At 61.1% G+C, this 57671-nt stretch carries 45 protein-coding genes (1 of these 45 running past the window's edge); 24 read left to right on the top strand and 21 right to left on the bottom strand.

Annotated elements, in window-relative coordinates:
• The 3 genes in view from AB5Y53_RS10320 to AB5Y53_RS10310 are tightly spaced (at most 2 nt apart) and all read right to left on the bottom strand, a layout consistent with a single transcriptional unit that may run on beyond the window.
• A protein-coding gene (locus AB5Y53_RS10320; RefSeq protein WP_368181919.1) for an ExbD/TolR family protein crosses the window boundary here: on the bottom strand, positions 1–409 show its 5' portion. It extends 14 nt beyond the left edge of the window; 409 of the gene's 423 nt are visible here — the first part of the coding sequence; it begins with the start codon at positions 407–409; its stop codon lies off the left edge, out of view.
• Complete coding sequence (locus AB5Y53_RS10315) at positions 409–1164, bottom strand: MotA/TolQ/ExbB proton channel family protein (protein ID WP_042863788.1); 756 nt, start codon at positions 1162–1164, stop codon at positions 409–411. Before AB5Y53_RS10315 ends, AB5Y53_RS10320 begins: the two co-directional genes overlap by 1 nt.
• 2 nt (positions 1165–1166) lie before the next feature.
• Positions 1167–1952: an energy transducer TonB gene (locus AB5Y53_RS10310; RefSeq protein ID WP_368181918.1), complete on the bottom strand. Its 786-nt coding sequence runs from the start codon at positions 1950–1952 to the stop codon at positions 1167–1169.
• 466 nt (positions 1953–2418) lie between these two features.
• Between AB5Y53_RS10310 and AB5Y53_RS10305 the strand changes: the two genes are divergently transcribed.
• The 5 genes from AB5Y53_RS10305 to AB5Y53_RS10285 all read left to right on the top strand — a co-directional run bounded on the left by AB5Y53_RS10305 (position 2419) and on the right by AB5Y53_RS10285 (position 14051).
• Complete coding sequence (locus AB5Y53_RS10305; RefSeq protein WP_368181916.1) at positions 2419–5625, top strand: alpha-amylase family glycosyl hydrolase; 3207 nt, start codon at positions 2419–2421, stop codon at positions 5623–5625.
• Positions 5626–6423: 798 nt separating this feature from the next.
• A complete protein-coding gene (locus tag AB5Y53_RS10300; RefSeq protein WP_010674548.1) occupies positions 6424–7059 on the top strand; it encodes a YitT family protein in 636 nt (211 codons plus the stop codon).
• 264 nt (positions 7060–7323) lie between these two features.
• Positions 7324–8787: an IMP dehydrogenase gene (guaB, locus tag AB5Y53_RS10295; RefSeq protein ID WP_010674549.1), complete on the top strand. Its 1464-nt coding sequence runs from the start codon at positions 7324–7326 to the stop codon at positions 8785–8787.
• Between the two features lie 84 nt (positions 8788–8871).
• Complete coding sequence (gene guaA, locus AB5Y53_RS10290; RefSeq protein WP_368181915.1) at positions 8872–10461, top strand: glutamine-hydrolyzing GMP synthase; 1590 nt, start codon at positions 8872–8874, stop codon at positions 10459–10461.
• Positions 10462–11099: 638 nt separating this feature from the next.
• Positions 11100–14051, top strand: coding sequence for a KAP family NTPase (locus AB5Y53_RS10285; protein WP_368181914.1), 2952 nt, complete (start codon positions 11100–11102; stop codon positions 14049–14051).
• Between the two features lie 250 nt (positions 14052–14301).
• Here the strand turns inward: AB5Y53_RS10285 and AB5Y53_RS10280 are convergent, their stop codons facing one another.
• The 5 genes from AB5Y53_RS10280 to AB5Y53_RS10260 all read right to left on the bottom strand — a co-directional run bounded on the left by AB5Y53_RS10280 (position 14302) and on the right by AB5Y53_RS10260 (position 18040).
• Positions 14302–15129 (bottom strand): bifunctional transcriptional activator/DNA repair enzyme AdaA, encoded by an 828-nt coding sequence (locus tag AB5Y53_RS10280; RefSeq protein WP_368181913.1) that lies wholly within the window; start codon positions 15127–15129, stop codon positions 14302–14304.
• Positions 15130–15180: 51 nt separating this feature from the next.
• On the bottom strand, positions 15181–15945 hold the full coding sequence (locus AB5Y53_RS10275; RefSeq protein ID WP_368181912.1) for an SDR family oxidoreductase: 765 nt from the start codon (positions 15943–15945) through the stop codon (positions 15181–15183).
• A gap of 414 nt (positions 15946–16359) precedes the next feature.
• A complete protein-coding gene (locus AB5Y53_RS10270) occupies positions 16360–16734 on the bottom strand; it encodes a DUF6616 family protein (RefSeq protein ID WP_368181910.1) in 375 nt (124 codons plus the stop codon).
• On the bottom strand, positions 16731–17513 hold the full coding sequence (locus AB5Y53_RS10265; RefSeq protein WP_368181909.1) for a HEAT repeat domain-containing protein: 783 nt from the start codon (positions 17511–17513) through the stop codon (positions 16731–16733). Before AB5Y53_RS10265 ends, AB5Y53_RS10270 begins: the two co-directional genes overlap by 4 nt.
• Positions 17510–18040, bottom strand: a complete 531-nt coding sequence (locus AB5Y53_RS10260; protein WP_368181908.1) for a MarR family winged helix-turn-helix transcriptional regulator — start codon at positions 18038–18040, stop codon at positions 17510–17512. The genes AB5Y53_RS10265 and AB5Y53_RS10260 overlap by 4 nt, the downstream gene beginning before the upstream one ends.
• Positions 18041–18300: 260 nt before the next feature.
• Between AB5Y53_RS10260 and AB5Y53_RS10255 the strand changes: the two genes are divergently transcribed.
• Entirely contained in the window at positions 18301–19668 is a 1368-nt protein-coding gene (locus tag AB5Y53_RS10255) for a leucine-rich repeat-containing protein kinase family protein (protein WP_368181906.1), read from the top strand.
• A gap of 110 nt (positions 19669–19778) precedes the next feature.
• Entirely contained in the window at positions 19779–20426 is a 648-nt protein-coding gene (locus tag AB5Y53_RS10250) for a thiopurine S-methyltransferase (protein WP_368181905.1), read from the top strand.
• Positions 20427–20710: 284 nt separating this feature from the next.
• Here AB5Y53_RS10250 and AB5Y53_RS10245 read toward each other — a convergent pair whose 3' ends face one another.
• Complete coding sequence (locus AB5Y53_RS10245; RefSeq protein WP_201968965.1) at positions 20711–23485, bottom strand: insulinase family protein; 2775 nt, start codon at positions 23483–23485, stop codon at positions 20711–20713.
• 162 nt (positions 23486–23647) lie between these two features.
• Here AB5Y53_RS10245 and sixA point away from each other — a divergent pair, with 162 nt between their 5' ends.
• The 3 genes from sixA (at position 23648) to AB5Y53_RS10230 (ending at position 25561) form a co-directional block, all read left to right on the top strand.
• On the top strand, positions 23648–24115 hold the full coding sequence (gene sixA, locus AB5Y53_RS10240) for a phosphohistidine phosphatase SixA (protein WP_069651167.1): 468 nt from the start codon (positions 23648–23650) through the stop codon (positions 24113–24115).
• 133 nt (positions 24116–24248) lie between these two features.
• Entirely contained in the window at positions 24249–24455 is a 207-nt protein-coding gene (locus tag AB5Y53_RS10235; protein ID WP_005324080.1) for a DUF1107 domain-containing protein, read from the top strand.
• Positions 24456–24640: 185 nt separating this feature from the next.
• Positions 24641–25561 (top strand): DMT family transporter, encoded by a 921-nt coding sequence (locus AB5Y53_RS10230; RefSeq protein ID WP_039039040.1) that lies wholly within the window; start codon positions 24641–24643, stop codon positions 25559–25561.
• A 50-nt stretch (positions 25562–25611) separates the two neighbouring features.
• On the opposite strand, the gene AB5Y53_RS10225 is transcribed toward AB5Y53_RS10230, so the two are convergent.
• Complete coding sequence (locus tag AB5Y53_RS10225) at positions 25612–27228, bottom strand: peptide ABC transporter substrate-binding protein (protein ID WP_010674562.1); 1617 nt, start codon at positions 27226–27228, stop codon at positions 25612–25614.
• A 143-nt stretch (positions 27229–27371) separates the two neighbouring features.
• Here AB5Y53_RS10225 and AB5Y53_RS10220 point away from each other — a divergent pair, with 143 nt between their 5' ends.
• Both AB5Y53_RS10220 and fbp read left to right on the top strand, forming a co-directional pair.
• Positions 27372–27614, top strand: coding sequence for a hypothetical protein (locus tag AB5Y53_RS10220; RefSeq protein ID WP_368181903.1), 243 nt, complete (start codon positions 27372–27374; stop codon positions 27612–27614).
• On the top strand, positions 27602–28636 hold the full coding sequence (fbp, locus tag AB5Y53_RS10215; RefSeq protein ID WP_029314452.1) for a class 1 fructose-bisphosphatase: 1035 nt from the start codon (positions 27602–27604) through the stop codon (positions 28634–28636). Before AB5Y53_RS10220 ends, fbp begins: the two co-directional genes overlap by 13 nt.
• 575 nt (positions 28637–29211) lie before the next feature.
• On the opposite strand, the gene mfd is transcribed toward fbp, so the two are convergent.
• The gene (gene mfd, locus AB5Y53_RS10210; RefSeq protein ID WP_368181901.1) at positions 29212–32676 is read right to left on the bottom strand and encodes a transcription-repair coupling factor; all 3465 of its coding nucleotides are present in this window, start codon (positions 32674–32676) and stop codon (positions 29212–29214) included.
• A gap of 42 nt (positions 32677–32718) precedes the next feature.
• Positions 32719–33294, bottom strand: a complete 576-nt coding sequence (locus AB5Y53_RS10205; protein WP_042863798.1) for a PilZ domain-containing protein — start codon at positions 33292–33294, stop codon at positions 32719–32721.
• Positions 33295–33370: 76 nt separating this feature from the next.
• Between AB5Y53_RS10205 and AB5Y53_RS10200 the strand changes: the two genes are divergently transcribed.
• From AB5Y53_RS10200 to lolE, 3 genes are read left to right on the top strand one after another with little or no spacing between them, the layout of a single operon-like run.
• On the top strand, positions 33371–34606 hold the full coding sequence (locus AB5Y53_RS10200) for a lipoprotein-releasing ABC transporter permease subunit (protein WP_010674566.1): 1236 nt from the start codon (positions 33371–33373) through the stop codon (positions 34604–34606).
• Between the two features lie 40 nt (positions 34607–34646).
• Positions 34647–35345 carry a lipoprotein-releasing ABC transporter ATP-binding protein LolD gene (gene lolD / locus AB5Y53_RS10195; RefSeq protein WP_010674567.1) on the top strand — a complete coding sequence of 233 codons (699 nt, stop codon included), beginning with the start codon at positions 34647–34649 and terminating at the stop codon, positions 35343–35345.
• Positions 35345–36586 (top strand): lipoprotein-releasing ABC transporter permease subunit LolE, encoded by a 1242-nt coding sequence (lolE, locus tag AB5Y53_RS10190; protein WP_368181900.1) that lies wholly within the window; start codon positions 35345–35347, stop codon positions 36584–36586. Before lolD ends, lolE begins: the two co-directional genes overlap by 1 nt.
• A 130-nt stretch (positions 36587–36716) precedes the next feature.
• On the opposite strand, the gene yfbR is transcribed toward lolE, so the two are convergent.
• Positions 36717–37307 carry a 5'-deoxynucleotidase gene (yfbR, locus tag AB5Y53_RS10185; RefSeq protein WP_010674569.1) on the bottom strand — a complete coding sequence of 197 codons (591 nt, stop codon included), beginning with the start codon at positions 37305–37307 and terminating at the stop codon, positions 36717–36719.
• An 84-nt stretch (positions 37308–37391) separates the two neighbouring features.
• Complete coding sequence (locus AB5Y53_RS10180; RefSeq protein ID WP_039039046.1) at positions 37392–37826, bottom strand: YccF domain-containing protein; 435 nt, start codon at positions 37824–37826, stop codon at positions 37392–37394.
• A 430-nt stretch (positions 37827–38256) separates the two neighbouring features.
• Between AB5Y53_RS10180 and tig the strand changes: the two genes are divergently transcribed.
• From tig to ppiD, 6 genes are all read left to right on the top strand, one after another.
• Entirely contained in the window at positions 38257–39567 is a 1311-nt protein-coding gene (gene tig / locus AB5Y53_RS10175) for a trigger factor (RefSeq protein ID WP_368181898.1), read from the top strand.
• 86 nt (positions 39568–39653) lie between these two features.
• Entirely contained in the window at positions 39654–40277 is a 624-nt protein-coding gene (clpP, locus tag AB5Y53_RS10170; protein WP_005324106.1) for an ATP-dependent Clp endopeptidase proteolytic subunit ClpP, read from the top strand.
• A gap of 70 nt (positions 40278–40347) precedes the next feature.
• Positions 40348–41622 (top strand): ATP-dependent protease ATP-binding subunit ClpX, encoded by a 1275-nt coding sequence (gene clpX / locus AB5Y53_RS10165; protein ID WP_010674573.1) that lies wholly within the window; start codon positions 40348–40350, stop codon positions 41620–41622.
• Between the two features lie 139 nt (positions 41623–41761).
• Complete coding sequence (gene lon / locus AB5Y53_RS10160) at positions 41762–44116, top strand: endopeptidase La (RefSeq protein ID WP_221436949.1); 2355 nt, start codon at positions 41762–41764, stop codon at positions 44114–44116.
• 240 nt (positions 44117–44356) lie between these two features.
• Positions 44357–44629, top strand: coding sequence for a nucleoid-associated protein HU-beta (gene hupB, locus AB5Y53_RS10155; RefSeq protein WP_005315375.1), 273 nt, complete (start codon positions 44357–44359; stop codon positions 44627–44629).
• Between the two features lie 149 nt (positions 44630–44778).
• Positions 44779–46692 carry a peptidylprolyl isomerase gene (gene ppiD / locus AB5Y53_RS10150; protein ID WP_368181897.1) on the top strand — a complete coding sequence of 638 codons (1914 nt, stop codon included), beginning with the start codon at positions 44779–44781 and terminating at the stop codon, positions 46690–46692.
• 212 nt (positions 46693–46904) lie between these two features.
• Here ppiD and AB5Y53_RS10145 read toward each other — a convergent pair whose 3' ends face one another.
• The 5 genes from AB5Y53_RS10145 to AB5Y53_RS10125 form a co-directional block, all read right to left on the bottom strand.
• Positions 46905–48497 (bottom strand): ABC-F family ATPase, encoded by a 1593-nt coding sequence (locus AB5Y53_RS10145; RefSeq protein ID WP_368181896.1) that lies wholly within the window; start codon positions 48495–48497, stop codon positions 46905–46907.
• A 209-nt stretch (positions 48498–48706) separates the two neighbouring features.
• Complete coding sequence (locus AB5Y53_RS10140) at positions 48707–50362, bottom strand: cation acetate symporter (protein ID WP_368181894.1); 1656 nt, start codon at positions 50360–50362, stop codon at positions 48707–48709.
• Positions 50359–50670: a DUF485 domain-containing protein gene (locus tag AB5Y53_RS10135; protein WP_039039049.1), complete on the bottom strand. Its 312-nt coding sequence runs from the start codon at positions 50668–50670 to the stop codon at positions 50359–50361. Before AB5Y53_RS10135 ends, AB5Y53_RS10140 begins: the two co-directional genes overlap by 4 nt.
• 107 nt (positions 50671–50777) lie before the next feature.
• Positions 50778–51404, bottom strand: coding sequence for a 3'-5' exonuclease (locus AB5Y53_RS10130; protein ID WP_029314461.1), 627 nt, complete (start codon positions 51402–51404; stop codon positions 50778–50780).
• A gap of 2 nt (positions 51405–51406) precedes the next feature.
• Complete coding sequence (locus AB5Y53_RS10125; RefSeq protein ID WP_368181893.1) at positions 51407–53194, bottom strand: putative nucleotidyltransferase substrate binding domain-containing protein; 1788 nt, start codon at positions 53192–53194, stop codon at positions 51407–51409.
• A gap of 157 nt (positions 53195–53351) precedes the next feature.
• Between AB5Y53_RS10125 and AB5Y53_RS10120 the strand changes: the two genes are divergently transcribed.
• Positions 53352–54158, top strand: a complete 807-nt coding sequence (locus AB5Y53_RS10120; protein ID WP_113070344.1) for a crotonase/enoyl-CoA hydratase family protein — start codon at positions 53352–53354, stop codon at positions 54156–54158.
• Positions 54159–54239: 81 nt separating this feature from the next.
• Here AB5Y53_RS10120 and AB5Y53_RS10115 read toward each other — a convergent pair whose 3' ends face one another.
• Complete coding sequence (locus AB5Y53_RS10115) at positions 54240–55733, bottom strand: sodium:alanine symporter family protein (protein ID WP_041215253.1); 1494 nt, start codon at positions 55731–55733, stop codon at positions 54240–54242.
• 375 nt (positions 55734–56108) lie between these two features.
• Between AB5Y53_RS10115 and AB5Y53_RS10110 the strand changes: the two genes are divergently transcribed.
• Together AB5Y53_RS10110 and AB5Y53_RS10105 are read left to right on the top strand one after the other, a co-directional pair.
• Positions 56109–56477 carry a GNAT family N-acetyltransferase gene (locus tag AB5Y53_RS10110; RefSeq protein WP_010674583.1) on the top strand — a complete coding sequence of 123 codons (369 nt, stop codon included), beginning with the start codon at positions 56109–56111 and terminating at the stop codon, positions 56475–56477.
• An 18-nt stretch (positions 56478–56495) separates the two neighbouring features.
• Positions 56496–57305 carry a zinc-dependent peptidase gene (locus tag AB5Y53_RS10105; protein WP_368181891.1) on the top strand — a complete coding sequence of 270 codons (810 nt, stop codon included), beginning with the start codon at positions 56496–56498 and terminating at the stop codon, positions 57303–57305.
• A gap of 169 nt (positions 57306–57474) precedes the next feature.
• On the opposite strand, the gene AB5Y53_RS10100 is transcribed toward AB5Y53_RS10105, so the two are convergent.
• Positions 57475–57666 (bottom strand): YegP family protein, encoded by a 192-nt coding sequence (locus AB5Y53_RS10100; RefSeq protein WP_319888392.1) that lies wholly within the window; start codon positions 57664–57666, stop codon positions 57475–57477.
• Positions 57667–57671: the final 5 nt, after the last annotated feature.

Below are 57671 nucleotides of genomic sequence, written 5' to 3'. Positions count from 1 at the left end.
GCTGGCTGACGAACGCTATCTTGTGTAACCCGTGCTGGGAGGCCTGTGCCATCACCTTGGCGATGGCGCCGTACTCCACGCTCTTGTCGATGCGCAGCTGGATCTCGGGGATCTCCGGCTTGGCCTCGCTGGCCTTGACCATCTTGGCGAGCAGCGCCGTCTCATCGACCTGCTTGTCGTTCCAGTAGATCTTGCCGGCACCGTCGATGGAGAGGATCACATCCTCCTGCTTGGGCTGATTGACCTGACTGCTGGCCTCGGGCAACTCGATCTTGACCGCGTTGGTGAGCAGGGGGGCGGTGATCATGAAGACGATGAGCAACACCAGCATGACGTCGATCATCGGGATCATGTTGATCTCGGAGAGGGGCTGCTCGTCCGATTCCCCGGGAAGTTTGCCGAAAGCCATTACATCTGCCCCTGCTTGGCGCTGTCGACGGCGGCCAGTGGCGTCACCCTGGAGGCGCTCTGCTCCACGCCGGTCACCAGCAGGGCGAACAGGTCGTAGGCAAACTCGTCCAGCGCCGCGAGTTTGAGGCGGTTGCGGCGCACGAAGAAGTTGTAGATCAGCACCGCCGGCAGGGCGACGGCGAGACCGAAGCCGGTCATGATGAGGGCCTCACCGACCGGGCCTGCGACCTTGTCCAGGCTGCTCTGGCCCGCGGCCCCTATGGCCAGCAGGGCGTGATAGATGCCCCAGACGGTGCCAAAGAGCCCGATGAAGGGGGCCGCGGAGCCGACGGAGGCGAGGAAGGCCAAGCCGTGCTCGAGGCGGATCCGCTCCGCGCTGATGGTCTGGCGCAGGGCGCGCAGCAAGAAGTCGTCGGGGGAACCCAGCTTGAGAGAGGCGGCCCGTCCCTGGGATCGCTCAATCTGGGCAACCGCCGTCAGTGCCGCACTCGTTATCCTGCCGCAGGCTTCTTCAGGGGGCGTCTGGGCGAGCTGGTTCGCCATCGCCTGCACGCTCTCATGGTGCCAGAAGGCCCCCAGGAAACGGGCGTTCAGGCGCTGCTCGCGATGGTCAAGCCAGAGCTTGAGCAACCCGTAGTAGCAGGTGCCGAGCGACATCAGTACCAGCAGGATCAGCGGGATCAGGCCCACCCCGGTGTTTTGGCTGAGCAGATGCGTTATGCCCATCCCGCTTGTTTCGATTTCCGGATTCATGGTTAGTTTCCTAGCTTGAAAATAATGGTAACCCCTGTCCAGGCTGGGACGGCGGTATTGTTCTGTTTGGCTGGAATGAAGCGCCAACGGCTGACGGTCTTGCGGGCGACCATGTCCAGGCGTCGATGACCACTGCTCTGCTCCACTTCGACCGACTCGGCGGTGCCCTCCTTGCTGACTCGGACCTTCAATACCACGCGCCCCTCTTCTCCCCGTCGGCGTGACTCCGGAGGGTAGGGAGGCTCGGGGTTGTTCAGCCTGGCATCCCGTGCGATGGGGGCACTGCTGCCGGCCCCGGCCCCAGTCTGGCGGGACTTGGTCGGCGGTGCACTGGCGCCACTCGCGCTCTGGGTATTGGCCGCCGTCTGCGAGGTAGCAGGCGCAGACGGCGCGACCACCGGCTCGGCCTTGGCCACTGGCGCTGGTTTGGTCATCGGTACTGGCTTGGGCTTTGGCGGAGTGGGCGCCGGTTTGGGAGCCGGTTTCTTGACGACCGGCTTGACCACTTTCGGCGGCACAGGTGCCGGTTTCTTCACCTCCCGAGGGGGAGCCGGAGTGGCCGCTGGCGCCGCCGGCTTGGCCGGTGCGTCATCTTTGTCCGACTCGCCGGCCCAGCGGGCAGACAAGGTGATGGGCTCGGGGGGCGTGATGGGGGCGGGGCGGCTGCCTTGCATCAGCCAGAGGAGGGCGAGATGCAGGGCAAGGGCGACGGCCAGGCAGGCAAGGTGAACCGGGCCAAATGCCGGCTTGTCGCGGCCAAAGGTCGGCCTCATTGCGCAGGCGTCCATCAGCCTGCCTTCTCGCTGGTCGTCATATTCGTACTCGAATGTCGATGGGATTGGCCCCGAAACCGGGCCTCGGTGCCCAGCATGCGCCATCGGATAGCCTGCAAACAAGAAACATTATCAATCGCGTTTTAATCAGGTGCGTCAGCGCCAGGGCTGCCCCGAGCCATGATTGGAGGCGAGAAAGGGAGCGCCTTCGGGGCAGACACGTCCAGGGACTGTCCATGTCAGGGGGGCGCCACAGCGGGTCGCGCCGCTCTCTCCCTCGCTCAAGCAGAAATGAAAGCGCTATCAATCACATACAGCCCATGACGAGGTCGACAGTGGTCACATTTTGCACGTCTTGGCCATGAAATGGTCATGGGGGACTCTAGACTGGTCGGGCTCATCTGAAGGCGGGACGTTGCGGATGGGGGAATGCCGGGACACACCGGCATCACACACAAACAATGAAAATAAAGGACTATCAATGGCTAGATGGATACTCGCGGCCGGATTATTGGGAACCCTGATCACGGCGCCGAGCACGGCGGCGGAGTGGTTCTTCCGGGGCACCGCGAATGGATGGGCGGCGACCGCCATGACGTCGACGGACGGCGTCAATTTTGATACCTGTCAGCGCTTCGTGAGCGGGGATGCCAGCGGCGGCCCGCGCTTCAAGATAGACAGGTACGGCAACTGGCAGCAGAGCTACCCGGCGGCCGACTACGGGGTCAATGCCAACACGGCGTACCAGATCCGCATCAACGCGAGCACCCAGGCGGTGAGCGCGACGGTGGTGGCCAGTTGCGAGGCCTCGGGGTTTGCCAGCACCTTGCCGCAGCTCAACGTGCGCGGCACCTTCAACGGCTGGGCCAGCCTCCCCATGACCCTGGTAGGGGATCACCTGTGGCAGGTGGAAGCCTACCTGGATGGCAAGGCGAGCCAGCGCCTCAAGTTTGATCAGGCTGGCGACTGGGCCGTCAACTTTGGCGACAGCAACGGCGACGGCGTGCTGGAGAAAAGTGGCGGCGACATCTTCTGGAGCGTCGTGGGCACGGTGCGCATCCAGGTCAACGATCAGACCCTGGCCTACAGCATCACCCCCCTTGGGGATGACAACCAGCCGCCGCTCGCGGTCATCACCCCGGGGGGGACGGTGAACGTGACCCAAGGGGCGTCGCTCACCTTGAGCGGCAGCGACTCCACGGATCCCGACGGCCAGATCGCGAGCTATCTGTGGAGCAGCGGCGAGACCACGGAGAGCATCGTTGTCAACACCACCCAGACCGGCACCTTCACCTATGGCCTCACGGTCACCGACGATCAGGGCGCCAAGGGTAGCAGCAGCGTGAGCGTGGTGGTCGGGGCAGGACAGAGCAGCGACAGCTGGTACTTCCGGGGCACGGCCAACAACTGGGGGCTCACCCCCATGACCAGCGAGGATGGCACCACCTTCTGCACCGAGCAGGCCTTTGGCAGCAACAACCCCCGCTTCAAGATTGACCACAAGGGGGACTGGACCGAGGCGTATCCGGCCCAGGATTACCTGGTCAGCGCCAACACCAGTTATCGCATCTGCTTTGACAGCCTGCGCAAGGCCATCGAGGTGGAGACGCTGGCCGGGGCCGATCTGCAGGCCCCCACGGTGACGGCCACCCCGTCCCCGGGGAGTTATGTGGACAGCCAGTCCATCACCCTGGGAGTGAGCGACGATCAGGACAGCGCCCCCGCCGTGCATTTCACGACGGACGGCAGCCAGCCCACCACGGCATCGGCCCGTTATGCAGGCCAGCCCCTGGTGGCGAGCGACAAGGGGAGCGGCACCGATCTGGTGATCCGCACCCTTGCCATCGACGCCAGCGGCAATCAGCGCGAGCAGCGCTTCGAGTACCGTATCGGCGAGCAGGGGGTGGCGAGCGGCGATTTTCGCGCCGAGAGCATCTACTTCCTGCTGACTGCCCGCTTCTATGATGGCGATGCCAGCAACAACTACTACAACCGGGATCGCTACAAGGCGGGGGATCCCCAGTGGCGTGGCGACTTCAAGGGGTTGATCGCCAAGCTCGACTACATCAAGGATCTCGGCTTCACCGCCATCTGGGTGACGCCGCCGGTGGAGAACCGCTCCGGCCTCGACTACCACGGCTACCATGCCTACGACTTCTACCGGGTCGATCCCCGTCTGGAGTCGCCGGGGGCGGGTTACCGGGAGTTCATCCAGGCAGCCCACGCCAAGGGGCTCAAGGTGATCCAGGACGTGGTGCTCAACCACTCGAGCCAGTACGGTCTGCGCGGCAAGACCTGGATCGATCGCCTGCCCGTCAAATACTACGTACCGGCGGGGTCGAGCCAGGGGCTCATCAACAATGGTCCCTATCAGGGCAATCTCGGGGACTACGCCAGTGCCAACCGCTGTGACGACGACAACCCGGCGGCTCCCGACTGGTACAAGGCCCGCTGCCAGTCCGATCCGGCGGGCACCCAGCCCCTGGTAGACCCCAAGACCGGCGCCACCGTGCCGAGCGCAGGCTACAACCCCAACCGCTTCTTCGGCATCGACGCCCAGACCCTGGATCCCGCCTGGTATCACCTGGACGGTTTCATGTCCGGCGGTGACTGGGAGAGCCCGCTCGCCCTGCAGCGCAAGCACATGGCGGGGGACTGCATCGATCTCGCCACCGGCAACCAGAACGTCAAGGACTACCTCAACGGCGCCATTCGTCAGTACCTCGACATGGGGGTCGATGCCATCCGTATCGATACCTTGAAGCACATCGAGCGGGACGAACTGCTGACCTATGTCCATGACTGGCAGGCCCACAAGCCGGGGCTGTTCGTCTTTGGCGAAAACCTGGTCAAGGGCACCGGCTGGGGCTCTGAGCTGGCCAACGACAATGCCTCGGCGGTGATCCGCCCCTGGTGGTATACCCGCACCACGCCGAACCCGGCCGATCCCCGTGCAGGGGGCGATTCCGGCCTCTCGGTGCTGGACTTCTCCCTCTTCTCCACCTTCCGTGACAACGTCACCCGGGGGAACTTTGGCGGGGTAGGGGGGATTTTCGCCATGGACTGGGTCTATGGGGATGCCACCAAGCTCATCACCTTCTTCCAGAACCACGACGTGGGGCCGGACAACGACTTCAAGTACCGCTACGGCGGGGAAGAGGGCAATGCGGCCATGACCTACAACCTGCTCTGGACGGCGCGGGGGATCCCGACCCTCTACTACGGGGAGGAGGTGATGTTCCAGGCGGGCAAGCCCCAGGACATCGACGGGGCCACCATGACGGTGGATCAGACCGGTCGTGCCTACTACGGGGAGGTGCTGGACAACCCCGCCACCCCGAGCCACCCGCTCTATCAGCACATCAAGCGCCTGAACCAGATCCGCAAGGCGGTTCCCGCCCTGCAAAAGGCGCCTATGAGCCAGGTGAACGAGTGGGGCAGCGGCATCAGCTTCGTGCGTGATCTGAGCGCCGAAGGGAGCTACGCCGCCGTGGGCCTTGCGGCCAACTCGGCCCAGCAGATAAACCTGAGTGGCCTGAAGAACGGCACCTACACGGACGCGGTAACCGGTGCGAGCCAGAGCGTCAGCAACGGCAGCCTGAGCTTTGCGGTGCCCGCCTATTCGGTACGGGTCTGGGTACTGAACGGCCCGGGCAAGGTGGGCGCTGACGGCAAATACCTCAAGTAAGGAAGCCCTGTCACAGGGTGCAGCGAGTCGGCCTTCGGGCCGACTTTTTTATTCTGCCTTCTGCCTATGCCTGAATGGATGCCCCATCCTGATGGGACTCTGGCTGCGGAGGGGCTGGTGGATGGGCAGACCTGTGGACTCGCGACCAGCACGCTCATGGGAAGGGGGCTAGAGGGAAGGTAAGTGGTGCATCCGCCGCCCGAGTCACTCCATGCTCTGCATATTGCAGTGCTCATGGTAGTGAGCAAAGCGGTGCCCATGTCGCCTCTGCACCGCGGTGCAAGGCAAACCGTGCCACTCAGCCGCTCTATATTGGTGCAACTGCACTTTATTAGTGCGCTCCATCCACATCCGCCCCTGGAGCCCGCCCCGAAGAAACACGCCGTATGGCCCTCGGGCTTACCCCATGACAGGCATCATCCATGCTGAAAAGCGGCATCGTATCGACATGATCTGCCGAAAAAACGGGCTGTGAAGGGGATACCACGAGGCCTTTCTCGGTGACTCGGGTAAACATGCTGCGCCACCATGATGGCCGATCACTGAAGTGGTGCATTCGATCTGCACATTGCGTATTTATCAGAATTTAAATCCGATTATTTATGGTATCGCGGACTCTTGTTTTGATTGGCGCTCTTTTTGCTGTGCCTTGTCATCCCCACGATGGCGACATCAGGGGGAGGGGGACGCAAGATTGGGGGTGGGGACGGCAAGGTGAACGGGTCGCCGCCATCAGCCCCAATGCGGCCTGGTTGTCGGGCAACGGATGCCACCATCAAATCGGATCTAAGGAGTCATATGGAAGGTGAAATGACCATGCAGCCAGCGGCTGCGGGCAGGGGGCTGGCCCATACCCTCAAGGACGATGTCTACGGCATGGTGCTAGGGGTCATGTTTATCGCCGTGGGGCTCAATCTGCTCAAGTGTTCCGGCATGATCACCGGCGGCATCGCGGGCATCGCCCTGCTGATCGCCCATGTCAGCACCCTGCCCATCGGCGTGCTCTTCTTCCTGGTGAACCTGCCCTTCATGGTGTTCTGCTACGTCACCATGGGGCGCGCCTTCACCCTCAAGACGCTGATCGTCAACGTCGCCCTCTCGGCGGCCACCCAGGCGGTGCCGCTGCTGCTGACGGTGAGCTATGTCCATCCCCTGTTTGCCGCCCTGGTGGGGGGAACCTTCCTCGGCATGGGGGTCTTGTCTCTGGCGCGCCACAATGCCTCCGTGGGGGGCACCGGCGTGGTGACGCTCTGGCTACAACGGCGCACCGGCATCAATGCGGGAAAGAGCCAGATGGTGCTGGATGTGCTGGTGTTTGCGCTCTCTCTGCTCACCCTGCCGCTTCCCCTGCTGCTCTGGTCAACCCTGAGTGCGCTGGCCATGAACGCCATGCTGATGAACTGGCACAAGCCGGGCCGCTATCAGGGGAACTGACCCCCGGTCTGGCTGACGGCTGAGAGGGAAAAAAGGCCGTTCCGGGAGACTGGCGGCAGAAAGGGGCTCAACGGCAAAAAAGATCATCTTGTCGGGAAAAACGGCATGGTTACGGCTGAATTTATTGGTTTTTTGCCCTGTTGGTGGCGTTAAATCGGGCTACGCCATAAAAAATTCAAAAAACTTCTTTACCACTGCCCAATGCATGAGTAAAATTTGTCGGCAATATTTTACACCCCCACTCCTCAACGGTGAGATATTGCCATGCTCAGGATTGCCAAAGAAGCGCTGACCTTCGACGATGTACTGTTGGTTCCAGCCCACTCCACTGTTCTCCCCAATACCGCCGACCTGCGTACCAAGCTCACGTCTGCGATCACGCTGAATATCCCGATGATCTCCGCTGCCATGGACACAGTGACCGAAGCCCGTCTGGCTATCGCACTGGCCCAGGAAGGCGGTATCGGCTTCATTCACAAGAACATGTCCATCGAGCAGCAGGCTGCCGAAGTGCGCAAGGTCAAGAAGTACGAGAGCGGCGTGGTCAGCGACCCCGTTACCGTGCGCCCTGACATGACCATCGCCCAGATCAAGGAGCTGAGTCACAAGAACGGTTTCGCCGGTTACCCCGTGGTGACTGACGGCAACCAGCTGGTGGGCATCATCACCGGCCGTGACGTGCGCTTCGTCATCGATCTCTCCCAGACCGTCGAACAGATCATGACCCAGAAAGATCGTCTGGTGACCGTGCGTGAAGGGGCCCCTCGTGAAGAGGTGGTGGCCCTGATGCAAAAGCACCGCATCGAGAAGGTGCTGGTGGTCAACGGCGACTTCAAGCTCAAGGGCATGATCACCGTGAAGGACTTCCAGAAAGCCGAGCGCAAGCCCAACGCCTGCAAAGACGAGCGTGGCCGTCTGCGGGTCGGTGCCGCCGTCGGTGCCGGTGCAGGCAACGAAGAGCGCGTCGCCGCCCTGGTGGAAGCCGGTGTGGACGTGCTGCTGATTGACTCCTCCCACGGCCACTCCCAGGGCGTGCTGGATCGCATAAAGGCGACCCGTGAAGCCTATCCTGACCTGCAAATCATCGGCGGCAACGTCGCCACTGCCGCTGGCGCCAAGGCGCTGGTGGAAGCGGGTGTCAACGCCGTCAAGGTCGGTATCGGCCCGGGCTCCATCTGTACTACCCGTATCGTGACCGGCGTGGGCGTGCCCCAGATCACCGCCATCTCCGACGCCGTTGACGCCCTGGAAGGCACCGGCGTGCCGGTGATTGCCGATGGTGGCATCCGCTTCTCCGGCGATGTGGCCAAGGCCATCGCCGCGGGCGCAAGCTGCGTCATGGTGGGCTCCATGTTTGCCGGTACCGAAGAGGCGCCGGGCGAGATCGAGCTCTATCAGGGCCGCTCTTTCAAGTCCTACCGCGGCATGGGCTCCCTGGGTGCCATGTCCAAAGGCTCCAGCGACCGTTACTTCCAGACCGACAACGCCGCCGACAAGCTGGTGCCGGAAGGGATCGAAGGGCGCGTGCCGTACAAGGGCCGCCTCAAAGAGATCATCCACCAGCAGATGGGCGGCCTGCGCTCCTCCATGGGGCTGACCGGCAGCGCGACCATCGACGACATGCGCACCAAGGCCGAGTTCGTGCGCATCTCGGGCGCCGGGATGAAAGAGTCCCACGTTCACGACGTGACCATTACCAAAGAAGCCCCCAACTACCGGATGGGCTGATGAAACGGGGCTCTGCGCCCCGTTTTTCCACCCTTTTTTTATCCCGTGCTTTTTGTGACAACATCAGCCTGATGCAGGAATAAAATGACTAAAGACATTCACGCCCACCGTATCCTTATCCTGGATTTCGGTTCCCAGTACACCCAGCTCATCGCCCGTCGCGTCCGTGAAATCGGCGTCTACTGCGAGCTGTGGGCCTGGGATGTAACCGAAGAGCAGATCCGCGAGTTCAACCCGAGCGGCATCATCCTCTCCGGCGGCCCGGAATCCGTGACCGAGGCGGGCAGCCCGCGCGCCCCCGAGTACGTATTCAACGCCGGTGTGCCGGTGTTCGGTATCTGCTACGGCATGCAGACCATGTCCGAGCAGCTCGGCGGCAAGGTGCAGTCCTCCAACCTGCGTGAATTCGGCTACGCCCAGGTCGAAGTGCTGGGCCAGTCCGGCAAGACCAGCGCTCTCTTGCGCAACATCGAAGACGCCATTGCCGACAACGGCAATGCCCTGCTGGATGTCTGGATGAGCCACGGCGACAAGGTCACCAAGATCCCCGCCGGCTTCACCACCATCGCCCAGACCGCGACCTGCCCCCATGCCGCCATGGCCGACGAAGCCAAGCGCTTCTACGGCGTGCAGTTCCACCCGGAAGTGACCCACACCCGTCAGGGTGCCCGCATGCTGGAGCACTTCGTCAAGGACATCTGTGGCTGCGAATGCCTCTGGACCCCGGCCACCATCATCGACGACGCCGTTGCCCGCATCCGCGAGCAGGTGGGTGACGACGAGGTGATCCTGGGCCTCTCCGGCGGCGTGGACTCCTCCGTGGTCGCCATGCTGGTGCACCGCGCCATCGGCGATCGCCTGACCTGCGTCTTCGTCGACAACGGCTTGCTGCGCCTGAACGAAGGCCAGCAGGTGATGGATATGTTCGGCGATCACTTCGGCCTGAACATCATCAAGGTCGATGCCGAAGAGCGCTTCCTCTCCGCTCTCGCGGGTATCGACGAGCCGGAGGCCAAGCGCAAGACAATCGGCCGCGTCTTCGTGGACGTGTTCGACGACGAGTCCAAGAAGCTCAAGAACGCCAAGTGGCTGGCCCAGGGCACCATCTACCCGGACGTCATCGAATCCGCTGCCAGCAAGACCGGCAAGGCCCACGTCATCAAGTCCCACCACAACGTCGGCGGCCTGCCGGAAGAGATGAAGATGGGTCTGGTGGAGCCCCTGCGCGAGCTGTTCAAGGACGAAGTGCGCCGCGTCGGCCTCGAACTCGGCCTGCCCTACGACATGCTCTACCGTCACCCCTTCCCGGGTCCGGGCCTGGGCGTGCGGGTGCTTGGCGAAGTGAAGAAAGAGTACTGCGACTTGCTGCGCAAGGCTGACGCCATCTTCATCGAAGAGCTGCGCAAGGCCGACCTCTACAACCAGGTCAGCCAGGCGTTCGCCGTCTTCCTGCCGGTGCGCTCCGTCGGCGTCATGGGTGATGGCCGCAAGTACGACTGGGTCATTGCGCTGCGCGCCGTCGAGACCATCGACTTCATGACCGCCCACTGGGCCCACCTGCCGTACGACTTCCTCGGCCACGTGTCGAACCGCATCATCAACGAGATCAACGGCATCTCCCGCGTGGTGTACGACGTCTCCGGCAAGCCGCCCGCAACCATCGAATGGGAATAAGCGGTTAACGCCTCTCCCTGCGATCACGCAAAACTGTCAAAAAGGCGCCCTTGAGGCGCCTTTTCTTTTTCCAATCGTTTGCGAGAAAATTTGACCTCGGGCGCAGGGGGTGAGGGCCCTGTTGCCAACGTTGTCGTGGTGAGTTCCTGGGTCGATCGACAGAGTGCCATCCATCGCGTCCACACAAGGCGGCAGGCTGTGGTTTCTCCGGGCAGAGGAAAGGCTTTGCTGTATAGCCTCTGAAGGCCATCCACGAGTGTTATGCCCAGAAAGTTAAGTGCCACTGTGTCCAGCATCAAAAGATGGGAAGGGAGCACTCCTTCAAAATCCCCCCAAGTGATAGCAGGCGTACCAGTTACCGTTTCAAATGCAAAACCATGGTGCCGCTGCCCAACCCGATCCACGGGGAAGCCGTGGTGCAGATCTTCCAATCCCTGGATGGTTCGGCCCATATCACCGCCATCACCCCGATCTGATTTGGCTACGGGGCAAAGCGGGGAGGGGTCATAGCCTCCAACCAGTTGGCTCCAACACCCAGCAATAAGAAAGACACCCGAGTAGTGTCTTTTCATTTTCATATCGTTTGCGTGGTAAAGTAGATTTCCTAACACTGCAAGTAACATCGAAAGGAGAAGTCGATGGCGAGTAAACCTTCAGCGATGAAGATGCCCGAGTTATTAGTTTTCGCGAGGATGCTCTTTATTGGCTTTGTTGGAGCTGAAGTCGCACGTATCTTTTTTCTCTTGGGAACTAGCTTCGCACAGCAAATTGTTGATATTTCTCTATGCCTAAAGGTAATTGGAATAATAACTGGTTTGTGTATTTGTCTGCTTTACGCTGTCAAGCGAAATGCTCACTTGGCAGCTATGCGTATAGTTCGTAGTTATCGTATTGATTTATTTGCAGGTGTGGTTATTGGCGCTTGGTCAAGCAAATTAGCCTCACCTTGGTTTGCAAAGTTTCATGCAGCGTTACAATCCGCTGATCCACATTGGGCTCCTGCTATTCTCATTTTTTTCTGCGCTATGTTTCTATCACCAATTTTGCAAAGTAGAACACGCGCTGAAAAAATGACTTCCCAGCTCTATTTCATAGCAGATGAAGAAATTGACGATAGAAGTGACGATATTCTGACAAACGAACTTCAGGCTAAATCGTTTGCAGAGACTGTTCTTTCAAGTGGTTCCAATCCGGGATTGATCTTTGGGGTTGATGGTCCATGGGGCGTAGGAAAAACGAGTTTTATTAATCTAGTTGAGCGTTATTGGGAAGATGCTGATGACAAGGTTCTTGTTTGTCGATTCGAGCCGTTACGCTATGCCTCTGAACCTGATCTTGCTGACCGCCTAATTCGTGATCTATCAGCTGTGATTCAAGACAAGGTATTTGCGCCAGAATTTAAACCGGCAGCTTCGAGATACTCCCGCCTTATCAAAGGAAAAACAGATATTTCATTCTTCGGGTTCAAGCTTTCGCTAGAGCCCTCTCAGGAAACGATCGATGAACTTCTCGATGATATTGATGATGTTTTGCGCCGTATCGATCGACGTGTAATTATAGTAATTGATGATCTAGACCGTCTGGACGCGAAAACAATAAACAGTGTTTTGTTTGCAACGAGGAGGACTTTCAAGCTGTCTCAGGCAACATATGTTCTTTGCTATGACACCGAAGTGCTTACTGGTAATAATGAAGAAGGTGAAAGAGCGCGCGAGTTTTTAGAAAAGTTTGTAACGGTAAAGTTAAGCCTGTTCGTAGATAGCTCTAGTCTCAGTAATTTTTTGCGGCGAAATTGGCAAGATAGTAATGAACAGCTTAGCCTCGTTCCTTCTGATACCATGTTCAAGCTCGGTACCATTCTTAATGAGCTTGCAGATATTTTTGATGGTGTTTTAGCTTCTGACTATATGCCTTTGGTTGGCAATTTACGAAAGTTAAAACGATTCATTAATGCAATGATCTTAATGCAAATTGAGAAAACAGACTTGGGGAGAACAGATTTCAATAACAGAGATCTTATCAATCTTATATTGTTGTATCTTAATTACCCTGGTTTGTTTAGACGTATTTATGTAGAAGAGACTGAAGGTAGAAGTGGTTCATTTTCAGTTCAGAAAGATCCCCAAAATAAAGGTTTTATAAATTCAAATGTTTTTTCAAAATTGAAAGAGAACTTGCCAAGACCTGCTCGATTTTTATTATCGCAGCTATTTGATGTGAGTAATGTGGACATTGGTTTTAGCAGTGATATCGATGAAGCTGAACGCCGAACTAGAGCATGTTTTAATAGTAGTGGCTTTAGAAATTTAGAGGCATATCTAAAACTCATTGTTCGGTTTTCAACACCCGAACCACAACAGACATTTATTCTTTACCAAAAAGCAGTTGCACGGGTTAAAAATGGTTCTTTGATAACGTCAATACTAACACTACCGGATTTTGAGTTGACCAATGGAGAATATTCTCATGATCAATTTTGGCGTGTTTTAGTCAACCAATCTCATGAACTCACAAATACGCAGGCAGCAGATGCGATAAATACGCTTATTGCGTACATACCACATTACTCAATGTTCAATAATAATGATCAGGGGTTGCGTCAGCGTTCAATTTACTCTTTATTGCGATTGCTGAATAGCGTCGGTTGGGGCAGTGGGTCTGGACGGCGGCTATCAAATAGTTCTGAAAATGTCATAGAAATTGCGTGGCGATTATTTGGAGAAAATATCTATCAAGGTAATGGCATACTGCGGAAGCTTATAAGTTCTGAACGTGGTGCTCTTGGTTGGTATGACCTCATGATATTTAGGCTAGAGTGCTCATCTGATCGTGGTGGTCAATTATATAATTTGCAAAGAGCACTTATTGTTCATCAAGATAATAATGCACCTACATCAGGGCTTGTAAGAGATCTTGCTTTGATGGAAATGAGAAAATTCTCACAGGAGGTCTTCTTTCTCTTCAAGCAGACTTATATCGATCAACAGAAAAACTTTTTTTCAGAAGTTAATGATGTGCCAGTGGATGTTTATCTTGGTTCGGCTTATATTAAATTTATAGAAGAGGCATTACAAGACCCGACATTAGCAGAAGAGAACTCACTCGCTCGAAGAGTTGCTGTTACACGTAATATCGTAAAAATATTCGTTATATATCAACTTAGTAACTCAAATCCTCCTGATGGTTCAGGCGTAGGTTGTGGGTATTACGATGAGAGCGGGAGTGGGGATAATGGTGGAATCGCTCGGTTAGTAAACAACTACGTATTTGATATATGCTTCAATCCTGATAACGATGAAAGAAATATATTTATATTCCTTGATTACTGTTTGTCAAACCTAAGCAGTACATTTTTCTTGGGTAGGAATGACGATGGCTATATTGCCACCAGAGAAACAATTTCAGGTGGTTTGGATCAAATAGCGATGGGGAGTTATTGGGTTAAAAATCGCGAGCTGATCCGAGGACTTAAGCTAAATACTAGCGAGAGATGTGTATTTACATCAAATTATACAGCGTTCTATCGTGATGATCTTGATGGAGTATTCGCAGTGCTTGATGAACTGGCTGCTGAATGTTCTATGTCATGATTGATTACTCGTTACAGTACCGTAGGGTGCAATGAAATTGCACCCTACGTGTCTCTTTGTCAATTCGATGGGAGTGACATAGCTGAGCGCCATGCCTTGCCAAAGCAATAAAAGGGGGTGATCTGCACCCCGATTCTTCTTATGTCCCCGTTTTATATCGCCACACGCTTATCTGGCGCAGTCGGATTGTCTGCTGACTCACTACCAAGATTCCTATTCTCCTCATCAGGCCGGGCAGAAAAGGCCGAGTTCACTCATACCTCGCCGCTTCCCAGGCGTGTATCGCCTGTTTGCGGGTCTCGCCCCAGTGATAGCCGCCGAGTTTGCCGTTTTGCTGGATGACCCTGTGGCAGGGGATCATCAAGGCGACGGGGTTGGCGCCCACCGCCAGCCCCACGGCGCGGGCGGCCTTGGGGTTGCCGACGGCGTTTGCCACCTGGGCGTAGCTCACCACCTTGGCGGGCGGGATCTGCAATAGCGCCCGCCAGACGCTGATCTGAAAGTTGGTGCCGCTCACGTGCAGCGAGAGGGGGCGATCCGCCTTCTTGCTGCTATCGAACATGGTGTGGATGACCCCCTGGGTGCGTGATGGCGCCTCCCGCAGCTCCGCCTTGGGCCAGCTGTGGGCGAGGGCACTCAGCGGCGTTTGTGGGGCCTGGTCATCGAGAAACGAGAAGTTGCACACTCCCCGCGGGGTCAGGGCGACGAACGCCTGGCCGAAGGGGGTGTCGTGCACCCCGTGATCGATAACCAGACCGGCCCCGCGCTGCTTGTACTCCCCCGGCGTCACCGCCTCGAGCTGCACGAAGTGATCGTAGAGCCGCGAGCCGCTGCTCAGGCCCAGGGTATCGGCCACTTCCAGCAGCGGGCGCGACTCCTGCAACAGCGCCTTGGCCCGCTCCAGAGTCAACACCTGCAAGTAGCGCTTCGGGGTCACTCCGGCCCAGCGGCTGAAGAGCCGCTGGAAGTGAAAGGGGCTTAGGTGAACGTGCGCCGCTATCTCGTCCAGGGTGGGCTGGCGCGCCACCTGGCTTGCGATAAAACGGATGGCATCGGCGATGCGGGCGTAATCAGACATAAGGCGCTCTCACGATAGGTTTGCAGCCGCAGTATCTTGGGTGCGACAAGGTCATGTGCGACAAATAGATACCCCACCATCGGCCAGCAGAGCAATGCCGGTGGTAAAGCTCGATGCATCGGACGCGAGATAGAGGGCCGAGCGGGCGATCTCCTCCGGTTGGGCCAGCCGTTTGAGGGCATGCATATGCTGCACAAAGGCGAGACTCTCCGGTGTATCGGTAAAGGCCCGCCCCATGGGGGTGTCGGTGCCCCCCGGCAGCAGGGCGTTGACCCGCACCCCTTGTGCCCCATATTCGGCGGCCAACACCTGGGTCAGGCCGATGAGGCCCGCCTTGCTCGCGGCATAGGCCGCCATGCCGGGCAGCCCCAGAGTATGGCCGACGAAGGTGGAGGTAAAGATCAGCGAGCCGCCGCCGCGTGCCTGCATGGCGGGGATCTGGTACTTGGCCCCCATAAAGGCGCTGGTGAGGTTGGTATCCAGGGTCTCCTGCCACTGCGCCAGTTCAAGCCCCGGCACGCTGCCCGGTGTCCCCGTGGTGCCGGCGTTGTTGAAGGCGATATCGAGTCCGCCGAAACGGGTCAGCGCAAGATCCACCAGGGCGCGGGCATAGGTTTCGCTTTTCACATCCCCCGCCAGGCTTACCGCCTGGCCCCCGAATTCCCTGATCTCCTCCACCAGCAGATCCAGCTCAGGCTGGCGGCGGGCGCCGACGACGACGCTGGCTCCCTCCCTGGCAAACAGGATGGCGCTGGCGCGACCGATACCGGAGCTGGCGCCCGTGATGATGGCGACCTTGTTGGACAGTAATGACATGGCAGTTCCCTCGCGAGATGTGCATGGCGCCAGGTGGCGACGCTCATGCAGGATTGGCAGACAAGTGGATGGGTTCAACCCCCTCCAGGTTCAAACCTCCTTTGGTTCAACCCTCCTTCGGTTCAAAGCTTTGGGGGTCGAAAGCACTGTTGGTTTGAAAGCACTATGGCGGCGAACCTTTGTCACGACGACCCGGATCTTGCTCACTTGTGCCATCGGCGATGGCTCATCACGGTATCGGGAGATATCAGCGTTTATTGAAGGGAGTGGAAGGAAGTGAGAAGGGAGCGGGGCTGTGGCGCCGCTTTCCCAGGTGGTGGTGACCTGGGTTTGCAAGGGCAGGGCATGGAAAACAGTGCCACCGGTGTCGGCGGCACTGACGCAAAGCCTGGTGGGATAACGCTCTTTTAGGGGTTATCCGGCCAGGGCGGGGCTGGATGTGGCGGCGCAGGGCAGGGCGGCCAACTGTGCAAGGTGCTCGCCCAGGGAGACACCGGCGCCGGTGGCGTTGACCGTCTCGAAGTAGTCGTGCCAGCCCGATGCGGCTATTCCCTGGACGAGGGCCTCGATGGCTGCGGCATCCGGCCCGCGCCAGATGGCGAAGAAGGGGTGAGGCGTACCATGGAGGGTGGCAGCATCGGTCTCGCCCAGGGCGATGGGCTCCACCCCGAGGGCGGCGAGGTTGGCCATGCCTGTGCCAATGGCCTCGAAGAACTGCTGACGAGCCGTCTGGCTCAATGCCAGCCAGGCGGGAGTGGGGGTGTAGAGCTCTGCCAGATAGTGGGTCATAGGGGTTCCTTCGGGAGTTGGCCCTTGCGCAAGGTGCGCAAGGCGCGTTGACAAATCCGGGTTGTCGCGGGACTGGGGCTTTCGCGAGACCAGCGCGCGCAGAGGTCAGTGACCCACTGTGGCCTGTCTTTGCTCGCATCGTTCAGCCAGTTGGCAACGGAGTCCTGCACATAGGGGGCGGGATCGGCCTTGAGGGGCTCGAGCAGCATCAGGGCCTGCTCCGGCGCTTGTCGCAGGGACGCAAGATGGGTACACCAGACGCCGCGGGGCCGGGTCGCTTCGCTGGCAAAGCGTCGCAGTCGCTCGGACGGCTCCGCCGTCCAGGGCACCAGGGCGGCAATGGCCACCTCGAGCTGCGCAGCAATGGTCGATCGCATTGCGAGCCAGGCCCACTCGCGCACCCCAAAGTGCGGGTCATCGGCGAGGGGGCGAATGAGGGCCAGGCGGTCGCTGAGCGACAGCCCCTCGCTCGCGCCCACCATGAAACAGGCCCAGCCCCGCACGGTATCGGAGGGATGACGGCTGAGCGCCGCAAGATCCCTCGTGCCGTTCTCGGTCAGGAGCAGCCTGGCGGCCAGTGCCATGCGCCGGGTAATGCCCTCCCCGGATGCGGCGTGCATCGATGCCAGCGCCTGGGGCCCGAGCGAAGGCAGGGTACACTGCATCAGGGCGGCAAAATCCACCGCCAGACATTCGGTCAGGTTGTTTGCCTCAGCCTCTCCCCGGTTGAGCTGGGCGAGGCGGGAGGGGGCGATATCCGTGATGCGGCTGCGTGTCATGGGTGCTCCTCTGTGGCGGCCTCAGTGCAGCCTGCCCGGGATGAGATGACGTTGAGCCAGGCCCGCTTGAGCAGGGTACTCAGGGTCTCTCGCTCTGCCTGATCGAACCCGGCAAACAGGGAGCCTATCCACTGGCTGTGCTCATCGAGCAGGTGCTGCGCCAGAGCCTGGCCCTGCTCTGTCAGGCGCACCGAGATCTTTCGCCTGTCCTGGCTGTCGCTGTGGCGACCCAACAGGCCGTCCCGTTGCAGCCCGTCGAGCAGGCCGGTGATGGTGGCCCGTGTGACCCCCGCCTTGTCGGCAAGCTCGTGGGGAGCCAACCCTTCTGGCAGGTCGCGCAGCAAAAACAGCAGCACGAACTTGCCTTCGGAGAGGCGGTGAGGGGCCAGGCGCGCCGCGCACGCCTGATCGATGGCAGCGGCGAGGGTCAACACCTCAAAGCAGACGCGTATGTTTTGGGTGTCTGCGTGTCCGCGGCGCTCTGCATCCTCGAGCAGGGCGAGGTGTTTCTGTTCCAGCGTGATCATGATGGTGAGTCTCGAATGACTTTGTATGGCGCCATACTATATGGCGCCAATCAAATGATCAACCACCCAAGCGCGCGACCGGGATGGTTCATGGCAACGGAGAGCGGGAGTGTGGCGATGGGGGGCCTTTGCAAGAGAAGGCGTTGCAAGAAAATCGGCCATCTTTGGCCGTCATTCCCTATAATGCCCCTCCTTTGTGGTCTGGGGGGAGTGCCCCGCAGTGAGCCACCGCAAGCCCGAATGTTGATAGAGACGATCCCATGCATACCCTGGAACAGCTTCGCGCAGGCGAACTCTGCGGCGCCCGCCACCTCAAACTTGCTGAAAACCTCGCGGTGTTCCCTCCCGAGATCCTGAGCCTCAAGGAGACCCTGGAGGTGCTGGATCTCACCGGCAACCAGCTGAGCGAGTTGCCTGACGCGCTGGCCGAATGCAAGAAGCTGCGCATCCTCTTCTGCTCCGAGAACAACTTCACCGAACTGCCCGAGGTGCTGGGGCGCTGCCCAGCGCTCACCATGGTGGGCTTCAAGGCCAACCGCATCGCGACCGTCCCGGCCGCCTCCCTGCCCACCAGATTGCGCTGGCTGATCCTGACCGACAATGCCATTGAACGACTGCCGGACGAGCTGGGGCAGTGCGACGCCCTGCAAAAGCTGATGCTCTCGGGCAACCGGCTACATGAGCTTCCCGAGACGCTTGCCGGTTGCCACCGTTTGGAGCTTTTGCGCATCGCCGCCAACCGCCTGCCAGCGCTGCCTGGCTGGCTGCCCTCGATGCCGCGTCTGTCCTGGCTGGCCTTTGCGGGCAACCCTTTCTGTGATGAGCAGGTGTGTCTGAACGGCACATCGGAGTTCACTACCGAGATCCCCTGGCAGGGGCTCTCACTGGGGGATGTGCTCGGGGAGGGGGCATCCGGCGTCATCTATCGCGCCGAGTGGGCGAGTGCCGAAGGGCCCGGGGCGGTGGCGGTCAAGCTCTTCAAGGGGGCCGTCACCAGCGATGGCTTGCCCCTGAGCGAGATGACTGCGTCCCTGGCCGCCGGTCGTCATCCAAACCTGGTCGGTGTGATGGGGAGAGTGAGCGATCATCCCTCCGGCATCCCGGCACTGGTGATGCCCCTGATAGACCCCGCCTTCTCCACCCTGGCGGGCCCCCCGAGCCTGGACTCCTGTACCCGGGATGTCTATGGGGAGGATCTGGCCTTCACCCCGCACGCCCTGCTTGCCATGGCGCAGGGGGTGGCGAGCGCCGCGTTGCATCTGCATGAGCGCGGCATCCTGCACGGGGATCTCTACGCCCACAACCTGCTGTACTCCTTGCAGCCCGCGATGCCTCACTCGCCGCAGGCACCGGGCCGGGTGCTGCTCGGTGACTTTGGTGCCGCCTCCTGTTACGACCGCGCCGATGAGGTGCTGGCCGGGCGGCTGGAGCGCCTGGAAGTGCGGGCTTTTGGCTGCCTGCTGGCCGAACTGCTGGCGCGCTGTGATGGGGGGGACGCCGACCTTGACCCCCTTCATCGACTGGCCGGGGAGTGCGGCTTTGAGGTGCCTTCCCGGCGACCCACCTTCGCGCAGATCCTGACCCGGCTGGCAGCGATGGCGACAAGCCTGCCTGGGGTCGTGGCCTGAGGCCTGCCCATCGTGAGCCTTCTCGTGCACAGGGGCGGGATCATGGGGCTTGCGCCACTTCGGTGAAGTTGTGATAGTGATGCACCATTGCAGATGACGAGAGGAAGATGATGGAAGCGGCATTTTGGCACCAGAAGTGGAAAGAGAACCGGATTGGCTTTCATCAGGCAGATTTCAACCGCTGGCTGCAATCCTGGTGGTCAGCCCAGCAAGGGAGCGACCCCGTGCTGGTACCCCTTTGCGGCAAGTCCCGGGACATGCTCTGGCTGCGTGAGCAGGGGCATCCAGTGGATGGCTTCGAGCTCTCCGAGCTCGCCATTACCCAGTTTTTTGACGAGAACAACCTGAGTGCAGAGAGAAGCGAGGTGGGTCCCTATCAGTGCAACCGGCACGAGGATCTGCGCATCTATCAGGGGGACTTCTTCGCCGCCCCGGAGCTTGGTCAGCGTTATCGCCTGGTCTATGACAGGGCGGCCCTCATCGCCTTGCCGGGCGCCATGCGCCGCCAGTATGCCGCCCTGATGAGCCGCCTGGTGGAGACGGGGGGGCAGGTGTTGCTGGTGACCCTCGAGTATCAGCCCGAGCAGCAGCAACAGCCGCCGTTCTCGGTGGGGGAGATGGAGGTGCGCACCCTGTTTGAGCGCGACTTTGGTGTCGAGGTGCTGGGCCGGGGGGCGGAGCTGGATCACCCCAGGGTGCTCTCGGGGCAGCTCTCCTATTTCGACGAGGTGGCTTACCGGCTGATCCGCCGGGGCTGAGAGGGCGCGAGGCCGATGCCAAGGATGGAAGTGGCGCTTGTTTTACCTCCTTTGACATAGATCAACGTGGAAAATCAGGGAAATGCCTAAGATGAGGCTGTTTCTCAATCACTGCTGGTGCTGACCGGTGAGCTCTGGTTTGAACGCCGGTCGAACATCAACCCAGTGTCTGATTTTCACGCTCATGTTCACTTTTGGCGGCTCTGGTCGCAATTGATTATGGTTTTTCCAGCCGACCCCACGGGGTCGGCTTTTTATTGTCTGCGCGTTGCCAACAGGGGAGGTCAGCCTTCGAAGGTGGCGGCGTTGAGCCGAAATGCCCTGGGATCGTCGACAAACTGGCCGGTGATCCGCTCGTCGTGCTCGTGGCCCAGGCCATAGCTGCAGAGGATGAGGCGATCCGAGGTACGGGATCTCAGCTGGGTGATGAAGCGCACCAGATCGGCACGGCTGAGCCTGCCCACCTCCTCGCGTACCCGTTCGCGCTGATCAAAACCCAGATCCTTGTTGCCGATGCTGACCCAGAGCCGCTGGCCGCGGCTGCGCAGGTTGGCATCCCGCTCGCTGAGCTGGGCCTGCAACCCCGCCTTGCTCTCCTGCCACTGCTGCTCGGTGAACTCCAGCATGGCGAGCGGGAAGAGATCGATGAACTCCTCCACCGCATCCAGCAGGATCTGCGGCCCCGCCACCGGCGACTGGATATAGAAGATGAGACCGGGATGGCGGTTGAGGGGCAGGTTGCCGGCTCCCACCACGTAACCGAGCTGCTGGCGGGTGCGTAGCTCATGGAAGAAGGTGGATGACATGATGTGGTTGGCCAGGGTGAAGCAGGCGAGATCCCGGGCCCGGGTGGTGCGCGACTGGTAGTAGACCAGCAGCGCCGAGTCCTCGTGATCGCACCCCTGCTCGCGAATGAGGGTGCCTCTGTCCTGGATGGAGATGAGGGGGCGGCGGGTCTCGGCGCTGGGCTGGCTGTTGGCACCAAGGTGGCGCTCCAGCAGGGCCGCGAGTTCGAGGGCCTCGGCGGCCGTCCAGTCTCCGTGTACCAGGGCCTCCAGATGCACCCTGGCAAAGAGCTCGGAGACGAAGCCGGGCATCTCCCCGAGTTCGACGGTGCGCAGGTGGCGCAACAGCTGCTCGAACGGCGGGTTGTTGGGTTGCAGCAAACTGGTGAGCTGGTTGAACAACTGGGAGATGGGGCGGGTCTTGGACTGGTTCTCCCAGTTGCGGATAAGCTGCTCCTTGATCTCGCTAAAGCGGGCCGGATCCGGATACCCCAGGGTGCGGTTGCCGAGGATCATGTCGAGCAGCAGCGGTTGCTTGTCGGCAAAGCCACTGAGGTTGATGGTAAAGCCCCCCTGATGGGCATAAATCTGGTAGCCAAGGCCCGCGAGCTCCGCCGGGTAGGTGAGGGCGTTGAGGTGATCCGTGAGCAGTTCCACGGCCAGACGCGCCATGGCGATGTGACGCGGGCTCTTGACCGCATGTTCGCTGTCGACGGAGATGTAAAGGCTGCCCTTGGGCACGCTGAATTGATGCTCGTGCAGGTGCCAGAGCCGGAAACCGGGCCTGTCGATGAGGCAGGACGGCATGTCGGCGGGCAGTGCCGGCAGACGGGCGTCGAGGCGGGTGCTGATGAAGGGGTTGGGCGCCGGCAGGTGCAGGGCGGGATCCGGTTCACTCTGCTGCCAGCGGATCTTCTCGGCCTCGCTGATGCTCTGGACGCTGTAGGGGGTCTGGTACCAGCGGGCGAGGCGATCCGTGCTCACTTCCGGGGCCTGGATGGTCACTCGCAGATTGTGGGGCGTCAGCTTGGCGAGGAAGCGCCGGATCAGCGGCTCATCGAACTCGCGCATCATGTAATCGCCGTAGAGCAGGTCGTCCGGCCCATAGCTGAACAGGTTGAGCACGAGGCCGGAGACGGTGTCGAGGGCCCGGCCCCGTTCCTGGAAGCGGAAGGCGGATTCCAGCACGCTGCGCTTCTCCTCATAGCGCCAGGCCTGCACCCCGTCGCGCTCGATGAGCTTCAGATAGCCAAACAGGGCGGCGATGATCTCGTCCACATGCTCAAGCCCAAGGGGGGTGAGGCCAAAGCTCACGCCAAAGTCCTTGAAGTTGGCGCCGCTGATGCCGCCGCCAGCGGCGAGCTGATTGACCCAGCCCCGCCCCTTGAGCAGGGAGAGCAGGCTGCCTTCCCCCTCATAGCCGATGAGGTGGCTCAGGAAGGTGAGGGGTTTTTTGTCGTAATACTCATCCACGCACGGCAGCGGGAAGGTCAGCGCCAGCTTGCGGGTCTCCTTGACCGGGGTCAGCTGGATGCGAATGCCGAGATCATCGAGCCGGTAGAGAGGATGGCTCAGTACCGGAGGGCCGAGGCGGCGATCCGGAATGGCACCAAAGAAGCGATCACACCAGGCCAGCTGGGTCTCGATGGGTGCCGGTGAAAGCATGACCAGCGCCATGCGATCCGCACTGTAGTGGGTTTCGTAGAACGCAATGAGGTCCGAGCGCAGATCCCGGCCGGGGAGATCCGCCAGGGTATCGAGGTTGCCCACCGAGAATTTGGAGAAGGGGTGGTCCGGATTGACCGTCTCCTTGTGCACCTGGTAGCTGCGGCGCACATCGTCCTGCAGCTTGAGGCGGTACTCGGAGTCCACCGCGTTGCGCTCCTTGTCGACCCACTCCGGTGCAAAGGTGGGGCAGATGAAGAACTGGGAGAACCGGTCGAGCCCCGCCTCGAAGAAGCCGTTGTCGATGTCGAAGAAGAAGTTGGTGAACTCGGTACCGGTCCAGGCGTTGTTGCTGCCCCCGTGACGGCTCATGAATTGCTGGTATTCACCGGGTTTGGGGTAGGTGCGGGTACCGAGAAACAGCATATGCTCGAGGAAATGGGCCATGCCCTGGCGATCCGCAGGATCGTCGAAGTGGCCGGTATTCACCGCCAGGGAGGCGGCGGATTTGTCGGTCTCGGGATCACAGATCAGCAAGACCCTGAGCCGGTTTGCCAGCTCCAGATAGTGATACCGCCGATGGTCATTGGGACTGGCATATGGGCTCATTGGGGAGGGGCTCGCGGTGAATTTATTTGAATTTAAACATGATTATCGACCCCGCTATCTTGCGAGGCAAACCCTTTTCTGAGAGGTGGCGCAATTGTTTCCCCCGGCATGGCGGGGTAAGATCCCCCCGCTATTTAAACAGGCCCCCTGGGCGAGGTTGTAATGAAAATCTACATCATGCGTCATGGCCAGGCTGGCATGAACGCAAAGACTGATGAACAGCGTCCACTGACCGAGCAAGGCATCGAAGAGTCCATCCACATGGCTGGCTGGCTGGCTCCCCAATTGGCAGGCTCCCTGAACCTGGTGATCCACAGCAACTACCTGCGTGCCAGACAGACCTGGCAGGCCATCGCCCCCGAGTTGCCCAAGGCCCTCAAGGTCGAGGAGAGCGGCGACATCACCCCCTACGGGGATCCGGCTTTCGTGGCGAGCTACCTCACTGCGCTGGCGGCGGAGCATGACAACATCCTGATGGTCAGCCACCTGCCGCTGGTGGGGTATCTGGTCCAGAGTCTCTGCCCGGCGGCAGGGGCCCCCATGTTCGCGACGTCCGGGCTGGCCTGCATCGAATGGCAAGATGGCAAAGGAGTCTTGCTCTGGCTGGAAGGACCGCATACAATACGGTAAAAGTTAATAATAAGTTACAGTTTGGTTTTTTGGGGAAGAGAGAGTCGAATTTTCCGGTTTTTTATATAAATTTAACGGAATTATTTCGCATAAGCTGCTGTCATACGGATACAACTTCAAGAGGTTGCAAACGATGAGAGTGTTCAAGAAGTACCTGCCACTGATGGTGGCAAAACATGTCAAAACCTTCTTCAAGGGGCGGATTTACATCCACGGCAGGGGGCGCTTCGATTTCCAGTCGGGCTTGCTGATGATGCCATTGCAAGCCGACATTCCCCATCGCCAGACGGTGCTCGAGGTCAATGAACTGATTTCAAGGCTCCACATGGATGCCGCCTGAGGCGCCTCAGGCTGACCCTGGTCCCCCTCATGCCCGCCCCTGTGCGGGCATGATTGTTGATGGAGCCTGGGCGCGGTGCCAACCGTTCGCGTCATGGCGCTTCTTCCTGCGTTGGCAGGCTTGCTTATCCTGATTGCCTCTCTATACTCGCGCGCAATACCCGCCTTTTTATTCTGGATATCGCAATGCCCCTTGCCTTCCTGTTTCCCTTCTCCTGCATGGCCATCTGGGCCGGCAATGGCATCGTCAGCAAGCTGGCGGTCGGGGTGTTGTCTCCTGCGGCGCTCGCCTGGTCGCGCTGGATGGTGGCGGCCCTGGTGCTGACCCCGTTTCTGGCTCACCGGGCCTGGCGCGAGCGCCGCAAACTGCGGGCCGGTTTCTCGAAGCTGGCGGTGCTGGCCCTGCTCGGGATGGTCTTGAACCAGACCTTTGGCTATTACGCGGCCCAGACCCTGGGGGCCACCGAGATTGGCCTGATGATGGGACTGACCCCCTTGATGACGGTGCTGCTCAGCATCTGGTTGCTGCGCGAGCGGCCCACCTGGGGGGCGCTGCTGGGAGGCGCCATCTCCATTCTGGGGCTGGCGATTTTGTTGGGGCAGGGGGATCCGGCCCGGCTGCTGACCCAGGGCATCCATATCGGTTCCGTCTACATGCTGCTCTCGGCGGCCACCTATGCGCTCTACAGCGTGCTGCTCAAGCGCTGGGATCTGGGGCTGGACAACTGGTCCATGCTCTACGGTCAGGTGCTGTGCAGCCTCCTGTTCCTCACCCCCTTCTATCTGCTGGTGGACGGGCACTGGCCCGATGGCAGCGCCCTCTGGCTCATCCTCTATGCGGGGATCCCGACCTCGGCCCTCTCGCCCTGGCTCTGGATGCAGGGCATTGCCCTGCTCGGGGCGAGCCGCACCGCCATCTTCATGAACCTGTTGCCGGTGATGACGGCCGCCCTTGCCATCAGCTGGCTCGGGGAGCGGCTCACCAGCTATCACCTCATCGGTGGCGGCATGACCCTGATGGGGGTGCTGCTGGCGCAGTTGCTGGTGAGGCCCGTGACGGTGCGAAGACGCGCCCGGCTCGCGGTGGCGGGCTGTCAGGAGAAGTAGGATAAAAAAAGACCGCCCTCGAGGCGGTCTTTTTGGTTCGGTGCCTAGCGTCACTGCGCCGTCAGATAGAGATCCTTGGCATAGACCAGGTCTTGCGGGTTCTGGTAGGGGTAGCCCTTGACGTTGGGTTTGAGCAGCCGTGATTTCACGTAGAAGTAGACAGGGGCAATGGGGGCCTCCTCGTCGATCAGCACCTCGGCCTGCTGATAGAGGCGGTTGCGCTCGGCCGGATCCTTGGCGTCATGGGCCTTGGCCAGGAGGGCGTCGTACTCCTTGTTGAACCACTTGCCGCTGTTGGCGCTGCTGCTGGAGGTCATGATGTCGAGGAAGGTGGAGGCATCGTTGTAGTCTCCGTTCCAGGAGTAGCGGCTCACCCCGAAGTCACCCTCGTTCAGGGCCGACACCATGGTCTTCCATTCCATGTTGTTGAGCTCCGCCTTGACCCCCAGGTTGTGCTTCCACATGGAGGAGATGGCGAGCGCTATCTTCTTGTGCCCCTCGTTGGTGTTGTAGAGGATGTCCACCGTCAGCGGCTTGTCAGGGCCGTAACCCGCCTCGCCAAGCAGCGCCTTGGCCTGCTTGATGCGCTCTTCCTTGCTCATCAGCTCGCTGGCGGGGCGTTTGAGCTCGAAGCCGTCCACGCTCGGCGGGGTCAGGCTGAAGGCGGAGAGCTGCCCCTGTCCCAGGATCTTCTCCGTGATGGTGTCCCGGTCGATGGCAAGAGAGAGTGCCTTGCGCACCCTGACGTCGTCAAAGGGTTTGCGTTGGGTGTTGAAGACGTAGTAGTAGGTGGCGAGCATGGGGGCGCTCACCAGCTCCTCCGGGCTCTGGCGCTTGATCTGCTGATACTGCTCCAGGGGATAGGTGGTGTAGTGCAGCTCGCTCGCACGATAGCGGTTGTAGGCCGCGGTATCGGAGACGATCTCCAGATAGATCACCTTGTTCAGCACGGTGTGCTCGTTGTCCCAGTAGTGGGGGTTGCGCTCGGCGATGAGGCGCTCGTTCGGGGTCCACTCCTTGAGGGCGAAGGCGCCGTTGGAGACGATGTTGGCCGGTTTGACCCACTCATGACCGAACTTCTCGATGGTGGCCTTGGGCGCCGGGAAGGTGGTGTAGTGGGAGAGGGTCTTGAGGAAGAAGGGGACCGGGTTTTTCAGGGTGATCTGCAGGGTGTAGTCATCGAGTGCCTTGATCCCCAGGGCATCCGGGCTCTGCTTGCCCTGCACCACGTCGCTGGCATTGGCGACGCCGGTCAGCTCGATGAACCAGGCGTAGTTGGAGGCGTTCTTGGGGTCCGCCGCCCGCTGCCAGCCATAGACGTAGTCCGCCGCCGTCACCGGCTCGCCGTTGGACCATTTGGCATCGGGTCTGAGCTTGAAGGTGTAGACGGTGCCCGTGGCATCGAGCTCGTAGCCAAGGGCGCCCGCCGCCTGCAGCTTGCCGTTGCCATCCAGGGTGTAGAGCCCCTCGAACAGATCGTTGACGACGTCGCTGCCCGCGCTCTCTTCCACCATCTGGGGATCGATGGAGGCAGGCTCGGTGCCGATGTTGCGCACGAACACTTGCTGGGCGGCTGGCAGAAGCTGGGTGCCTTCAGGCACCTGGGCGGCGAGGACGGGGAGGGTGAGCAGAGCGGCAACCGCCCCGGCGATAAGCGACTTTTTCATTGAATATCCTTATGTTTTTTTGCTTCCAAAGCGCAGCCAGTGTGCGGGATTGGGGGGCAGATCTCAAGAGGGGCGCCTCTGGCGCAACATTGCCGGGCGCCAGGGGGAGCAAGGCGGGCAGCCGCGTCGGCCCGGATGCATTCTTGTCACGAATTAACCCCCCAAAAGATGCCGGATGGCACCCTTGTTTCACGCCGAAAGCCTGTGGTGGCGCGGTTTTCTGGCGATTTAAAGAACGGCTTAATTCGCTGCAAAAACAAAAAACAGGCGTTACATTGGGTTACAAAACAACGCTGCCGGGGATCGGCACTTTTTTTGCCGACACTTGCAAACGTTTTCAACGGCCAACGGAAACGATCTTAAAGGAACAAGAATGCGAAACATGATCACCATGGGCGAGTTCATCGTCAAAAAGCAGGCGGACTACCCGACCGCGACCGGCGAGCTGACCTCCTTGCTCAGCTCCATCCGCCTGGCCGCCAAGGTGGTGAACCGGGAGATCAACAAGGCGGGTCTGGCGGACATCATCGGCTCCATCGGCGCCGAAAACGTGCAGGGCGAGGTGCAGCAGAAGCTGGACGTCTATGCCAACGAGCGCTTCAAGGCGGCGCTGGAGGCCCGTGGCGAGGTGTGCGGCATGGCCTCTGAGGAGGAGGAGGACTTCGTCTCCTTCGATTCCGAGCTCTCCCGTCACTCCAAGTACGTGGTGCTGATAGACCCCCTCGACGGCTCCTCCAACATCGACGTCAACGTCTCGGTCGGGACCATCTTCTCCATCTATCGCCGGGTCAGCAAACCGGGCGCCGGGGTCACTCTGGAGGACTTCCTGCAGCCGGGTCACCGTCAGGTCGCGGCGGGCTACGTGGTCTATGGCTCCTCCACCATGCTGGTCTACACCACCGGCTTTGGGGTCAACGGCTTCACCTATGACCCCTCCATCGGCTGCTTCTGTCTCTCCCACGAGAACATCCGCATTCCGGAGGAGGGCAAGATCTACTCCATCAACGAGGGCAACTACATCAAGTTCCCGGACGGGGTGAAGAAGTACCTGAAATACTGCCAGGAGCGTGACGAGGCGACTCACAGGCCCTATACCTCCCGCTACATCGGCTCCTTGGTGTCGGATTTCCACCGCAACCTGCTCAAGGGGGGCATCTACATCTACCCGTCCGGCACCAACTCCCCGAACGGCAAGCTGCGCCTGCTCTATGAGTGCAACCCCATGGCCTTCCTGGTGGAGCAGGCCGGTGGCAAGGCGTCCGATGGTTTTGGCCGCATCATGGACATCCAGCCTACCGCTCTGCACCAGCGCACCCCCTACTTCGTCGGGTCCACCAGGATGGTGGAGCGGGCCGAGGCCTTCATGCGGGAGTTCTCCGCCCACGAGGATCCGGCCAACCAGGGCTGAGCCCGGGCCAGCGTCCCTTCGTCACGGGAGCCGTCAAGGCTCCCGTTTTTATTGGCGTGCAGGCGGATGTAGCCAGGTTGATATGCTGACGGACTGACGGACTGACGGACTGACGGACTGACGGACTGACGGACTGACGGACTGACGGACTGACGGACTGACGGACTGACGGGCTGACGGACTGGCGGACTGGCGGACTGACGGACCGACGCGGCGCCTCGGCGGTCGCGGTGCAATGGCTGGTGGCCCCTGGCCGGGATACCTGGTCTGGATACCTGGGCGGGATAAATACGGCACGGGCCATCTGCGGGGCTATCGAGGCGCGTTGACCCCGTTTTTTGCCCACGATCATCCCCACATCCATCTGTTTTTCAGATGGGTTGTGACTCAATGCATCGTATCAATAGATGGATTCGGCGGCAAAATGGTGCTGCCAGGAGGGCGAACCGAGGCATCGGGAGGCAAGAAGGCGGGCCGGGGGCGAGATGCCGCCCCTTGCCAGCAACGAAACGGGAGCCCTGGGGCTCCCGTTGTTGTAGGCGGCAGGTCGCGCCCTGCTGACGTCATGCTTCCCCTCAGGGGGTGGCATGGCGGGCGAGATCCGCCAGCAGGCCGTCCACCAGTTTGAGGCGCATGGCCCTGTCCTGGGTCGGCACCTGGAAGCGCAGCCGGGTCGGTCCGTCCATCTTGTAGATGCGCGGCTGCTCCGAGAGCAGCTTGACCAGATAGGCCGGGTTGACGCGGGTTTCCTGGGTAAAGTCCAGATAGCCGCCGCGCTCGCTCATCTCCACCCGGCGAATGCCCAGCGCCGTGGCGCGCTGGCGGAAGGCGGCCAGCTCCATCAGCGTCTTGGTCGGCTCCGGCAAGAGACCGAAGCGATCGATGAGCTCCACTTTGAGCTCCCGCAGCTCCTGCTCATCGGCGGCACTGGCGATGCGCTTGTACATGGAGAGCCGCATGTTGACGTCCGGGATGTAGTCGTCCGGGAGCAAGGCGGGCAGGCGCAGCTCCACCTCGGTATGCTGGCTCATGAGCTGCTCCAGGGACGGTTCCTTGCCATGTTTGAGCGCCTCCACCGCCTGCTCGAGCATCTCCATGTAGAGGGTGAAGCCCACCGATTCGATCTGGCCGCTCTGATCGTCGCCGAGCAGCTCGCCCGCGCCCCGGATCTCCAGATCGTGGGTGGCGAGCGCAAAGCCGGCACCGAGATCTTCGAGGGACGCGATGGCCTCCAGCCGCTTGGCCGCATCCTTGGTCATCAGCTTGGGATGGGGGGTGAGCAGGTAGGCATAGGCCTGGTGGTGGGAGCGACCGACCCGGCCCCGCAGCTGGTGCAGCTGGGCCAGGCCAAGGTGATCCGCCCGGTCCATGATGATGGTGTTGGCGCTCGGCACGTCGATGCCGGTCTCGATGATGGTGGTGCACACCAGCAGGTTGAAGCGCTGGTGGTAGAAGTCCGACATCACCCGCTCGAGCTCCCGCTCGCGCATCTGGCCGTGGGCGATGCCGATGCGCGCCTCCGGCACCAGCTCGGCAAGATCGGCGGCGCACTTCTCGATGCTCTCCACGTCGTTGTGCAGGTAGTAGACCTGGCCGCCACGCTTCAATTCCCGCAGTACCGCCTCGCGCACCACCGCAGGTTCGTGCTGGCGCACGAAGGTCTTGATGGCGAGCCGCTTGGCGGGCGGGGTGGCGATGATGGAGAGATCCCGCATGCCGGACATGGCCATGTTGAGGGTGCGGGGAATGGGGGTGGCGGTGAGGGTGAGGATATCCACGTCGGCGCGCAGCGCCTTGATCTTCTCCTTCTGGCGCACCCCGAAGCGGTGCTCCTCGTCGACGATGAGCAGGCCCAGATCCTTGAAGGTGAGCTCGGCGCCCAGCAGCTTGTGGGTGCCGATGATGATGTCCACCTTGCCCTCGGCCATCTCCTTCATCACCGCGCTCTGCTCCTTGGCGGAGCGGAAGCGGCTCAGCACCTCCACCCGCACCGGCCAGTTGGCGAAGCGGTCGCGGAAGTTGTCGTAGTGCTGCTGGGCGAGCAGGGTGGTGGGCACCAGCACGGCCACCTGCTTGCCGCCGTGCACCGCCACAAAGGCCGCCCGCATCGCCACTTCTGTCTTGCCAAAGCCCACGTCGCCGCACACCAGGCGGTCCATGCTCTTGGCCTGGCACATGTCGCCGAGCACAGCGTTGATGGCATTGAGCTGATCCTCGGTCTCCTCGAACGGGAAGCTCGCGGCAAACTGGCGGTAGGCCTCCCGGTCGTGTTTGAAGGCAAAACCGTGACGGGCTGCCCGCATGGCATAGACATCCAGCAGCTCGGCCGCCACGTCCCGCACCTTTTCCGCCGCCTTGCGCCGCGCCTTGACCCAGGCCTCGCCGCCGAGCTTGTGGCTGGGCGGGTTGTCCGAGCCGGTGTAGCGGCTGATCAGGTGCAAACTGGTGACCGGCACGAACAGCTTGTCGCCGCCGGCGTATTCCAAGGTCAGAAACTCGGTGGGCAGGCCGCCTGCGTCTATGGTCTCGAGCCCCAGGTAGCGACCGACCCCGTGATCCAGGTGCACCACCGGCTGGCCCTGGGTCAGCTCGCCCAGGTTTCGGATCACCGCATCCGAGCTCAGGTTCTTGTTCTTGTCCCGCTGGCGCTTGCTGCGGATCTTGCCGCCGAGCAGCTCGGCTTCGGTGATGAGGGCAAGGGGCGTCTGGCCGGGCTCTTGCAGCAGGAAGCCCCGCTCCAGGGGACAGACCAGCAGCCCGTGGCGCGCATCGCTCGAGAGGAAGGCGTCGAGGGAGGCAAACTCCCGGGGTTGCAGGTTGATCCGTGCGAGCAGATCCCCGAGCCCCTCGCGCCGCCCCTCGGACTCCACCGCAAACAGGGTGCGCCCGGCAAAGCCTTGCAGGAAGCCGTCAAGGGCCAGCAGGGGTTGCTCCTTGCTGTGGTCGAGCTGCAGATCCGGCAGGGGGGCGAGGGGCAGATCGTGCTGACCCGCTCCGCCGTCAACGGTCGCCTCCTGCAGACGCACGGCGCCATAGTCCCCGAGGGCGGCGAAGAGCTGCTCCACCGGCAGATAGATCTGCTGGGGCGGCAGCAGGGGACGGGTGTTGTCCCAGCGCCTGTCTTCATAGCGCTGGCCGATGTCGTTCCAGAAGCGTTGGGCTGCGGGGTAGATCTCCCCCACGGTGAGCAGCAGGGTGTTGCCTGGCAGGTAGTCAAACAGGCTGGCGGTCTGGTTGAAGAAGAGCGGCAGGTAATATTCGATGCCGGCGGGCCAGCGCCCCTTGCTCACCTCCTGATAGACGGAGCCCTCGGCCCGGGAGATCTCGAACTGTTCGCGATACTGGCCACGAAACAGCTCGATGGCCCCCTCGTCGGTGGGAAATTCCCGGGCGGGCAGGAGGCTCACCGACTTCACCGGCTCGCTGGAGCGCTGGGTCTCGGGGTCGAACGGGCGGATGGAGTCCACCTCGTCGTCGAAAAAATCAATGCGATAGGGGCGGCTGCTCCCCATGGGGAAGAGATCCAGCAGGGAGCCGCGGGCGGCGAATTCGCCGTGCTCCAGCACCTGTTCCACCGCCACGTAGCCCGCCTCCGCCAGACGCCCGCGCAACTGCTGCAGGTTGAGGCGCTGGCCGCTTGTGACCATCAGGCTGTATTTGTCGAGATAAGCCTGGGGCGCCGTGCGCAGCATCAGGGTGGAGATGGGCACGATGAGCACGCCGTGGCGCATCTGCGGCAACTGGTAGAGGGTCTCGAGGCGCTGGGAGATGATGTCCTGGTGGGGAGAGAAGCTGTCGTAGGGCAGGGTCTCCCAGTCCGGGAACAGCAGCACCGGGCAATCCTGATCCGCCAGCAGGAACCCCAGTTCCTGTTCAAGGCGCAGGGCGCTCGGGGTATCGGCGGTGACCAGCAGGACGGGTCTTCGGGCTTCCCGGGTGAGGCGGGCGGCAACCAGAGCCAGGCTGCTGCCGACCAGCTGGCCGAACGTTGTCTTCTGGCCCGCTTTGGCGGGCAAGGCGGGGAGGGTCATTGGCATCATCGGAGTCTTTTACTGTTGGCGTTCTTTTGACATGGACCTGGGTTAGCGCTGACGTTCCTGGGCACGCAGCTTGAGCTGTTTCGACTGCACATGCAGGCTGGCGCGCACCAGCAGCTCCCGGTCATCCTCGCGGATGCGCACGTAGTCGAGCACCACGTGGGTGCCATGCTCTCCGGCGTCCCGCTGCACGACCTCGCCGTAGCAGTAGACGGCGGAGGCCTCTTCCCGCAGGAAGATCTTGAGCCGCACGATCTGGTGCAGGGCGGGGGCCTCCCCGTGCCCCTGGTGGGGGTGCAGGTAGGTGAGCTGCCCGGCGCCAAAGCGCAGGGTGTGGAAGCGGTGCTCGGGGTGATCCTGGGCCGCCAGCACATAACCCATGATCATGTCGATCTTGCGGGACTGCTGATTGATGATCTCCACCAGATCGTGCATGGACTCGTTCTGGCTGCGCAGCAACCGGCTGCTCACCAGATCGATGGAGGTAATGGCGGAGGCGATGCGAAACGGCTCGGGCAACTCGGCCTCCAGGGCCTCCAGCGTCGGCAGACGAAAGTCGGCCGGCATGGGGATCACATTGACCGGCGTGGCATGGGTGACGCTGAAGAACTGTTCCTGCATGGAGGCTATCCCTTGTTGTCATAGACGGTTTCCCTTTATTATCCGGTATCTTATTTCGTTGGCAACGTAGATATCCTTGAAGACCGGACTTTTTCAGCCACTGTCGCTGGCCATCGGCCTGCGTTATGCAGGCTCGCGACGCAGTAACCGCTTCGTCTCCTTTATCTCCCTGTTCTCCACCTTTGGCATCGCCATCGGGGTCGCCGCCCTGATGGTGGTGATCTCGGTGATGAACGGGTTCGAAGGCCAGCTCAAGGGGCGCATCCTCGGAGTGATCCCCCATGTGGTGGTGACCAATCAGGCCGGACGCATCGAGGCCGAGCCCGAAGGTCTGCCCGATCTGGCCCGCCTGCCCCACGTGGTGGCCACGGCCCCCATGCTCGACAGCGAAGGCATGCTGCAAAGCCCGGGCCAGCTCACCGGCGTGAGCGTGCAGGGGATCGATCCCGCCCGCTGGCCCAAGGATGACATCCTGCACGCCCAGATGCTGGGTGGGCGCCTTGACAGCCTGCAGGCCGGTGAATACCACATCGTGCTGGGGCAGGGGGTGGCCAGCCGCCTCAAGGTCTCTATCGGCGACCAGGTGCGTCTCATCCTGACCGAAGGTACCCGCTTTACCCCCTTTGGCCGGGTGCCGGCCCAGCGTCTTTTCACCGTCTCCGGCATCTTCGGGGTCGGCGCCGACGTGGACAGCCAGGTGGCCCTGATTGCCCTGGGGGATGCCCAGCGCATGCTGCGCCTGCCCGCAGACAAGGTGGGCGGCATCCGCCTCTGGCTGGACGATCCCTTCGCCGCCGACGAGGTGGTGAAGACCGCGTTGCCGGACGGGCTGGAGTGGCAGGACTGGCGCCGCGAGCGCGGCGAGCTGTTCCAGGCGGTGGCCATGGAAAAACGGATGATGGGGCTGATGCTGGTGCTGATCATCGCGGTTGCCACCTTCAACATCCTCTCCGCCCTGGTGATGGTGGTCACCGACAAGGAAGGGGAGGTGGCCATCCTGCGTACCATGGGCATGAGCGAATCCGGCATCGTCAAGATCTTCATGGTGCTGGGGGCGTCGAGCGGCGTCATCGGCGCCCTGTTCGGGGGGCTGGCGGGGCTGGCGCTCTGCTTTGGCCTCAATCCTCTGCTCAATGCCCTTGGGCTCAACCTCTATATGGCGGCAGGGGGCAGCGGTCTGCCGGTCATCGTCGAGCCGGCCCAGGTCATGACCATCCTGCTGGGTGCCGTGCTGCTGAGTTTCAGTGCCACCCTTTACCCGGCCTCCCGCGCGGCCCGGGTCAAACCGGCGGAGGCGCTGCGTTATGAATAATTCATCTTCTGTTGTTACTGGTGCAAGTGGAGCCCCCGTTATGAATCAATCCGTCTCCTGCGAGCCGCTGCTGCGCTGCCAGGCCCTCAATCATGTCTACAAAGAGGGCAATCTGGAGACCCAGGTACTCAAGGGGATCGAGCTGGACGTCGCCCCCGGGGAGATGCTGGCGGTGGTGGGGAGCTCGGGCTCCGGCAAGACCACCCTGCTGCACCTGATGGGGGCGCTGGACAACCCTTCCAGCGGCGCCGTGCTGTTCAAGGGGCAGGACATCCATGGCTGGGACAGTCGCACCCAGGCGAGGTTTCGCAACCAGGAGCTGGGCTTCGTTTACCAGTTCCACCACCTGCTCTCGGAATTCAGCGCGCTGGAAAATGCGGCCATGCCGCTGCTGATCGCCGGTGAGTCGGTGGCCAGCGCCACCGAGAAGGCGAGCAAGATGCTGGGGCGGGTGGGGCTCTCCCACCGTCTCAACCACAGACCGTCCGAGCTCTCCGGTGGCGAGCGCCAGCGGGTGGCCATCGCCCGAGCCCTGGTCAACGAACCCAGCCTGGTGCTGGCGGACGAGCCCACCGGCAACCTGGATCATGCCAGCGCCACCGCCGTCTATGAGCTCTTGTGCGAGCTCAACCGCGAGCTTGGCACCGCGTTCGTGGTGGTGACCCATGACTTGAGCCTGGCCGCCAAGCTCCACCGCCGGGTGACCCTGGTGAGCGGCATCATGGCGGAGGTCGCCTGATGTTCAAGCCGCTGCCCCTGTTCCTGGGCCTGCGTTACAGCCGCTCCCGCCGTCGCAACGGCTTCATCGCCTTTATCTCGGCCTCCTCCCTCATCGGGATCGCCCTCGGGGTGATGGCCCTCATTCTTGGCCTCTCCGCCATGAACGGGTTCGAGCGGGAGCTCAAGAACCGGGTGCTCTCCGTGGTCCCCCACGGCGAGCTCATCGGCATGGAAGCGCCGCTGCCTGACTGGCCGAGGCTCAGGGACTACCTGCTGGCCCAGCCCGGGGTGGAGGCGGCTGCGCCCGTCATTCGCCTGGACGGCCTGCTGGAGCACGGTTCCGCCCTCAAGGGGGTCCAGCTGCGTGCGGTGCTGCCGGAGCTGGAAGCCAATCTCTCCGATGCGGGCAACTTCATGACGGGCCGGGGCCTTCGCGAGCTGCAGGCGGGTGAACACGGGGTCATCCTCGGCAAGATCATCGCCGACAAGCTGGGGGTCAAGACAGGGGACACCGTCACCCTGCTGCTGCCCCAGTCGGGTGATGCCGCCGGCATCAAGAACCCGAAACGGGAGGCGCTCACCGTGGTGGGGCTGCTCGAGATCGGTGGCCAGCTCGACGGCCTGCTCGGCTTCATGCATCTGGCGGATGCCCAGGCCATCACCGGCATGGGCAGCGCGGTGGAGGGGGTCAGCCTCAAGGTGAGCGACGTGCTCAAGGCCCAGTCCATCACGGTGGCGGCGGCCCGGAAATTCCCGCACTACGTCTATATCAGCAGCTGGATGAGCCGTCAGGGTTATCTCTATCAGGACATCCAGATGGTGCGCACCGTGATGTACGTGGTGATGCTGATGGTGGTGGCGGTGGCCTGCTTCAACATCGTCTCCACCCTGGTGATGGCGGTGAACGAGAAGCGCAGCGAGATTGCCATCTTGAAGACCATGGGGGCGAGCCCGGGCCAGATCCGGCTTACCTTTGTCATCCAGGGGATGGTGAACGGGGTGGCGGGAGCCTTGCTAGGCGCCCTGCTGGGCGGCCTGCTCTCCAGCAAGCTGACCCAGATCCTGAGCGCCATCGAAGGGGTGATCGGGCACCGTTTCCTCAATCCCGACATCTACTTCATCGACTTCCTGCCGACCGAGCTGCACATGCAGGACTTGCTCATCGTGACCGGCGCCGCCATCCTGATGAGCCTGGTGGCGACCCTCTATCCCGCCTGGCGGGCGAGCGGCCTGGTGCCGTCCCGGGAGCTGGGGCATTGATACCCATGGATGTGATAAAGGGCCCTGCGGGGCCCTTTTTATTGTCACTCGTTTGTGGGGAAACCCCCGAAGTGGCGGTTATCGGGGCAATATGCAGGAGGAGATGATGCCTGGTGCCGTGTTGATGGCATCAATGGGCATTCAACTCATCGAGAGGCAGTGAAAAACTCCCCACGAAGACATCGATGAAGTAGCGCATGGCGGGGTTCATCCTGGCGTCCAGCATCTGCTCGAGGCGCTTTCGCGCTGGCTCGAACTCCCGGTTGCCGACGCTCAGCTCCTCCAGACACTTGGTGTAGGCACAGAGGGTGTCTGCATCCTTCACCAGGCTGGTGAGGGCCTCGTCCTGGGCGCCGGAGTCGAGCAGGGGGCGAAAGTCCTCGACCAGCTCAGGCGGCAACATGCCCAGCAGGCGCTGCTCGGCGGCAAGCTCAATCTTCTTGTATTCGCGGGCGATTTCGGGATTGAAGTACTTGACCGGGGTGGGCAGATCCCCGGTCAGCACCTCGCTGCTGTCGTGGTAGAGGGCCATGACGGCAGCCCGGTCGGCATCCACCTGAGCGCCGAACAGGCGATTGCTGATAAGGCCGAGGGCGTGGGCCACCATGGCGACCTGCAGGCTGTGCTCGGCGATGTTTTCGGGCTGGATGTTGCGCATCAGAGGCCAGCGGTAGATGAGGCGCATACGGGCGAGGTTGGCAAAAAAATGGCTGGGCAGCATGGAAGACCTCGAATGGGGCAATGAAAAAGGGCAGACCCTAGTCTGCCCTTTTTTCCACCCGCAAGGATAGCCTGAGATGGGCCGTCAGCGGATGTAGCGGCCCGATTCGGCCTCGTGGTTGGTCACTATCATCTGGCCGATGGGGGCCAGGCTGATGAGGGCCAGCTTGAGGTGCTGGATGCCGAACGGGATGCCGACGATGGTGACGAAACAGGCCAGCGCCGAGGCGATGTGGCCGATGGCCAGCCAGACCCCGATGAGCACAAACCAGAGAATGTTGCCAATCAGCCCCAGGGCGCCGGTGCCGATGTCGCTCTGGCCCGTCATGCTCTTGCGGCTCACCGCCTGCTTGCCAAACGGGAAGAAGGTGAAGGTGCCAATGACGAAGCAGGCGCGTCCCCAGGGGATCCCGATGAGGGAGACGAAGCAGAGCAGCCCCGCCAGCCACCAGGCCAGCCCCATGAAGACGCCTCCCAGCACGAACCAGAGCAGATTGAACAAGAAGCGGAAAAAGGACATGTGGGTGACTCCAGCAGCATGTGAATTGGCTGTCACCATAACGAGCCCTGCCGGGGGACGCAATGGCACAGGCGAGAAGGTGGACAATTTGGGTCGCAGCACGCCATTTTTGTGCCCGATTGGCGGCGGATGGCGATCAAAATGGCCCGTTCGCCGTGAAAAAGAGTGAGCCAGTGCAAATTATTGCGGATGGAACGCTTGAACTCGGTGCAAGGCTTCCCCATATAGGAGAAAGTCTTGCGCAAATTGTGCTGTCTGTGCCCCGGATGGGGGATGTGCGGCTCGACGCGACCACTGCACGCCGCTATAATGTCGCGTCATATTTTCTCATCACAAAGACAGTCGTTGTCTTTATAAACAGGAAGACTCCGGGCTTGCCCGGGGGCAATAAAGGGTCAGCACTCAGTGCTGAGTTGAACGAGGTAAAAGAATGCAAGTTTCTGTAGAGACAACCCAGGGTCTGGAACGCCGTCTTACCATCACTGTACCGGCCGCTACCGTTGACGCCGCCGTGCGCAAAGAATTGAATGGCCTGGCCAAAACCCGTCGCATCGACGGTTTCCGTCCTGGCAAGGCTCCGGTTGCCATCATCAAGAAGATGTTCGGTGCCATGGCTCACGCCCGCGTTGCCGATGAAATGATGCAGAACAACTTCATCAAGGCCATCATCGAGAACAAACTGAGCCCGGCTGGCGCCCCGACCATGGATCCGAAAGAGATCAAAGAAGGTCAGGATTTCGAATTCACCGCCACTTTCGAAGTGTATCCGGAGTTCGAAGTTGCCGGTCTGGAGAGCATCAAGGTCGAGAAGCCGGTTGCCACCGTGAAGGACAGCGACCTGGAAAACATGATCGACACCCTGCGCAAGCAGCACGCCACCTGGACTGAAGTTGCTGTGGCTGCCGCCAACGGCATGCGTGTGACCATGGACTTCGTCGGTTCCATCGACGGTGAAGAGTTCGACGGTGGCAAGGCTGAAGGCTTTACCCTGGAACTGGGCGCTGGCCGCATGATCCCGGGCTTCGAAGATGCCATCCTGGGCAAGAAAGCGGGCGACGAGTTCACCATCGAGGTGACTTTCCCGGCTGACTACCACGCCGAAGCCCTGAAGGGCAAGGCTGCCAAGTTTGCCTCCAAGCTGCACAAGGTTGAAGAGCAGGTGCTGCCCGAGCTGACCGAAGAGTTCGTCAAGCGTTTCGGCATCGAGAGCGGCAGCGTTGAAGAGCTGAAGGCAGAAGTGCGCAAGAACATGGAGCGCGAACTGGCCCAGGCCCTGAAAAACAGCGTGAAAGAGCAGGTACTGAACGGCCTGGTTGAAGCCAACCAGATCGATCTGCCGAAGGCTGCTGTTGCCCAGGAAATCGACACCCTGCGTCAGCAGGCTCTGCAGCGCTTCGGTGGCTTCCAGGGCGGCAACGCCCCCGAGCTGCCGGCCGAGCTGTTCCAGGCCCAGGCCGAGCGCCGTGTCCGCGTTGGTCTGCTGCTGGGTGACGTCATCCGCACCAACGAGATCAAGGCTGATGACGCCCGTGTGACCAGCATCATCGAGTCCATGGCCACTGCCTACGAAGATCCGAAAGAAGTGATCGAGTACTATCAGCAGAACGAGCAGATGCTGAACGGCGTGCGCAACCTGGCCATTGAAGATCAAGCCATCGATCTGATCCTGTCCAAGGCGCAAGTCACCGAGAAAGAAGTTGCCTTCGACGAAGTGATCAACAAGTCTGGTGCCGCTGCCTAAGAACATTTGACTTAAGGTCAAAACTGTTAAGTATAATGGCTCGTGTGAACTCCACTCGGGCCATTTTATTTTAGGGACAATGCCTTATGTACAAGAACTATAACGATGTGACTGAATCCCCACGCAATGCGCTCATCCCGATGGTGGTAGAGCAAACCGCGAAAGGGGAGCGTTCCTACGACATCTATTCCCGTCTGCTGAAAGAGCGGGTGATCTTCCTGACCGGTCAGGTCGAGGATCACATGGCGAACCTGGTGGTGGCCCAGCTGCTGTTCCTGGAGTCCGAGAACCCGGATCAGGACATCAGCATCTACATCAACTCGCCGGGTGGCGCCGTCACTGCAGGTATGTCCATCTATGACACCATGCAGTTCATCAAGCCGGACGTGAGCACCGTCTGCATGGGGCAGGCCTGCTCCATGGGGGCCTTCCTGCTGGCCGGTGGCGCCAAGGGCAAGCGTTTCTGCCTGCCCAATGCCCGAGTGATGATCCACCAGCCGCTGGGCGGCTTCCAGGGGCAGGCTTCTGACATCCAGATCCATGCCCAGGAGATCCTGAAAATCAAGAATACCCTGAACGATCGTCTGGCGTTCCATACCGGTCAGGACATGGCCACCATCGAGCGCGACACCGACCGTGACAACTTCATGTCCGCCGAGCAGGCCGTTGCCTATGGTCTGGTTGACGGCATCCTGAGCCAGCGCGGCTGAGCAGGGTACCCCGTCCTGTTGTAAACTCAGCAGGACGATCCATCCTCTATTGATAAAACGAGGTCGCTGAATGACAGAGAAACGCAAGGGTGAGGGCGACAAGCTGCTGTATTGCTCTTTCTGCGGCAAAAGCCAGCATGAAGTGCGCAAGCTGATCGCTGGCCCTTCCGTCTACGTATGTGATGAGTGTGTCGAGCTGTGCAACGACATCATCCGCGAAGAGATCCGTGAGATCTCTCCCAAGCGCGATGGTAGCGAGCTGCCGACCCCTCATGAAATCCGCGCCCATCTGGACGACTACGTGATCGGTCAGGAGTACGCCAAGAAGGTGCTGGCAGTGGCTGTCTACAACCACTACAAGCGTCTTCGCAGCGGCAGCGAGTCCGGTGGCGTGGAGCTGGGCAAATCCAACATCCTGCTGATTGGCCCCACCGGCAGCGGCAAGACTCTGCTGGCCGAGACCCTGGCTCGTCTGCTGGATGTGCCCTTCACCATGGCCGATGCTACCACCCTGACCGAAGCCGGTTACGTGGGCGAGGACGTGGAGAACATCATCCAGAAGTTGCTGCAAAAGTGCGACTACGACGTGGAAAAGGCCCAGCGCGGTATCGTCTACATCGACGAGATCGACAAGATCTCCCGCAAGTCGGACAACCCCTCCATCACCCGCGACGTCTCCGGGGAAGGGGTGCAGCAAGCACTGCTGAAACTGATCGAAGGCACCATCGCCTCCGTGCCGCCCCAGGGCGGTCGCAAGCACCCGCAGCAGGAGTTTTTGCAGGTTGATACCTCCAAGATCCTCTTCATCTGTGGTGGTGCCTTCGCAGGGCTGGACAAGGTGATCGAGCAGCGCTCCGTCAAGGGCACCGGCATCGGTTTTGGCGCCGAGGTGAAATCCAAGAATGCCAAGGCAACCCTGAGCGAGAATTTTGCCAAGGTGGAGCCGGAAGATCTCATCAAGTACGGTCTCATCCCCGAGTTCATCGGTCGTCTGCCGGTGGTCGCGACCCTGACCGAGCTTGACGAGGCTGCCCTCATCCAGATCCTGAAAGAGCCGAAGAACGCGCTGACCAAGCAGTATGCTGCGCTGTTTGCCCTGGAAGAGGTGGAGCTGGAGTTTCGTGACGACGCGCTCAATGCCATTGCCCGCAAGGCCATGGAGCGCAAAACCGGTGCCCGGGGTCTGCGTTCCATTGTCGAGGCCGTGCTGCTTGACACCATGTATGACCTGCCCTCCCTGAAAGGGGTCAGCAAGGTGGTGATCGACGAGACGGTGATCAAGGGAGACTCCGCGCCTCTGATGATCTACGACAATCCCGAGACTCAGGCCGCAGCCTCAGAGTAACTGTCTGATTTTTAATCACATAAAGGGGCTTTTTGCCCCTTTCATGCTTTTTACGGCCAAGGCGATTGAATCTCATCTTTGCGCCCCCATATACTCAGCCAAGCCTTTGCCAACGGTATAACAAGCCGAGAGGACATATATGAACCTAGAGCGTTCAGAACGCATCGAGATTCCCGTCCTGCCTCTTCGTGACGTGGTGGTCTATCCCCACATGGTCATTCCACTCTTTGTGGGGCGGGAAAAATCCATTCGCTGTCTGGAAGCGGCCATGGAGCAGGACAAGAAAGTCCTGCTGGTGGCCCAGAAGGATGCGTCGACTGACGAACCGACGGTGGAGGAAATTTTCTCCGTCGGGACAGTGGCCAATATTCTGCAGATGCTCAAGCTGCCGGACGGCACCGTCAAGGTGCTGGTGGAGGGGGGCCAGCGTGCCCGCCTTGAGCGGATGATCGACGATCGCGACTTCTTTGTCGGGGAGGCCCAGTACATCGCGTCCGCCCCCATCGAGGAGAAGGATCAGGACGTGCTGGTGCGCTCTGCCATCGGCCAGTTCGAAGGTTACATCAAGCTCAACAAGAAGATCCCGCCCGAGGTACTCACCTCGATTTCGGCGATCGACGATGCGGCGCGCCTGGCCGATACCATGGCTGCCCACATGCCGCTCAAGCTCGAAGACAAGCAGAAGGTGCTGGAAATCGCCTCCGTGTCCGAGCGCATCGAGTTTCTGATGGCCATGATGGAGTCGGAGATCGACCTGTTGCAGGTCGAGAAACGCATCCGCTCCCGGGTCAAGAAGCAGATGGAGAAGAGCCAGCGGGAGTATTACCTCAACGAGCAGATGAAGGCCATCCAGAAAGAGCTGGGTGAGCTGGAAGACAGCCCGGATGAATTCGAAGCCCTCAATCGCAAGATTGAAGAGGCCGGGATGCCGGAGGATGCCCGCGAGAAGGCCCAGGCCGAGCTCGCCAAGCTCAAGATGATGTCCCCCATGTCGGCGGAAGCCACCGTGGTGCGCAGCTATGTGGACTGGATGGTGCAGGTGCCCTGGAAGGCCCGCTCCAAGGTCAAGAAAGACCTGGGCAAGGCCCAGGAGGTGCTGGATGCGGATCACTATGGCCTGGACAAGGTCAAGGATCGCATCCTCGAATACCTGGCGGTGCAGGCGCGGGTGAACAAGCTCAAGGGCCCCATCCTCTGCCTGGTCGGGCCTCCCGGGGTGGGCAAGACCTCCCTGGGCCAGTCCATCGCCAAGGCCACCGGCCGCAAGTATGTGCGCATGGCCCTGGGTGGGGTGCGTGACGAGGCGGAGATCCGTGGTCACCGCCGTACCTACATCGGCTCCATGCCCGGCAAGCTCATCCAGAAGATGGCGAAAGTCGGCGTGAAGAACCCGCTGTTCCTGCTCGACGAAATCGACAAGATGAGCTCGGACATGCGTGGCGATCCCGCTTCCGCCCTGCTGGAGGTGCTGGATCCCGAGCAGAACAGCAGCTTCAACGATCACTATCTGGAAGTGGATTATGACCTGTCGGACGTGATGTTCGTGGCCACCTCCAACTCCATGAACATCCCGGGTCCGCTGCTGGACCGGATGGAAGTGATCCGTCTGTCCGGTTACACCGAGGACGAGAAGCTCAACATTGCCAAGCAGCACCTGGTGGCCAAGCAGATCCAGCGCAACGGCCTGAAGCCTTCCGAGATCACCATCGAGGATTCGGCGTTGATCGGGGTGATTCGCTACTACACCCGCGAGGCGGGTGTACGCAGCCTGGAGCGTGAAATCTCCAAAATCTGTCGCAAGGCAGTCAAACGCATCCTGCTGGACAAGAGCATCAAGCATGTTCAGATCAACCAGGAGAACCTCAAGGAGTTCCTGGGGGTACAGCGCTTTGACTATGGCAAGGCCACCGACCAGAACCAGATTGGTCAGGTGTGCGGGCTGGCGTGGACCGAAGTGGGGGGCGATCTGCTCACCATCGAGACCACCAACATGCCGGGCAAGGGCAAGCTCACTTACACCGGTTCCCTCGGTGACGTGATGCAGGAGTCCATCCAGGCGGCCATGACGGTGGTGCGGGCCCGTGCCGAGAAGCTGCGTATCAACGGCGACTTCTACGAGAAGCGCGACATCCACGTGCACGTGCCGGAAGGGGCGACCCCGAAAGACGGCCCGAGCGCCGGTATCGCCATGTGTACCGCCCTGGTTTCCAGCCTCACCGGCAACCCGGTGCGTGCCGACGTGGCCATGACGGGTGAAATCACCCTGCGTGGCGAGGTGCTGCCCATCGGTGGTCTCAAGGAGAAACTGCTGGCGGCCCACCGTGGTGGCATCAAGCGTGTGCTGATCCCGAAAGAGAACGAACGTGACCTCGAGGAGATCCCGGCCAACGTCAAACAAGATCTTGAAATCTATCCGGTTCGCTGGATTGATGAGGTGCTTGCACTGGCGTTGCAGGACAATCCGCAAGGTTTCGAACGCGTTTCTGTCGTGTAAATGTTGATGCGCCGCAAATTTGGCGCATTCGGGGGGTGGTTAAGGCTTGCATGCACCGGACAACGGAAGTAGCCTTGACCACCGATCGGGTACTCATGATGAGTCGCAATGCGTGATGTGGCGCGGGTTTGCGCCAGATTGTCACTTGCAACTGATCAGGAGGCTTGTTATAAAACCTCCACTTGTTGTGGCCAGGGAAATCAGCGCCGCAGCGATGTTCGATAAAAGGGGAATATAAGAGTGAATAAATCTCAACTGATTGACAAGATTGCAGACGGTGCTGATATCTCCAAAGCTGCCGCTGGCCGTGCGCTGGATGCCTTCATCGATGCCGTGGGCGAAGCCCTGAAAGAGGGTGACCAGGTTGCTCTGGTTGGTTTCGGTACTTTCGCCGTTCGCGAGCGTGCAGCCCGTTCCGGCCGCAACCCGCAAACTGGTGCGACCATCGAAATCGCTGCCGGTAAAGTTCCTGCCTTCAAAGCCGGCAAGGCCCTGAAAGACGCGGTCAACTAAGCCGGTCGCTGATATCTATCGGCACCGTCCTTGGTCTCTGACCAGACAAGTGAGAGGGCTCTCCCTCATACTGCTTGACCAAGGCGCATCGCAATCGGTGCGCCTTTTCATTATTTACGCCCATCGAGTTCGGGAGCATAAGTACAAACATGATGTTGGATAAACTACGCGAAGGGGCGCAGGGCAAGGTAGCCAAGGTTATCTTGGGCCTGATCATCCTCTCCTTTGCCTTGGCCGGGGTAGGCAGCTACCTCAATGGCCCGGCACGTACCGCCCCCGCCACCGTCAACGGCAATGACATCAGTGCCCCCGCACTGGAGAATGCCTACCGCAATGAGCGGGCCCGCATGGAATCCCAAATGGGTGAGGCCTTCAACCAGCTGGCCGCCAATCCCGATTACATGAAACAGTTCCGCCGTGGCGTGCTGGACCGTCTGATCGATCAGGCGCTGATCGATGACAAGGCTCGCTCCCTGGGTCTGCGCGTCAGCGATGAGCAGATCAAGCAGGCCATCGTCGCCATGCCCGAGTTTGCCGAGAACGGCAAGTTCAGCAATGACCGCTACCTGCAGCTCATTCGCCGTGCCGGCATGACCCCCGAGATGTTCCGCGACTCCCTGCGCCAGGACATGGTGCGCCAGCAATTGATGGGCGCCGTGCTGGGATCGGAGTTCGCCCTCAAGGGTGAAGCCGAGCAACTGGATCGCCTCTACAACCAGACCCGTGACCTGCGCCTGATCCGTCTGGCCGCTTCCGCCTATGTGGACGGGATCGAGGTGAGCGATGCCGAGGTGGAGCAGTTCTACAAGGCCAACAGCGCTCGCTTCATGAACGACGAGACGGTCAAGGTCGACTATCTGCTGCTCGATGCCGCGAACCTTGGCAAGAACATCAAGGTCACCGAGCAGGATGCCCAGGATTACTACGACCAGCATCAGGATCTGTTCCAGCGTCCCGAGCGCCGTCAGGTGGCGCACATCCTGATCCCGTTTGGCAAGGATGAAAAGGCCGCCGAGCAGAAAGCCGAGGCCGTGCTGGCCAAGGCCAAGGCGGGTGACGATTTCGCCGCGCTGGCCAAGGCCGACTCCTCCGATACCTTCTCCGCGAAGAAGGGCGGGGAGCTCGACTGGTTCGAGAAGGGGGTGATGGATCCTGCCTTTGAGAAAGCCGCGTTCGCGCTGGCCAAGGCTGGCGATCTCTCCGCCGTGGTGAAGAGCCCGTTCGGCTTCCACATTATCAAGCTGCTGGGAGTCGAGCCTGCCAAGACCAAGCCCTTCGTGGACGTGATGAGCGATACCATCGCCCGTCTGCAGTCTGAGAAGGCCAAGGAGCAGTTCTTCGCCGAGCAGCAGAAGATGGCCGACAGCAGCTTCGAGAACCCGGACTCCCTGGACTTGACCGCCGAAGCCATGGGCCTCCAGGTGCAGTCCACCGGCTATTTCAGCCAGGCCGATGCGCCGGCACCGCTCAATGATCCCAAGGTGCTCTCCGTGGCGTTCTCCGAACAGCTGCGTGATGACAACACCAACTCCGACGTGATCGAGCTGGCTGACGGCAAGGCGCTGGTGCTGCACATCATGGGTCACCAGCCGAAGGCGGCCAAGCCGCTTGCCGAGGTGAAAGAGCAGGTGATCACCGCCATCAAGCACGACAAGGCCAGTGAAGTGGCCCGTGGCAAGGCCCAGGGTCTGCTGGACAAGCTCAAGGCCGGTGAGAACGTTCAGGCCGACCTGAACGCGCTGGGTCTGAAAGTGGATACCCATACCGGCGTATCCCGTTTCGCTCAGGAGATGGATCAGAACCTGGTGGCGCAGGCCTTCCGCATGCCCCATCCGACCGATGGCAAGCCGAGCGTCGAGCTGGTGACCGAAGCCAACGGTGATCGTGTGGTGGTGGCGCTGGACAAGGTCAACGTCATCAAGGAGCCGTCCCAGATGGTGAGCCTGCTGCAAGGTCAGCTGGGTCAGGGTAAGGCACAGGCTGACTACAAGTCGCTGATCGACGAGCTGCGCAAGGCGGCCAAGATCGAATACTTCACCGACGTGGAAGCCACTGTCGAGTAAGTCAGCCTCACGGCCCCAAGTGTGAAAACGGCTCCATAATGGAGCCGTTTTTTTATCTGTACGCGGAACAAGGGGATGCGGCTACCTGCTCTGGCAGGGATGAGCTAAGTCGTGCATCGTCCTGGTTTGCATCCCGCTCGGCGTTGCCAGCAGGCATAAAAAAACCGGCGCACGAGGCGCCGGTTCTGATCGCTTTGCTTGAAAGCGGGGGATTACACCACACCCTGGGTGCGCAGGTAATCCTCGTAGGTGCCGCCGAAGTCGCGGATGCCGTCTTCGGTCAGCTCCAGGATGCGGGTCGCCAGGGAGGAGACGAACTCGCGGTCGTGGGAGACGAAGATCAGGGTGCCTTTGTACATCTCCAGCGCCAGGTTCAAGGATTCGATGGATTCCATGTCCAGGTGGTTGGTCGGTTCATCCATGATCAGGATGTTGGGGCGCTGCATCATCAGCTTGCCGAACAGCATCCGGCCTTGTTCACCACCGGAAAGCACCTTGACCGGCTTCTTGATGTCGTCCTGGGAGAAGAGCAGACGACCCAGTACGGAGCGTACTGCCTGCTCGTCTTCGTTCTCCTGCTTCCATTGGGCCATCCAGTCGAACACATTGAGATCGGTGTCGAAATCTTCGGCGTGATCCTGGGCGTAGTAGCCGATCTGGGCGTTCTCGGACCACTTGATGGTGCCGGTATCCGGTGCCAGGGTACCGACCAGCGTCTTGATCAGGGTGGACTTACCGATCCCGTTGGTACCCAGGATGGCGACCTTCTCGCCCACTTCCAGCATCATGTTGAGCCCCTTGAACAGGGGACCGTCGCCATAACCCTTGGAGACGCCTTCGATCTCCAGGATGTTGCGGTAGAGCTTCTTGTCCTGCTCGAAGCGGATGAAGGGGTTCTGACGGCTGGATACCTTCACTTCCTCAATCTTGATCTTGTCGATCTGCTTGAGGCGGGAGGTAGCCTGGCTGGACTTGGAGGCGTTGGCGCTGAAGCGGGAGACGAAGGATTGCAGATCGGCGATCTGGGCCTTCTTCTTGGCGTTGTCGGCCAGCAGGCGCTCGCGGGCCTGGGTGGCAGCCAGCATGTACTCGTCGTAGTTGCCCGGGTAGACCCGCAGCTCGCCGTAGTCCAGATCCGCCATGTGGGTGCAGACGGAGTTCAGGAAGTGACGGTCGTGAGAGATGATGATCATGGTGCTTTCACGATCGTTGAGCACCTGCTCCAGCCAGCGAATGGTGTTGATGTCCAGGTTGTTGGTCGGTTCGTCCAGCAACAGGATGTCGGGGTTGGAGAAGAGCGCCTGCGCCAGCAGTACCCGCAGTTTCCAGCCCGGGGCCACTTCGCTCATCGGGCCGTTGTGCTGCTCGATGGGAATACCGGCACCCAGCAGCAGCTCGCCTGCGCGGGATTCGGCGGTATAGCCATCATATTCGGCGACCAGGCCTTCCAGCTCGGCGGCCTTCATGTAGTCGTCGTCGGTGGCTTCCAGGTTGGCGTAGATGGCATCGCGTTCGGCGATGGCGGCCCACAGCTCGGTGTGGCCCATCATGACCACGTCCAGTACGCGCATCTCTTCGTAGGCGAACTGATCCTGGCGCAGCTTACCGATGCGCTCGTTGACATCCAGGCTCACATTGCCGCCGGTGGGTTCGAGATCGCCGCCGAGGATCTTCATGAAGGTGGACTTGCCACAGCCGTTGGCACCGATGAGGCCGTAGCGGTTGCCGCCGCCAAACTTGACGCTGATGTTCTCAAACAGCGGCTTGGCGCCGAACTGCATGGTGATGTTGTTGCTTGAAAGCACTGGAATGTCCCGGTTGGTCTGTCAAATGGCGCGCATTATGGCACAGATCCCCCGAAAGTTTTAGCAGGAACTGTGATCTGGCCCCATTGCAGGGGGGAAGGTTTCACGACCAGGCCGGCAACGGGCTCCGGCCTCTCTTGCAGAGGGGAGGCGAGGGGCGGTCATGAAAAAAGCCGGCACTGGGCCGGCTTGGATGCGTGGGATGCCACTTAGTGGGCGGAGGCGCCGGAGGCACCGAGCCCGGTCTGGGAGCGGACGAACTGCGGGAAGAACTTCGCATGCTCGTCGGAGGCTGCCTGGGACTTGTCAGTGACCGAGAAGAACCAGATCCCGATGAAGGCCAGCCCCATGGAGAAGAGCGCCGGGTATTCGTAGGGGAAGATCGCCTGGGCATGGCCCAGTACGTTCACCCAGACGGTGGGGCCCAGGATCATCAGGGTCACGGCGCTGATGAGACCGAGCCAGCCGCCATAGACGGCGCCACGGGTGGTCAGGCGGGACCAGAACATGGAGAGGAAGAGCACCGGGAAGTTGCAGCTCGCCGCGATGGAGAACGCCAGGCCCACCATGAAGGCGATGTTCTGCTTCTCGAACAGGATGCCAAGGCCGATGGCGACCACACCCAGTACCAGGGTGGTCATCTTGGAGACGCGCAGCTCGTCGGCCTCGTTGGCCTTGCCTTCCTTGATGACGCAGGCATAGAGGTCGTGAGAGACCGCGGAGGCCCCCGCCAGGGTCAGCCCGGCCACGACCGCCAGTATGGTGGCAAACGCCACGGCGGAGATGAAGCCCAGGAACAGGCTGCCACCCACGGCGTCGGCCAGATGGACGGCCGCCATGTTGGTGCCCCCCAGCAGGGCGCCGGTGGCGTCCTTGAAGTCCGGGTTGGTGCTGACCAGCAGGATGGCGCCAAAGCCGATGATGAAGGTGAGGATGTAGAAGTAGCCGATGAAGCCGGTGGCATAGAACACCGATTTACGGGCTTCCTTGGCATCGCTCACGGTGAAGAAGCGCATCAGGATGTGGGGCAGACCGGCGGTACCGAACATCAGGGCCAGCCCAAGGGAGATGGCGGAGATGGGGTCGGCGACCAGGCCGCCCGGGCTCATGATGGCCGCACCATTGGCATGCACCTTGACCGCTTCGCTGAACAGGGTACCGACGTCGAAGTTGACGGACTTCATCACCATGATGGCCATGAAGGAGGCACCGGAGAGCAGCATCACCGCCTTGATGATCTGTACCCAGGTGGTGGCCAGCATGCCGCCAAACAGCACGTAGAGCACCATCAGGATGCCGACCAGCACCACGGCCACATGGTATTGGAGGCCGAACAGCAGCTCGATGAGCTTGCCGGCACCGACCATCTGGGCGATGAGGTAGAGGGCGACCACCACCAGGGAGCCGCTGGCGGAGAGGCTGCGCACCGAGGTCTGTTTGAGGCGGTAGGAGGCCACGTCGGCAAAGGTGTACTTGCCGAGGTTGCGCAGCCGCTCCGCGATCAGGAACAGGATGATGGGCCAGCCCACCAGGAAGCCGATGGAGTAGATGAGACCGTCGTAGCCCGAGGTATAGACCAGGGCGGAGATGCCGAGGAAGGAGGCGGCGGACATGTAGTCACCGGCGATGGCCAGACCGTTCTGGAAGCCGGTGATGCGCCCGCCGGCGGCGTAGTAGTCGGAAGCCGAGCGGTTGCGCTTGGAGGCCCAGTAGGTGATGAACAGGGTCGCGGCCACGAAGATCACGAACATCACGATGGCCGAGATATTGAGGGGTTGGCGTTGCACCTCGCCGCTGATGGCGTCGGCCGCCAGCAAGGGGGTGGAGATCAGACCTGCCAGCGGCAGCAGAAACTTGCCTTTCATGATTGCGCTCCCTTGAGGATCTTCTGGTTCAGCTCGTCGAACTCGCCGTTGGCACGAAATACGTAGATACCGGTCAGCACGAAGGCCGATACGATGAGACCAATCCCGACCGGGATGCCACGGGTGATGCTGGAGCCTTCGCTCAAGGGGGTGCCAAGCCAGCCCGGTGCAAAGGCGATGAGCAGGATGAACGCCAGGTAGAGCCCCAGCATCAGGATGGAGAGGGTCCAGGCAAAACGCTGGCGTTTGGCGACCAGTGCCTGGAAGTTGGGATCTTGCTGGATCCGAAGATACGGTTGCTGTTCCATTGCAGTTCTCCATGACAGTGAATGTCAGCGGTGGATGAGGGGTTCCCTACCGGACAGCACGGCTGTCCATGTAAGCAAAATGTGAATTAAATGTTACTTTCGAACAATTAGACTTTGGGATAAGCCAGCGGGCCGCCCTGATGCAGGCGTACAAAGACAAGGGCGGCGGTGACAGCATCGCTCAGGGCGTCGTGGGGGGGCAGGGCTGGCAGCGCCAGATGGCGACAGATCGCGGCCAGGTGCAGATCGATGGCGGCATCGGGATAGCGGCGATAGAGGTGATCGTGATAGAGGCGGCTCACCTCGATGCCGCGCTGGGGCAGGGTGAGCCCCCACAGCCGTTGGCAGGCGAGGTTGAGAATGCGCAGGTCATAGGCGATGTGATACCCCACCAACTCACGGGGGCCGATGAACTCCAGCAGCGCGCGCAGCGCGGGCTCCAGTGCCATGCCCTGTTGCAGATCCTGATGGCGCAGGCCGTGGATCACCACGGACCCGGCGCTCAGGCTGGCGGGAGCCTGGACCCGGATGGCAAGGGCATCGCCCGTCTCTATCCGGTTGCCCCGGATGCGCACCGCCCCGATGGAGACGATCTCCGCCAGCGCCGGATCCAGGCTGGTGGTCTCGAAGTCCAGCGCCACCCACTCGTCGCCAGCAGGGCGGGCAAAGAGCGGGGCAAACTCCCCCTCCCGAAACGTCCTGCCAAGCCAGCGGCGGCGCCAGTGCATCCACATCGCTATTGCCTAAGACGAAAGTGCAAGGTGAGCCATTGCTGGAACTTCTTCACCTGGTGCAGGGCATGGCGCAGCAGATCCCGCTCTGCGGGGCCGAGGTCTGCCACCCGCACCCGTCCGTCTCCCTCCTGCAACTGGCTGCGCAGCCGAAGCCGCATGAACAGCCGGAAGGCCTCCGCCAGATTGGTGCCATAGTCCCGGCTGAGGCGTCCCTGGCCCACCAGGGCCTCGATGCGTCCTGTGGTCGAGGTCTCCAGGATCCCCGCCTCCAGGGAGAGCACCCGGACGCCGTGGACAAGGGGGAAGAGGCCGCCCCGCTTGAGATCCAGCCCCTCCGGGGCTTGCTCCAGTCTGCCAAAGAGGGTGAGGGGGGTGTGAAAGGCGACGGCGGCCCTTGCCATCTCCGCCAGCAGATCCGGCCGGTCGGCGAGGCAGGCCCGCAGGTGGCGGGCGACGGGGGCGAGCCGGGCGCGATCTCCCGTGATGGCCTGGGCATCGGCCAGGGTGGCGAGCCAGAGCAGATCCGCTTCGCTGGCGCGCACACAGGCCTGCTCTATCCCTTGCAGCCAGCCGCCAAGCGGCTTCACCCAGGCCGGGTTGTTGACCATCACCCTGCCCGGGCAAGGGGGATAACCCAGGCGCGCCAGCAGGGCGCTGAAGGCGGCCAGATCCGCCGTCTGGGTGGGCCACGGCAGGCCATCCGGCAGGATCAGGGCATTGTCCTGATCGGTTTTCTGGATCTGCTCGCCACGCCCCTCCGACCCCAGCATCAGCAGGCACACCTGCTCTTGCTGCGCCGCAGGGATCACCAGGGAAAAGGCCTTGGCGATCAACTGCTCGTTGATGGTGGCGATGAGCTTCATCAGGAACAGGGTGTGGATCCCCTGGGCAAACAGGGAGCGAATGAGCTGCTGCTGCTCCCGGGCGACCGCCTCGAGGGCGGCCGGGGAGTCGGCGCGGGCAATGCGCAGGGTCAACACATGGGAGTGGGTGGAGAAGAGCCCGAGCACCTGGGTCAGATGCAGGATGCCTGCCACCTCCTGCCCCTGCCAGATGACCAGGCGCTTGATGCGGTGGCGGGTCATCAGCAGCAGGGCATCGAACAGATAGCTCCCCAGTGGCAGACCCGTCAGCGGGGTGGGGGTCAGCACCGCCAGCGGCGCACTGAGCGGCAATCCCTTGAGGGTGAGGGCGTGGAGCAGGGTCTTGCGGGTGGCCAGGCTCAGGCTGCCGTCTGCTCCGGGATAGAGCAGACAGTCGGTGCCCCTGGCCACCATGGCCTCGGTGGCGGCCAGGAGCGAGAGGCTGCTCTCCACGATGAGCGGCGCCTGCAGATGGTCGGGAGCGATGCGGGTCAGGATGAACTCCGCCAGGTTCTGCTGTCCGAGCTGGCTGCGGCGCTCCTGCTCCCGCTGGCGCTCCGCCAGGGTGGCGGTGAAGTAGCGGGCGATATGGGGGTGCTCGTCGCACAGGGCCAGAAAGACGGGGCGGGGAATGAGCTGGCAGAGGGTATCTTCCAGGGCGGCGAAACGGTGGCGGCAGTGCCCGTCAAACTGGGCACGGACGTCGAACATGTCCCCCTCGCCATAGTCCCCAAAGGATTGATGGGGGGCCGACTCTTCCACGGCCCCCTTGATGATGAGGTAGAGCCCGGCGGGCTCCTCCCCGGCGTGCTGCACCGTCTGGCCCGCGCGAAAGTAGCAGATGCTGAGGTGCTGACCGAGCCGCTGGCGTGCCTCCTCGTCCAGGCCGTCGAACGGTGGACGGGCAAAATTGAACAGAAGTGACATGACAGGCTCCACCGTGACCATGGGGCCAGTCTGACAAAGGCTCCACCACCGGGCCAGCCGACTTTAGTCGCAGGCCCGGGGCGGCCTCCCTGTACCTGCCCATAACACTCTGGTAACGTTGTGGTATGACCAGTTGAATCAAAGGACGAAGACGGAGATGGAAAAGCCAAGGGTCAAATGGGTGTTTCAGGAGGGGATTGCCGAGGTGATGCTCTGCCGGGGGGACAAGCTCAACGCGCTGGATCGGGCCATGTTCGACGCCATCGACGAGACGCTGAACGCGGTATCCCGGCAAAAAGGGTTGCGGGCCGTGATCCTGCACGGGGAGGGGCGGGCGTTCTGCGCCGGGCTGGATGTGAAATCCATGCTGAGGCAGCCGGTGGCGGCGCTGGAGATCCTCAAGCGCGAGGCGGACGAGGCGACCAACCTGGCCCAGCGAGTGGCCTATGGCTGGCATCAGTTGCCGGTGCCCGTGATTGCGGTGACCCAGGGGGTCTGTTTTGGCGGCGGCCTGCAAATAGCGCTCGGCGCCGATTTTCGCTTCAGCACCCCGGATTGCCGCTTCTCGGTGATGGAGATCAAGTGGGGCATCATCCCCGACATGAGCGGCAGCGTCACCCTGCGCAACCTGATGGGGATGGATACCGCCATGGAGCTTGCCATGAGCGGGCGCGAGCTGGAAGCCAGCGAAGCCAAGTCCCTCGGCCTGGTGAGCCGGGTGTGCGCGGATCCCCTGGAAGAGGCGCGGGCCTTTGCCCGGACCCTGATCACCAAGTCGCCGGATGCGCTGGCGGGGATCAAGCAGCTCTACACCCAGGCCTGGGCTCGCAGTGACGAGGCCATGCTCAAGGAAGAGACCCGGTTGCAGAGGCAGATCCTGGGGCGCCCCAACCAGTGGCGGGCGACCCTCAACAGCCTGTTTCGCTGGCGCCTGCCATTCGGACCGCGCCGCAATGCGCTCTGAACCGGCGCTCACTCTCAAGAGAGCACAAATAAAAATGGCAGCCTAGGCTGCCATTTTGTTATCTGTTTAGGGGTCAACGGTTCAGGTGGACTGACGGTCCGGTTCGAAGGGGTGACCGGATTGCTCCTGCTCCAGGTTTTGTTCGGAACGGCGGCCGGTCCAGTAGTCAGCGTTCTTGATACCGAGTTTCTCCGGGTGGAACACCGGATCCAGTCCCATTGCCTTCTGGGCCTCATAGTCTTTCAGACAGGCGAAGGCGGGCTTTTGCAGCATCAAAATGGCGCCGATGTTGAGCCAGGCCATCAGGCCGACGCCGATGTCACCCAGACCCCAGGCCAGATCGGCGGTCTTGACGGTGCCGTAGACGGTGGATGCCATCAGTGCCAGCTTGAGCAGGAAGGTGAGCCAGGGGCGGTTAATCTTGCGATTGACAAAAGCGATGTTGGTTTCGGCGATGTAGTAGTAGGCCACGATGGTGGTGAAGGCGAAGAAGAACAGGGCGATGGCGACGAAGTAGTTGCCAAAGCCTGGCATCATGCTCTCCATGGCGGTCTGCACATAGCCTGGGCCGGCGGCTACGCCGGCGATGCCGGTGTAGAGGGCGGCACCGTCCGGACCCTGCACGTTGTACAGGCCGGTGATGAGCAGCATGAAGCCGGTGGCGGAGCAGACGAACAGGGTGTCGATGTAGACGGAGAACGCCTGCACCAGACCCTGCTTGGCCGGGTGGCTCACCGCGGCGGCGGAGGAGGCGTGCGGACCCGTGCCCTGGGCGGCTTCGTTGGAGTAGACCCCGCGCTTGACACCCCACATGATGGCCAAGCCCAGAATGGCGCCGAAGCCGGCGTCCATCCCGAAGGCGCTCTTCCAGATGAGCAGGATCACGCCCGGCAGTTGGCCGATGTTCAGGGCAATGATGACGCAGGCGACAATGATGTAACCCAGCGCCATGAAGGGCACCACGGTACTGGCGAAGTTGGCGATGCGCTTGACGCCGCCGAAGATGATGAAGCCGAGCAGCAGCGCCAGACCGGCGGCGGTCACGTTGGGATCGATGGCAAAGGCGGTCTGCAGGCTGGAGCCGATGGAGTTCGCCTGTACGCCCGGCAGCAGCACGCCGCAGGCGAAGATGGTGGCGATGGCGAAGGTCCAGGCGTACCACTTCATGCCGAGCCCCTTCTCGATGTAGAAGGCCGGGCCGCCGCGGTATTCACCGTTGATCTTCTCCTTGTAGACCTGGCCCAGGGTGGACTCCACGAAGGCGGAGCTGGCGCCGAGGAAGGCAACCATCCACATCCAGAACAGGGCGCCCGGGCCGCCGAAGGTGATGGCGGTGGCCACACCGGCGATGTTGCCGGTACCGACGCGACCGGCCAGGGTCATGGCAAGGGCCTGGAAGGAGGAGACGCCCGCATCCGTACTCTTGCCATCGAACATCAGGCGCACCATTTCCTTGATATGACGCAGTTGCAGGAAACGGCTACGCAGGGAGAAGTAGAGGCCTACCCCCAGACACAGATAGATGAGCGCTGGGCTCCAAATCACGCCATTGATGGCATTGACGATCTCATTCATGTACAACAACTCCTTTGTTGCGCTGTCTTGGCGAGGTCTATATGCCTCGCTCCCTTAACATTGAAATATGCGGTGACCAAGGGGGTCACTCAGGATTGTGCGGGACTTTCGACTGGTTAGTCCGCGGGATTTAACATATCGGTTTGTTCAGGGCCTTCCTAGTGAAAAGTGTTGTGACTTTGTTAATTTGTGAATTGACATTAACAAATGGTGAATGGAACTGGACAAGATTCGGTACATACCCATCATCTGCCGCTTTGCCATGCCCAGAGGGCTGATTGAGGTAATGCAAATAGGAGGCCAGGAGTGGCGACAAGGGAAAACAGATACATCATTCGCCTCGCCGGGGAGGCGGATGGGGCCGGATTGACGGGGTTGTTTGCCCAACTGGGCTACCCCAACCCTGACGGGGCGGTCAGCGCCAGGCTGGCCCAGCCCGATCCGGCGCGGGAGGTACTGGTAGCCCTGTGCGAGGGGATCCCGGTGGGGGTGCTGGTGTGGCACCACTTGCAACCCATGCACCTTGCACCAGCCTGGGGCCTGATCTCGGCGCTGGTTGTCGATGAGGGTGCAAGGGGCGGGGGCATCGGGGCCCTGCTGCTGGCGGCGGCAGAGCAGCGGGCGGCAGCCCTGGGGTGCGGCCAGCTGGAGCTCTCCAGCAGCCTCAAGCGCGAAGGGGCGCACCGATTTTATCTGGCGCAAGGGTATTGCGAGCGTCCGAAACGTTTTGTGAAAGCTGTCTGATTGGCAAGAGGAGTCCGTGTGTTCTGGTCCAGGTTGAAAGAGGTATTGGGTGGTGCATCTCCCCGGGAGCCCCGTCTCCCAGAAGATCAGGAGTGGCGCGAGGCGCTGGCGGCGGTGCCCATCTTGCAGGGGCTTGAAGAAGAAGAGGCGCAGAGGCTGATGGAGCTGGCGCGCCATTTTCTCTCGCGCAAGACCCTCACCCAGATCGGGGTGGAACTGACGCCCCGCCAGCAGGGGGTGCTGGCCCTGCAGGCAGTGCTGCCCATCCTGCACCTGGGGTTCGATTGGTATCGAGGTTTCCACGAGGTGATCATCATCCCCGAGCCCGTGACCCGTCGTCAGGAGGTGCAGGACGAGTTCGGGCTGGTGAGCGAATTTGAAGAGGAGAACGCCGGTGAATCCTGGCCCCAGGGGCCGCTGGTGCTGGCCTGGAGCGAATTGCAGCAGGACGGTGACTGGGACGGATTCAACCTGGTGATCCATGAGCTTGCCCACAAGCTCGACATGCTGGGAGGGGATGCGGACGGTGCACCGCCCCTGCCGCGGGGCATGGATCCCCAGCAATGGACCCGGGCGCTGCAAGGTGCGTTTGACGAGATGAACGACCAGTTGACCAGAGAGGAGGTGACCGAGATAGACCCCTACGCCGCCTCGCACCCCGCCGAATTCTTCGCGGTGTGCAGCGAGAGCTTCTTCACCGATCCGTTGCGTCTGCGCGCCGTCTACCCTGCGGTCTATGACCAGTTCGCCCGCTTCTACGGCCAGGATCCCGCAGGCCGCTACCCGGCCACCCGATTGCTTGCTGGGGATCCCGGAGCGCAGGGCTGATCGGCACGGTGTCCGGGCGGCAGAAACACAAAAGGCACCCGAGGGTGCGTTTAAGAAATGATGTAACTACATGAAACAAAAGGATTTGTTTCCTTCAATGTCCACACGTTGACCACATCGACAAAAAAGCCCCAGCAAGCTGGGGCTTTCTCTTCAATATCTTGCAACCTTAGGCATCCGTTTTATCGCGAATATCCGTGGTGGAGCCATTGCTTTGCACGGACTTGATGCCGTTCTTGGCACCGTCTTTGGATGCATACATTTCACTTGTAGCTATAGGCTCGCCATTTGAGGCGTGCAGCACAAAGTAAAATGGCTGGTCTGACGCTTTCTTCGATTTGTGAATTACGTAATAACCCATGCTCA

Origin of the sequence: Aeromonas sp. R7-5 (genome assembly GCF_040908015.1) — a bacterium.
Classification (GTDB): domain Bacteria; phylum Pseudomonadota; class Gammaproteobacteria; order Enterobacterales; family Aeromonadaceae; genus Aeromonas; species Aeromonas caviae.
Note: the sequence above shows the minus strand (reverse complement) of the source record. Positions and strands in the feature narration are given on the sequence as shown.

Excerpts from the sequence above, each read along its gene's own strand:
- AB5Y53_RS10315 (WP_042863788.1), bottom strand. The coding sequence starts at position 1,164 with ATGAATCCGGAAATCGAAACAAGCGGGATGGGCATAACGCATCTGCTC.
- AB5Y53_RS10310 (WP_368181918.1), bottom strand. The coding sequence starts at position 1,952 with ATGGACGCCTGCGCAATGAGGCCGACCTTTGGCCGCGACAAGCCGGCA.
- AB5Y53_RS10305 (WP_368181916.1), top strand. The coding sequence starts at position 2,419 with ATGGCTAGATGGATACTCGCGGCCGGATTATTGGGAACCCTGATCACG.
- AB5Y53_RS10300 (WP_010674548.1), top strand. The coding sequence starts at position 6,424 with ATGGAAGGTGAAATGACCATGCAGCCAGCGGCTGCGGGCAGGGGGCTG.
- guaB (WP_010674549.1), top strand. The coding sequence starts at position 7,324 with ATGCTCAGGATTGCCAAAGAAGCGCTGACCTTCGACGATGTACTGTTG.
- guaA (WP_368181915.1), top strand. The coding sequence starts at position 8,872 with ATGACTAAAGACATTCACGCCCACCGTATCCTTATCCTGGATTTCGGT.
- AB5Y53_RS10285 (WP_368181914.1), top strand. The coding sequence starts at position 11,100 with ATGGCGAGTAAACCTTCAGCGATGAAGATGCCCGAGTTATTAGTTTTC.
- AB5Y53_RS10280 (WP_368181913.1), bottom strand. The coding sequence starts at position 15,129 with ATGTCTGATTACGCCCGCATCGCCGATGCCATCCGTTTTATCGCAAGC.
- AB5Y53_RS10275 (WP_368181912.1), bottom strand. The coding sequence starts at position 15,945 with ATGTCATTACTGTCCAACAAGGTCGCCATCATCACGGGCGCCAGCTCC.
- AB5Y53_RS10270 (WP_368181910.1), bottom strand. The coding sequence starts at position 16,734 with ATGACCCACTATCTGGCAGAGCTCTACACCCCCACTCCCGCCTGGCTG.
- AB5Y53_RS10265 (WP_368181909.1), bottom strand. The coding sequence starts at position 17,513 with ATGACACGCAGCCGCATCACGGATATCGCCCCCTCCCGCCTCGCCCAG.
- AB5Y53_RS10260 (WP_368181908.1), bottom strand. The coding sequence starts at position 18,040 with ATGATCACGCTGGAACAGAAACACCTCGCCCTGCTCGAGGATGCAGAG.
- AB5Y53_RS10255 (WP_368181906.1), top strand. The coding sequence starts at position 18,301 with ATGCATACCCTGGAACAGCTTCGCGCAGGCGAACTCTGCGGCGCCCGC.
- AB5Y53_RS10250 (WP_368181905.1), top strand. The coding sequence starts at position 19,779 with ATGGAAGCGGCATTTTGGCACCAGAAGTGGAAAGAGAACCGGATTGGC.
- AB5Y53_RS10245 (WP_201968965.1), bottom strand. The coding sequence starts at position 23,485 with ATGAGCCCATATGCCAGTCCCAATGACCATCGGCGGTATCACTATCTG.
- sixA (WP_069651167.1), top strand. The coding sequence starts at position 23,648 with ATGAAAATCTACATCATGCGTCATGGCCAGGCTGGCATGAACGCAAAG.
- AB5Y53_RS10235 (WP_005324080.1), top strand. The coding sequence starts at position 24,249 with ATGAGAGTGTTCAAGAAGTACCTGCCACTGATGGTGGCAAAACATGTC.
- AB5Y53_RS10230 (WP_039039040.1), top strand. The coding sequence starts at position 24,641 with ATGCCCCTTGCCTTCCTGTTTCCCTTCTCCTGCATGGCCATCTGGGCC.
- AB5Y53_RS10225 (WP_010674562.1), bottom strand. The coding sequence starts at position 27,228 with ATGAAAAAGTCGCTTATCGCCGGGGCGGTTGCCGCTCTGCTCACCCTC.
- fbp (WP_029314452.1), top strand. The coding sequence starts at position 27,602 with ATGCGAAACATGATCACCATGGGCGAGTTCATCGTCAAAAAGCAGGCG.
- mfd (WP_368181901.1), bottom strand. The coding sequence starts at position 32,676 with ATGATGCCAATGACCCTCCCCGCCTTGCCCGCCAAAGCGGGCCAGAAG.
- AB5Y53_RS10205 (WP_042863798.1), bottom strand. The coding sequence starts at position 33,294 with ATGCAGGAACAGTTCTTCAGCGTCACCCATGCCACGCCGGTCAATGTG.
- lolD (WP_010674567.1), top strand. The coding sequence starts at position 34,647 with ATGAATCAATCCGTCTCCTGCGAGCCGCTGCTGCGCTGCCAGGCCCTC.
- lolE (WP_368181900.1), top strand. The coding sequence starts at position 35,345 with ATGTTCAAGCCGCTGCCCCTGTTCCTGGGCCTGCGTTACAGCCGCTCC.
- yfbR (WP_010674569.1), bottom strand. The coding sequence starts at position 37,307 with ATGCTGCCCAGCCATTTTTTTGCCAACCTCGCCCGTATGCGCCTCATC.
- AB5Y53_RS10180 (WP_039039046.1), bottom strand. The coding sequence starts at position 37,826 with ATGTCCTTTTTCCGCTTCTTGTTCAATCTGCTCTGGTTCGTGCTGGGA.
- tig (WP_368181898.1), top strand. The coding sequence starts at position 38,257 with ATGCAAGTTTCTGTAGAGACAACCCAGGGTCTGGAACGCCGTCTTACC.
- clpP (WP_005324106.1), top strand. The coding sequence starts at position 39,654 with ATGTACAAGAACTATAACGATGTGACTGAATCCCCACGCAATGCGCTC.
- clpX (WP_010674573.1), top strand. The coding sequence starts at position 40,348 with ATGACAGAGAAACGCAAGGGTGAGGGCGACAAGCTGCTGTATTGCTCT.
- lon (WP_221436949.1), top strand. The coding sequence starts at position 41,762 with ATGAACCTAGAGCGTTCAGAACGCATCGAGATTCCCGTCCTGCCTCTT.
- ppiD (WP_368181897.1), top strand. The coding sequence starts at position 44,779 with ATGATGTTGGATAAACTACGCGAAGGGGCGCAGGGCAAGGTAGCCAAG.
- AB5Y53_RS10140 (WP_368181894.1), bottom strand. The coding sequence starts at position 50,362 with ATGAAAGGCAAGTTTCTGCTGCCGCTGGCAGGTCTGATCTCCACCCCC.
- AB5Y53_RS10135 (WP_039039049.1), bottom strand. The coding sequence starts at position 50,670 with ATGGAACAGCAACCGTATCTTCGGATCCAGCAAGATCCCAACTTCCAG.
- AB5Y53_RS10130 (WP_029314461.1), bottom strand. The coding sequence starts at position 51,404 with ATGTGGATGCACTGGCGCCGCCGCTGGCTTGGCAGGACGTTTCGGGAG.
- AB5Y53_RS10125 (WP_368181893.1), bottom strand. The coding sequence starts at position 53,194 with ATGTCACTTCTGTTCAATTTTGCCCGTCCACCGTTCGACGGCCTGGAC.
- AB5Y53_RS10120 (WP_113070344.1), top strand. The coding sequence starts at position 53,352 with ATGGAAAAGCCAAGGGTCAAATGGGTGTTTCAGGAGGGGATTGCCGAG.
- AB5Y53_RS10115 (WP_041215253.1), bottom strand. The coding sequence starts at position 55,733 with ATGAATGAGATCGTCAATGCCATCAATGGCGTGATTTGGAGCCCAGCG.
- AB5Y53_RS10100 (WP_319888392.1), bottom strand. The coding sequence starts at position 57,666 with ATGGGTTATTACGTAATTCACAAATCGAAGAAAGCGTCAGACCAGCCA.